This is a genomic window from Paenibacillus sp. JT31N11 (assembly GCF_056269285.1).
Genome location: NZ_JBWDNQ010000016.1, coordinates 1 through 57,671 on the forward strand (window position 1 = coordinate 1; position 57,671 = coordinate 57,671).

The 57,671-nt window shown below is 54.0% G+C and carries 47 protein-coding genes and 1 pseudogene (1 of these 48 running past the window's edge); 14 read left to right on the forward strand and 34 right to left on the reverse strand.

Annotated elements, in window-relative coordinates:
• The 3 genes from AC0YNV_RS33345 to AC0YNV_RS33355 form a co-directional block, all read left to right on the forward strand.
• The coding region (locus tag AC0YNV_RS33345; protein ID WP_475771895.1) for a hypothetical protein at positions 1-247 on the forward strand (247 nt) is incomplete at its 5' end.
• On the forward strand, positions 244-789 hold the full coding sequence (locus AC0YNV_RS33350; protein ID WP_475771896.1) for a superoxide dismutase family protein: 546 nt from the start codon (positions 244-246) through the stop codon (positions 787-789). The genes AC0YNV_RS33345 and AC0YNV_RS33350, both read left to right, overlap by 4 nt.
• Positions 790-1,222: 433 nt before the next feature.
• Positions 1,223-4,546: a fibronectin type III domain-containing protein gene (locus tag AC0YNV_RS33355; RefSeq protein ID WP_475771897.1), complete on the forward strand. Its 3,324-nt coding sequence runs from the start codon at positions 1,223-1,225 to the stop codon at positions 4,544-4,546.
• A 171-nt stretch (positions 4,547-4,717) separates the two neighbouring features.
• Here the strand turns inward: AC0YNV_RS33355 and AC0YNV_RS33360 are convergent, their stop codons facing one another.
• From AC0YNV_RS33360 to AC0YNV_RS33375, 4 genes are all read right to left on the reverse strand, one after another.
• Positions 4,718-5,116, reverse strand: a complete 399-nt coding sequence (locus AC0YNV_RS33360) for an SRPBCC family protein (RefSeq protein ID WP_475771898.1) — start codon at positions 5,114-5,116, stop codon at positions 4,718-4,720.
• Positions 5,113-5,475 carry an ArsR/SmtB family transcription factor gene (locus tag AC0YNV_RS33365; RefSeq protein ID WP_475771899.1) on the reverse strand — a complete coding sequence of 121 codons (363 nt, stop codon included), beginning with the start codon at positions 5,473-5,475 and terminating at the stop codon, positions 5,113-5,115. Before AC0YNV_RS33365 ends, AC0YNV_RS33360 begins: the two co-directional genes overlap by 4 nt.
• Positions 5,476-5,541: 66 nt before the next feature.
• Positions 5,542-5,997 (reverse strand): carboxymuconolactone decarboxylase family protein, encoded by a 456-nt coding sequence (locus tag AC0YNV_RS33370; RefSeq protein ID WP_475771900.1) that lies wholly within the window; start codon positions 5,995-5,997, stop codon positions 5,542-5,544.
• A gap of 220 nt (positions 5,998-6,217) precedes the next feature.
• Positions 6,218-6,640 carry a DoxX family protein gene (locus AC0YNV_RS33375; protein ID WP_475771901.1) on the reverse strand — a complete coding sequence of 141 codons (423 nt, stop codon included), beginning with the start codon at positions 6,638-6,640 and terminating at the stop codon, positions 6,218-6,220.
• Positions 6,641-6,825: 185 nt separating this feature from the next.
• On the opposite strand from AC0YNV_RS33375, the gene AC0YNV_RS33380 reads away from it, so the two are divergent.
• From AC0YNV_RS33380 to AC0YNV_RS33395, 4 genes are all read left to right on the forward strand, one after another.
• On the forward strand, positions 6,826-7,155 hold the full coding sequence (locus tag AC0YNV_RS33380; RefSeq protein ID WP_475771902.1) for an ArsR/SmtB family transcription factor: 330 nt from the start codon (positions 6,826-6,828) through the stop codon (positions 7,153-7,155).
• A gap of 198 nt (positions 7,156-7,353) precedes the next feature.
• Positions 7,354-7,821, forward strand: a complete 468-nt coding sequence (locus AC0YNV_RS33385; RefSeq protein ID WP_475772007.1) for a phage tail protein — start codon at positions 7,354-7,356, stop codon at positions 7,819-7,821.
• Between the two features lie 111 nt (positions 7,822-7,932).
• Complete coding sequence (locus tag AC0YNV_RS33390) at positions 7,933-8,112, forward strand: GrpB family protein (RefSeq protein WP_475772008.1); 180 nt, start codon at positions 7,933-7,935, stop codon at positions 8,110-8,112.
• Positions 8,113-8,272: 160 nt separating this feature from the next.
• Entirely contained in the window at positions 8,273-8,701 is a 429-nt protein-coding gene (locus AC0YNV_RS33395) for an SRPBCC family protein (protein ID WP_475771903.1), read from the forward strand.
• Positions 8,702-8,805: 104 nt separating this feature from the next.
• On the opposite strand, the gene AC0YNV_RS33400 is transcribed toward AC0YNV_RS33395, so the two are convergent.
• From AC0YNV_RS33400 to AC0YNV_RS33440, 9 genes are all read right to left on the reverse strand, one after another.
• Positions 8,806-9,684 (reverse strand): ROK family protein, encoded by an 879-nt coding sequence (locus AC0YNV_RS33400; RefSeq protein WP_475771904.1) that lies wholly within the window; start codon positions 9,682-9,684, stop codon positions 8,806-8,808.
• Between the two features lie 115 nt (positions 9,685-9,799).
• Entirely contained in the window at positions 9,800-10,594 is a 795-nt protein-coding gene (locus AC0YNV_RS33405) for a response regulator transcription factor (RefSeq protein ID WP_210045838.1), read from the reverse strand.
• Positions 10,566-12,383, reverse strand: a complete 1,818-nt coding sequence (locus AC0YNV_RS33410) for a sensor histidine kinase (protein ID WP_475771905.1) — start codon at positions 12,381-12,383, stop codon at positions 10,566-10,568. The genes AC0YNV_RS33405 and AC0YNV_RS33410 overlap by 29 nt, the downstream gene beginning before the upstream one ends.
• 168 nt (positions 12,384-12,551) lie before the next feature.
• Entirely contained in the window at positions 12,552-14,147 is a 1,596-nt protein-coding gene (locus AC0YNV_RS33415; RefSeq protein WP_475771906.1) for an extracellular solute-binding protein, read from the reverse strand.
• A 194-nt stretch (positions 14,148-14,341) separates the two neighbouring features.
• A complete protein-coding gene (locus AC0YNV_RS33420) occupies positions 14,342-15,223 on the reverse strand; it encodes a carbohydrate ABC transporter permease (protein ID WP_475771907.1) in 882 nt (293 codons plus the stop codon).
• A gap of 27 nt (positions 15,224-15,250) precedes the next feature.
• Complete coding sequence (locus AC0YNV_RS33425; RefSeq protein WP_475771908.1) at positions 15,251-16,243, reverse strand: ABC transporter permease; 993 nt, start codon at positions 16,241-16,243, stop codon at positions 15,251-15,253.
• A gap of 451 nt (positions 16,244-16,694) precedes the next feature.
• Complete coding sequence (locus tag AC0YNV_RS33430) at positions 16,695-17,963, reverse strand: ribulose-bisphosphate carboxylase large subunit family protein (protein ID WP_475771909.1); 1,269 nt, start codon at positions 17,961-17,963, stop codon at positions 16,695-16,697.
• 83 nt (positions 17,964-18,046) lie between these two features.
• Positions 18,047-21,901: a glycosyl hydrolase family 2 protein gene (locus AC0YNV_RS33435; protein ID WP_475771910.1), complete on the reverse strand. Its 3,855-nt coding sequence runs from the start codon at positions 21,899-21,901 to the stop codon at positions 18,047-18,049.
• Between the two features lie 225 nt (positions 21,902-22,126).
• Complete coding sequence (locus AC0YNV_RS33440; protein ID WP_475771911.1) at positions 22,127-22,297, reverse strand: hypothetical protein; 171 nt, start codon at positions 22,295-22,297, stop codon at positions 22,127-22,129.
• A 306-nt stretch (positions 22,298-22,603) separates the two neighbouring features.
• Here AC0YNV_RS33440 and AC0YNV_RS33445 point away from each other — a divergent pair, with 306 nt between their 5' ends.
• Both AC0YNV_RS33445 and AC0YNV_RS33450 read left to right on the forward strand, forming a co-directional pair.
• Positions 22,604-22,801 carry a hypothetical protein gene (locus AC0YNV_RS33445; RefSeq protein ID WP_475771912.1) on the forward strand — a complete coding sequence of 66 codons (198 nt, stop codon included), beginning with the start codon at positions 22,604-22,606 and terminating at the stop codon, positions 22,799-22,801.
• A gap of 308 nt (positions 22,802-23,109) precedes the next feature.
• On the forward strand, positions 23,110-23,505 hold the full coding sequence (locus tag AC0YNV_RS33450) for a hypothetical protein (RefSeq protein ID WP_475771913.1): 396 nt from the start codon (positions 23,110-23,112) through the stop codon (positions 23,503-23,505).
• Between the two features lie 890 nt (positions 23,506-24,395).
• Here the strand turns inward: AC0YNV_RS33450 and AC0YNV_RS33455 are convergent.
• Together AC0YNV_RS33455 and AC0YNV_RS33460 are read right to left on the reverse strand one after the other, a co-directional pair.
• Positions 24,396-25,622 carry an epoxide hydrolase family protein gene (locus AC0YNV_RS33455; RefSeq protein WP_475771914.1) on the reverse strand — a complete coding sequence of 409 codons (1,227 nt, stop codon included), beginning with the start codon at positions 25,620-25,622 and terminating at the stop codon, positions 24,396-24,398.
• A 75-nt stretch (positions 25,623-25,697) separates the two neighbouring features.
• The gene (locus AC0YNV_RS33460) at positions 25,698-26,144 is read right to left on the reverse strand and encodes a MarR family transcriptional regulator (protein ID WP_475771915.1); all 447 of its coding nucleotides are present in this window, start codon (positions 26,142-26,144) and stop codon (positions 25,698-25,700) included.
• A gap of 412 nt (positions 26,145-26,556) precedes the next feature.
• Here AC0YNV_RS33460 and AC0YNV_RS33465 point away from each other — a divergent pair, with 412 nt between their 5' ends.
• Both AC0YNV_RS33465 and AC0YNV_RS33470 read left to right on the forward strand, forming a co-directional pair.
• Positions 26,557-26,715: a hypothetical protein gene (locus AC0YNV_RS33465; RefSeq protein WP_475771916.1), complete on the forward strand. Its 159-nt coding sequence runs from the start codon at positions 26,557-26,559 to the stop codon at positions 26,713-26,715.
• Between the two features lie 68 nt (positions 26,716-26,783).
• A complete protein-coding gene (locus AC0YNV_RS33470; protein WP_475771917.1) occupies positions 26,784-27,239 on the forward strand; it encodes a GNAT family N-acetyltransferase in 456 nt (151 codons plus the stop codon).
• Positions 27,240-27,328: 89 nt separating this feature from the next.
• On the opposite strand, the gene fosB is transcribed toward AC0YNV_RS33470, so the two are convergent.
• Positions 27,329-27,757 carry a metallothiol transferase FosB gene (fosB, locus tag AC0YNV_RS33475; protein WP_475771918.1) on the reverse strand — a complete coding sequence of 143 codons (429 nt, stop codon included), beginning with the start codon at positions 27,755-27,757 and terminating at the stop codon, positions 27,329-27,331.
• A 55-nt stretch (positions 27,758-27,812) separates the two neighbouring features.
• A complete protein-coding gene (locus tag AC0YNV_RS33480; protein WP_475771919.1) occupies positions 27,813-28,574 on the reverse strand; it encodes a GNAT family N-acetyltransferase in 762 nt (253 codons plus the stop codon).
• A 313-nt stretch (positions 28,575-28,887) separates the two neighbouring features.
• Between AC0YNV_RS33480 and AC0YNV_RS33485 the strand changes: the two genes are divergently transcribed.
• Complete coding sequence (locus AC0YNV_RS33485; protein ID WP_475771920.1) at positions 28,888-29,535, forward strand: hypothetical protein; 648 nt, start codon at positions 28,888-28,890, stop codon at positions 29,533-29,535.
• A gap of 226 nt (positions 29,536-29,761) precedes the next feature.
• On the opposite strand, the gene AC0YNV_RS33490 is transcribed toward AC0YNV_RS33485, so the two are convergent.
• From AC0YNV_RS33490 to AC0YNV_RS33545, 12 genes and pseudogenes are all read right to left on the reverse strand, one after another.
• Positions 29,762-30,199, reverse strand: coding sequence for an alpha-L-rhamnosidase C-terminal domain-containing protein (locus AC0YNV_RS33490; protein WP_475772009.1), 438 nt, complete (start codon positions 30,197-30,199; stop codon positions 29,762-29,764).
• Positions 30,176-30,577, reverse strand: a pseudogene (locus tag AC0YNV_RS33495) (alpha-L-rhamnosidase-related protein); the annotation flags it as partial. The pseudogene AC0YNV_RS33495 and the gene AC0YNV_RS33490, both read right to left, overlap by 24 nt.
• 15 nt (positions 30,578-30,592) lie before the next feature.
• Positions 30,593-32,347, reverse strand: coding sequence for a family 78 glycoside hydrolase catalytic domain (locus AC0YNV_RS33500; RefSeq protein ID WP_475771921.1), 1,755 nt, complete (start codon positions 32,345-32,347; stop codon positions 30,593-30,595).
• Positions 32,348-32,408: 61 nt separating this feature from the next.
• On the reverse strand, positions 32,409-34,940 hold the full coding sequence (locus AC0YNV_RS33505; RefSeq protein WP_475771922.1) for a glycoside hydrolase family 95 protein: 2,532 nt from the start codon (positions 34,938-34,940) through the stop codon (positions 32,409-32,411).
• Between the two features lie 41 nt (positions 34,941-34,981).
• Complete coding sequence (locus tag AC0YNV_RS33510; protein ID WP_475771923.1) at positions 34,982-37,030, reverse strand: beta-galactosidase; 2,049 nt, start codon at positions 37,028-37,030, stop codon at positions 34,982-34,984.
• Positions 37,031-37,065: 35 nt separating this feature from the next.
• A complete protein-coding gene (locus tag AC0YNV_RS33515) occupies positions 37,066-40,275 on the reverse strand; it encodes a glycoside hydrolase family 2 TIM barrel-domain containing protein (protein WP_475771924.1) in 3,210 nt (1,069 codons plus the stop codon).
• A complete protein-coding gene (locus tag AC0YNV_RS33520; protein WP_475772010.1) occupies positions 40,272-40,925 on the reverse strand; it encodes an aspartate/glutamate racemase family protein in 654 nt (217 codons plus the stop codon). The genes AC0YNV_RS33515 and AC0YNV_RS33520 overlap by 4 nt, the downstream gene beginning before the upstream one ends.
• Positions 40,926-41,020: 95 nt before the next feature.
• Entirely contained in the window at positions 41,021-42,535 is a 1,515-nt protein-coding gene (locus tag AC0YNV_RS33525) for a four-carbon acid sugar kinase family protein (RefSeq protein WP_475771925.1), read from the reverse strand.
• Positions 42,529-44,262, reverse strand: coding sequence for a glycoside hydrolase family protein (locus tag AC0YNV_RS33530; protein WP_475771926.1), 1,734 nt, complete (start codon positions 44,260-44,262; stop codon positions 42,529-42,531). Before AC0YNV_RS33530 ends, AC0YNV_RS33525 begins: the two co-directional genes overlap by 7 nt.
• Before the next feature lie 381 nt (positions 44,263-44,643).
• Complete coding sequence (locus AC0YNV_RS33535) at positions 44,644-44,769, reverse strand: hypothetical protein (RefSeq protein WP_475771927.1); 126 nt, start codon at positions 44,767-44,769, stop codon at positions 44,644-44,646.
• Positions 44,766-46,217, reverse strand: coding sequence for an MDR family MFS transporter (locus tag AC0YNV_RS33540; RefSeq protein ID WP_475772011.1), 1,452 nt, complete (start codon positions 46,215-46,217; stop codon positions 44,766-44,768). The genes AC0YNV_RS33535 and AC0YNV_RS33540 overlap by 4 nt, the downstream gene beginning before the upstream one ends.
• Positions 46,218-46,597: 380 nt before the next feature.
• The gene (locus tag AC0YNV_RS33545) at positions 46,598-48,205 is read right to left on the reverse strand and encodes an alpha-amylase family protein (protein WP_475771928.1); all 1,608 of its coding nucleotides are present in this window, start codon (positions 48,203-48,205) and stop codon (positions 46,598-46,600) included.
• 156 nt (positions 48,206-48,361) lie between these two features.
• Between AC0YNV_RS33545 and AC0YNV_RS33550 the strand changes: the two genes are divergently transcribed.
• Positions 48,362-49,261, forward strand: a complete 900-nt coding sequence (locus tag AC0YNV_RS33550) for a helix-turn-helix domain-containing protein (protein WP_475771929.1) — start codon at positions 48,362-48,364, stop codon at positions 49,259-49,261.
• A gap of 115 nt (positions 49,262-49,376) precedes the next feature.
• Here AC0YNV_RS33550 and AC0YNV_RS33555 read toward each other — a convergent pair whose 3' ends face one another.
• Positions 49,377-50,528 carry an acyltransferase gene (locus tag AC0YNV_RS33555; RefSeq protein WP_475771930.1) on the reverse strand — a complete coding sequence of 384 codons (1,152 nt, stop codon included), beginning with the start codon at positions 50,526-50,528 and terminating at the stop codon, positions 49,377-49,379.
• A gap of 111 nt (positions 50,529-50,639) precedes the next feature.
• Between AC0YNV_RS33555 and AC0YNV_RS33560 the strand changes: the two genes are divergently transcribed.
• The gene (locus AC0YNV_RS33560; RefSeq protein ID WP_475771931.1) at positions 50,640-51,080 is read left to right on the forward strand and encodes a hypothetical protein; all 441 of its coding nucleotides are present in this window, start codon (positions 50,640-50,642) and stop codon (positions 51,078-51,080) included.
• 349 nt (positions 51,081-51,429) lie between these two features.
• Here AC0YNV_RS33560 and AC0YNV_RS33565 read toward each other — a convergent pair whose 3' ends face one another.
• From AC0YNV_RS33565 to AC0YNV_RS33580, 4 genes are all read right to left on the reverse strand, one after another.
• The gene (locus tag AC0YNV_RS33565) at positions 51,430-52,002 is read right to left on the reverse strand and encodes a TetR/AcrR family transcriptional regulator (RefSeq protein WP_475771932.1); all 573 of its coding nucleotides are present in this window, start codon (positions 52,000-52,002) and stop codon (positions 51,430-51,432) included.
• 189 nt (positions 52,003-52,191) lie between these two features.
• Complete coding sequence (locus AC0YNV_RS33570) at positions 52,192-52,614, reverse strand: VOC family protein (protein ID WP_210046235.1); 423 nt, start codon at positions 52,612-52,614, stop codon at positions 52,192-52,194.
• 157 nt (positions 52,615-52,771) lie between these two features.
• Positions 52,772-57,313 (reverse strand): S-layer homology domain-containing protein, encoded by a 4,542-nt coding sequence (locus tag AC0YNV_RS33575; RefSeq protein ID WP_475771933.1) that lies wholly within the window; start codon positions 57,311-57,313, stop codon positions 52,772-52,774.
• Positions 57,314-57,584: 271 nt separating this feature from the next.
• On the reverse strand, positions 57,585-57,671 hold the end of the coding sequence (locus AC0YNV_RS33580) for an alpha-galactosidase (RefSeq protein ID WP_475771934.1). 1,980 nt of this gene lie beyond the right edge of the window; only the last 87 of its 2,067 coding nucleotides appear in the window; its start codon lies beyond the right edge, outside the window — the gene reads right to left on this strand; the stop codon is at positions 57,585-57,587.

A 57,671-nucleotide genomic window follows, 5' to 3' on the forward strand; every position in this document is an offset into this window, starting at 1 on the left:
TTTCTTATATTTCAAGAAGAAACGGCTGTCGCCGTCATTCGGTGGCGCAGAAAGTTTCTTCCCTCAGAAATATAAGCAAAGTATGGAGGAGTCTTATACTTTCTTATATTTCAAGAAGAAACGGCTGTCGCCGTCATTCGGTGGCGCAGAAAGTTTCTTCCCTCAGAAATATAAGCAAAGTATGGAGGAGTCTTATACTTTCTTATATTTTCAAAAAAACCAGCATCCAGGAGGACAAAATCAATGAAGAAAATCATCGTGTCAGTCTGTATGAATTTGCTTGGCTTCCTTCTGATCGGATCCGTAATCCTTGTCCCGGAGGCCAATGCAGATCACATGGAAGCGAAAGTGACCGTACAATTGATCAACACCAAGGGAGAAGCCGTCGGCACCGCCATACTTACCCAGAAAGGCGAGGGAGTCCTGTTTCATATCGAAGCCAAGAATCTCCCGCCGGGCGTCCATGGCATTCACTTCCATGAAACCGGAAAATGCGAGACCCCGGACTTCACTTCCTCAGGCGCACATCTGAACCCGCGGAATAAGGAGCATGGATTTAATAATCCCAAAGGATTTCATGACGGCGACCTGCTGAACATAACAGTTGGAGCAGATGGAATGGTCAAGGCCGATATGGAGAGCAAAAACGTTACCCTGGCCAAAGATGCAGCCAACTCTCTGCGCAAACCGGGCGGGACAGCGATCATCATTCACGAGAAGGCCGATGACTATGTGACCGATCCTTCCGGCAATTCCGGCAACCGGATTGCTTGCGGGCCTATCCAATAGCATATACAGCATGTGAAGCCAAATTCCTTTTGGGGATTTGGCTTTTTTGCTGTTTCCGTTCTTATTTGGGAAGCTGGGACTCTGGCGCTGCTCAAACAAAGAAATGAAATATTCCAGCTGTAAAATATTCGAATTCGGTAGAGAGATCCGTCTTATGCTCCCTTTATTGTTTGGAGGGTATGTCCGATGACCGTAATCCAGACACCGAAATGTACTGGAAATCGAAATTTTGATAGTCCGGATTGCAGGTTTTGTACAGTTTGTATGTTTTTGTACAGTTTACGATTTTTCCAAAGAATGACATGATCGATTTGAGAGGAGGGAGGTCCAGAGGCACGGAAGAACGGATGTGCGGTTGGCGAAATACAAAGAGTATAAGGCGCATGACAGTTTTAAGAGAGCAGCAAATTACGAAAGCGAGGGATCAATGAAGATGAGGAGCAAGTCTATTAAACCCCGCAAACTGAAGATGAGGGTGCTCAGTGTTTTTTGTGCGCTATCGGTAATTCTGCCGGTCATACCGGTGCAGATTGCTTCAGCCGCCACCATTAATGTAACCGCTTACGGCGCAAACGGCAGCGACACGGCGGATGACAAAACGGCGATCCAGAACGCCGTCAATGCGGCCGCGAGCGGCGATACCGTAAGCCTTCCGGCCGGAACCTATTATCTGTCCGGGAAGGTAAACGGCAAATCCGGCGTCAAGATCGCCGGCGCAGGACGCGATTCAACGACCGTCAAATTCACGTCCGCTTCGGATACCACGTTCTTTCACTTATATAATGTAACGAACGCGGAAGTGTCAGACATGACGCTCGACGGCAATAACAGTACGATTGCTTTGTCCGCGGTCACATCCGAATTCGGCGACGGCAACAAAATGCGGCATCTGAGAGTCAAGGATTTGGCCGCTTCATCCGGCTTCGGCCCTTTTGCCCTCTACGGAATTACGACCACCAACCTTGAGATCTCCGACAACATCGTGACAAATACCGGCGTAAATTCCGATTGGGGCGGCGGTGTCCGCGTGGGCTGGGGATCCGATCATGCATTGATTGAGAACAATACGATCGCAGATACCGGACGCGGCGGGATTTTTGTCAATGACGACAGCCCCTACGCCATTGTCCGCGGCAATACGGTTACCGGCACCGGCAAGAAGATGGAAGGACTCGGCATTGAGCTGCACACCGGTGTCGACTATTCCATTGTGGAGAACAACAATGTAGACCATTGGATCAGCGCGGTACGCTCGGCATACATCGCAGTGCGCAATAACACCGTCAAGGCGACCGACGGCTCTGTCGGCAACATGGGCCTTGAGGTCATGGTTGACCATGGCATCACATCGGGCAACCTGGTCGACGGCGGCCAGCAGGTAGGCATGCAGCAGTCGCCCGGCACGGGCTATCAGCTGTGGAACTACAACACGGTCAAGAACATCGTCATGTGGGGCATGCAGCTCCAGGGCACAGGTACAGGAGAAATCGAACAGTATCAGTATTTCTACAAAAACATCTGGCAGAACGGTCCGATCGGCAATCCGGCCGCCGCTTACCCGGGTTATGACGGCAACGCGGTCCGGATTCACGGCGATACCAGAAACATCGTGTTCGACAGCAACCAGATCATAAATAACGGCCGGAAAGCGATCGAGATCACGACGGCAAGCGGTACCGACCGTCTGAGCTTCATCAACAACACGATCACAGGAAACGGCGGACCGTCAATCGACCAATATCCGTCCTCTGCTGCTGATCTCGAGTGGAGCGGCAACACCGTAAGCGGCAACGGCACGAATACGCAGCTTACGAGCCGCGGCTTCAGCGACGCGAAGCCGGTTGCGAATTTCACGGCACCGCTTACCGTACAGCTCGGGCAGCCTGTTACGTTCACGAACACCTCGACCGATAACGGCTCGATCGTCGAGAACCTGTGGGATCTCGGGGAAGGCCTTCCCGTTACGGCCGCAAGTCCGACCTATACGTATCAGAAGCCGGGTACGTACCATGTCATTCTGGGGGTATGGGATAACGGAGGACGGGCAAGCGTCAAGGAGCAGACGATTACCGTCTTTACAGGCCCGCCGGACACGACTGCTCCTTCCGCGCCGACGAATCTGTCCGCGCCGACGAAGTCCAACGTTACGGTCGATCTGTCCTGGTCGGCCTCGACCGACAATGTCGGCGTGATCGGCTACGATGTTTATAAGAACGGCGTGCTGGCCGGATCAACATCCGGAGCAGGCGCCACCACCTTCCCCATCACGGGCCTGACGCCAAGCACGGCATACAGCTTCACGGTCAAGGCGAAGGATGCATCCGGCAATATATCAGCCGCCAGCAACACGCTGAACGTGACAACCGACGCCGGTGATACACAGCCGCCTACGGCACCGTCCAGCCTGACCTCCCCGTCGAAGACGGATACCAGCATAAGCTTGTCCTGGTCAGCATCGTCGGATAATGTCGGCGTAACGGGCTATAACATCTACATCGGATCCAATCTGGCGGGCTCCACGGCAGGAGCGGTGGCGACGACCTTCAACGTCACCGGGCTTGCGCCAAGCACAGCCTTTACCTTCACCGTAAAAGCGAAGGATGCGTCGAACAACCTGTCGGCTGCCAGCAATTCAGTGAGCGTAACGACCAATCCAGCCGCCAATTGGGTCAATTGCGCGGGCGAAAACAATCCGTGCAGCTTCACTGGCACCAAAGAAGTGCGCTACGGCGCGCCAGGCAGCTATGTTTACGGCACTTATACGAATACTGTCATGTGCTCCAACAACGCCTTCGGCGTTGATCCGGCACCCGGACAATACAAAACCTGCGATGTCAATATGGCTGGCAGCGGAAGCAGCGACACGCAGGCGCCTGCAGCTCCGGCAAGTCTGACATCGCCTTCGAAGACCACGACAAGCGTCAATTTGTCCTGGTCGGCCTCGACCGACAATGTCGGCGTAACGGGCTACAACATCTATAACGGCGGCACGCTGACCGGTTCCACGACAGGCGCGCTGACGTTCACCGTGTCCGGCCTTACGGCAAACACCGCCTACAGCTTCACCGTCAAGGCGAAGGATGCCGCCAACAATCTGTCGGCAGCGAGCAATACGCTGAACGTGACGACGAATTCATCAGCAGATACGCAAGCTCCTTCCGCGCCGGCAAGCCTGACCTCGCCATCGAAAACGGATACGAGCGTCAGCCTGTCCTGGTCGGCCTCGACCGACAATATCGGCGTCACCGGCTATGACATTTATAAAGACGGGACGCTAGCCGGCTCCACCACCAGCGCATTGACCTTCACGGTGTCAGGTTTGACGGCGAGCACGCCGTACAGCTTCACGGTGAAAGCCAAAGACGCGGCAGGAAATGTGTCGGCGGCGAGCAATGCATTGAACGTGACGACCACGGGCTCAGCAGCAGCCAACTGGGTCAACTGCGCAGGCGAGAACAATCCGTGCAACTTTACAGGCACGAAGGAAGTCCGCTACGGCGCGAACGGCAGCTATGTCTACGGTACATTTACGAATACCGTCATGTGCTCCAATCATGATTTCGGCACGGATCCAGCCGTCGGCTATTACAAAACATGCGATGTCAATATGGCGAGCGGGCTGAGCATGGCAAATCAGCCTGGCCTGGCTTTATTCGGAGCGTCCGTCGTATCTGCGGACACCGCTGCGCTGATCCCGTCCATTGGCTCGGTCACAAATTCCGCTAGATCGGCTTATTACCAACACTGGCGGTTCTGATTGTCGCAATTTTGGAACAAAATCGTTTGGGCAGATCCGCCCCTCTGTCTTGTTGACTAAAATTGATTGGTTTTCAGACAACCCATCATCCTTCTGATCATATTAATGTGTAAAATATAAACCGGCTGCACACAGCATGCAGCCGGTTTTGTTTTCGGGACAAACAGGCGATTATTGTTCCAACACCTTTTCAAGCTCGCCGCACCAGTTCGTCCAGCCCCACTTGGCGCCCTCGAGTCCTTGGACAGTCGAGATTCCAGTTTGTTCAAGATGAAGATTAACCTTGCCATCCCCCAGATCCTTTAGTGTCCAGGTGACCGTTTGCTTCTCCTGTCCGCTTACCCAGGTATATGACAACCGGTTTGGCGGTTCAACGGCAAGCACTTCGCCGTCAACAACGCCATCCCAATTTCCGACGGGCTGCAAGCGGAACTGAAATCTGTGGCTTACTTCGGGCTTGAAATCATTCTCCGTGATCCACTTGGCAAGCTTACCTGAATCCGTCAAGGCGGTCCAAAGCTTCTCGATCGAGGTCTTGTACTGAAAATCCAAGGTTAACGTTTCACTCATTCTTCTTCCTCCTCTAATTGACGTTTCAAACCCAGCAGAACGTGACTCCAGAACATGTTGTAGTTTGCAGCCCAATCTTGAATTTCACTCAGTGGAAAGGCGTATAGCCTATATCGCGTTTCTCTGCCTACCTTCCGGTCAAGTACCAACCCGGCCTCTTTAAGGATTGTCAAATGCTTTGATACCGCTGTGCGGCCCATTTGAAACTTTGTCGTTAATTCATGGAGAGGCAACTCCTCAGATTCTGCCAACAGACGAATTAATTGACGTCTTGTTGTATTCGCGATCGCTTCAAACACATCCCGGAAGCAGTTGTTATCGTTCACAACACCCTCTCCTAGAAGTCCAATTTCGTACATCTTTTGGTGATTTTATTAATTAAATGACGCTTTGGTGTCGTGTCAACTGCTTCTTATAATACACACTCAACCCCAAGATCCCGCAACTTGTCTGGTTGTGACGTTGAGGCGATTAAAAAGGTTGGTTGTAGCAATCGAGAGAATCAGGGCAGCCAAGGCGGTTTCGTCGTAATGCCGGGTGGCTTCATCCCAAATTTCATCTGGTACCGGGTCTTCCCGATCACTGAGCCTGGTTATTGCATCCGTTAACGCCAAAGCAGCACGTTCGGCATCCGTAAAGTGCGGAGAATCCCGCCAGGCTGCAACCGCAAATAAGCGCTCATCAGATTCGCCAGCCTTTTTGGCATACAATACACCTGATTCAACGCAAGAACTGCAGCCGTTTATTTGACTCGCGCGTAAGTGAGCCAGATGGAGAGTTGTCTCTGATATTGAGCCCTTGTGCAGTGCGGCATTTAAAGACTGAATTGCCTTCATTGCGTCAGATATGATTATTGCAGGGTTTTTCATGCGTACTTGCATGATGTCATCTCCTTGTCAGATAAGTTTTGCACAGAACCACACTGTTGGTTACTCGGTGTGATTAGATACTAAGATTTGAATCCCACAACGGTCTCAAAGTAATTCTTCATAGTCCTCTTTTGATAGGATTTTCTCGTTCACATCACCTTCTCCCCGCTTTGAATGGATAGTTTAAGGTAGCGTATTTTCAAGATAGACGGTTGATCATTTCATCACCTCCTTAAAGTTTGCGGCTCTTCGGACGTAGCGCCCACGAGGCGAGAGCTAGGATTGCAAGACCAAGAGTGCTCCAAATATGGTACGCATAAGCCCCGTAGTCCCCCACGAATGCATGTGATGCAGCTGCGCCGGTCATTCCAAAGAAAATGCCTGCATACGCCCATTCCTTAAGCCGCGGAAAGCCCGGCACGAGGATGGCTATCGTCCCAAGCACCTTCCAAATCCCGAGAATGGTCAGAAAGTACACCGGATACTCTACTATCTCCACTGTATCGAGCGTTCCCCATTGATGGCTTAGTTCCCCAATTCCTCCGCTCCCCTCAACGAATGCAAGCAGCGCTGTTGTAACCCAATAGGTGACAATTTTTCCACGGGGATAGGTTTCTTCTTTTGAGTTTGTTACCGCGTCGATAATCTTGCTCATTTGTTTCCTCCTCAAAGTCTATTGGACACCATTTACTGTCTTGTCAACAATGTTTTTTCATCTTCACATGAAACTATTGGTTTTCTTTGGAAAGAAGGTGGACCTATTGACTAGACACTATTTACTGTCCTATAATCAAAACACTAATCTTTTTAATTTCATTTCATACGAGGGAGTCGGTGATAATGAGCGCAGATGCACAGAAACGGGATGTCTATTATGCCGTGGCCGATCCGACCCGGCGCGAGATCATTCGACTGCTGGCGGATGCGGATGAATTGCCGCTCCATCGGTTGACTCCGTATTTTGCGATGGGCCGCACCGCAGTCTCCGGGCATTTGACGATTTTGAAGGAAGTCGGCCTTGTGACCGAGCGTAAAGTCGGCCGTGAGACGCGAAACCGTCTCAATCCCGCACCGCTGAAGGAACTTCAGGACTGGTTGTCGTACTACGAGAAATTTTGGAAACAAAATATGGTTCGCCTGGATCAGCTTCTTAAGGAGGAACAGGACTAAAGCAAGATCGATCTATCGCTCGATTTTAAGTTCGAAAGTTCTATCAAGCAGGTGTAGGACGCCTTGACCGACTATAGTAAGCTGGCGAAATGGGTCATGGACAACGATTTCAAACCGATTGTCGGCCATCATTATCAGTTCCGAAGGGAACCGGTCGAAGGATGGGACGGCATCATTTATAATACGAGGAGGATGGAAATGTCCCATATCGTTGATTTTAAAAATGTGTCTACGATTGATTTAGAGTCTTCACCAGTAGCAGAAGCGCTTGCTGGTTTACGTGCTAATGAAGCCCGTTACTTTATGAACAAATACAAGCATGAGTTTACGGTAGTACCAGCTAGCGAAAGCCAGGAGACGCTTGATTATGTGAACCGAATTTTGAAAGAAGAACGTGATATTAAGTTTGCAGCCAAACCTTTAGAAACGTCACGTTTTCAAGTGGAAAATATCAAATGGGCCTTCGTTTTTTATGAGGATGGTCTAGCGGTCAATGTCATGTATACGGTTGATGATCCTAAGAAACGGGCCGTTGGTTTTAAGCTTTCTGAGGGGATGGGGGTACCAAAGGAGTTAGAAGAGAAGAAGTTTAAGTTTGCCAGACAGAAGTCTAAACTAGCCGGGACAATTCGAGGCTCGTTTTTTGTAATTAAAGGCGAGTATTAAAAGCAAGCAAAAAGCGCAAGCATAGCGGTGGATCCGATCCATCGCTATTTTGTTTTTGCAACACTGCGCTGCACCGCATTGCGCTAACGTAATGAGAAATCAATTCTTTCAATTATATTTAAAGAAACCGTTTTAGACATTCAGCATTTTGGTAGCACATCAGTCCCCTGGATGTTAGCTAAACCAATTATTGATATATTAATTCTATGTGTACGGCAAGGCTATGCGAAAACGATGACAGGATCGGTTAAGACATGTGCTCCAAGGAGCATGTGTCTTTTTTTTATTTGATAGATAACATTCGATCCATAATTACGGGTAATATCGTGATTGGAGATGATGTACCTAATTGCCGACATAGCAATCCAAAAGAAACTATTGTATTCATTACATGTTATCATAACCATGAAACTGCTAATAACCATATCCAAGGTATAGAAAGGGGTAAGACATGGCAAATATCGAGCACTTGCAAACCGTACATGTTCCAGCGTCGAAGGTGTATGAAACTTTAACCACCGCTGAGGGACTGTCGGAAATATGGACCAATGAACTCATTATCAATAATCAAATTGGCTTTATTAATGAATTTCGATTCGGCAGCAATGACATAACTAAGATGAGAATAGAGGAATTGATCCCAAATAAAAAAGTCATATGGCAGTGTATAGATTCAGATCCAGAATGGATTGGTACGATTATTTCCTTTGACATTGAAGAAAAGAACGGGAATTCTTATATTACTTTACGTCATATGAACTGGAGAGAAGTAACGCCATTTTTTCGCTCTTGTAACTACAACTGGGCTATTTTCCTTTATAGTCTCAAATCCTACTGTGAAGAGGGGTCTGGTCTCCCTTATCATAAACGTAAGTTTTAATTATCCGCTATTTCAATGATTCCTTATGGCTTTATATACTATAAATAATGAAAAGCCGGTTCCTGTACATCAGGAACCGGCTCCTCATAAGCCTGAAATATGGACTAACCCCTCTTAAGCGCCTCAAGACCAAGCGCCACCGAGCCGCATAATCCGGCATTGTCGCCAAGTCCTGGCGACACGATATAATCCGCGATGCCTTCCTTGACGCTGGGGTGATTCACATAGCCGTTCAAATTGCGCTGCACTTCCGCGTGAATGAGCGGGAACAGCTGCAGCTGATGCATGACGCCGCCGCCCAGAATGATCTTCTTGGGCGATAACAGGAGTATCGCGCCTGCTACGGCTTGTCCGATATAGAATGCCTCCATCGCCCATGCCGGGTGATCCACCGGAAGCTCGCTCGCCTTCACCTTCCAGCGCTTCTCGATGGCTGGACCTGCCGCCATGCCTTCCAGACAATCGCCGTGGTACGGGCAGAAGCCCTCGTAAGCATCCTCCGGGTGACGGCGCACCAGCACATGACCGCCTTCCGGATGCACAAGTCCATGCACCAGGCGGCCCTCCGTATAGACGCCTACGCCTACGCCGGTTCCGATCGTGTAATAGATGCAGCTGTCAAGGCCTTTGGCTGCGCCCCAGGTGGCCTCTCCAAGCGCCGCGGCGTTCACATCCGTGTCCCAGCCGAACGGAACGTCGAACTCCTTCTTCAGCGTTCCCAGAAAATCATAGCCGCCCCAGCCTGGCTTGGGGGTAGTCGTTACATGGCCGTATGTCGGGCTGGATGGATCGATATCAATCGGCCCGAACGTGCCGACTCCGATCGCCTCAACCTGTTTATCTCGGAAATAATTAATGACATTAGCAAGCGTAACCTCAGGCTGCTCCGTCGGAAAGCTGACCCGATCCTCAACATCGCCATGCTCATTGCCGATTCCGCATACAAATTTGGTTCCGCCCGCTTCTATTGCTCCGATACGCATTCAATTGTCCTCCATTATAGGGTAAGGATAGATTCTTCACAGGTTCGATGCACAAGTACCATAATAAAGGACAAGCTACCCTTTGACAATGAGGCGGGGCTTTTTGAAAATCCAGCTAATGGATCTCGCGCAGCGTCTGGCGGTACAGCTCGCGGAACTCGCCGGGCGTCACGCCCGCATATTTCTTGAATACGGTAAAAAAATGGCGGACATTCTCATACCCGACTTCCTCCGAAATCGTCTGAAAGGAGATATCCTCGTCGGAGAGCATCAGCTGCTTGGCCTTCCTGATCCGGCATAAATGCAGGTAATGAATGAAGGTAAGACCCGTTTCCTTCCTGAACAGGCCGCTGATATAGTTCGGATGCAGCTCGACATGAACCGCGATCATATCGAGGGACAGGTCCTGAGTGAAGTGCCGGTCAATGTACTCGACGACTCTGCGGATATTGCGCGACATCTGGCATCTTTTTCCTTCCGGGAGCAGCGGGCTCTCCTCGGCCAGAGCCGCCTTCGGACGGTTCGCGCTCTGCTCATGCACAATTTCCAGGCACACCTCCGACAGCAGATTAAGAAACTCCGCTTTATTGATCGGCTTGAGCAGATAGTCGATCACCTTGCGCCGGATCGCTTCCCGCAAATAAATTTTCTCTTCATATCCCGTGAGGATAATGAAGCGCTTGCACAGCTGCTTGTCCTGCGCCTCGCGGATCAGGTCGAGCCCGTTCATTTCGGCCATCTCGATATCCGTAATGATCAGATCGGGCTTGAACGCGGCCATTTTCTCCAGCGCATCCAGCCCGTCGCAGGCATTGACGATTTCCTTGAACGGGATATTGGATTTCTCCACGATATTGGTGAGTCCCTTGATGATAATCGGTTCATCGTCCACGATCATGAGATTCAGCATGGGAATCCCTCCTGATTTGGAAAATAAGCGTGAAGCACGTACCTTCGCCGGTCCTGCTCTCAATCTCGAAGATGCTGTCCTCGCCGAAATAGGCCTTCATCCGCTCGCTTACGTTATACAGTCCCATACCCGACCCGGTCGACTGCAGCAGGTCCTTGTTTATGCGCCTTGCCAGCACGCCGCGAATCATCTCCAGCCGGTCATGCGGCATCCCCGCCCCGTCGTCGGCAATGGTGATATGAATGCGTTCATTCTCCTGCCATATATGGACATCGATCGTTCCGCCCCTGCGGGTTTTGCTCAAGCCGTGCACAATGCAATCCTCGACGAGAGGCTGCAGAATAAACCGCGGACAGCGCACCGTCAGGACTTCGGCTTCCACCCGGAACCGGAAATGCAGCTTATCCTCCATGCGTATCTTGTGCACCTGCAAATAATGCTTGATGTTCTCGATCTCCTCCTCCAGCGGCGTGTCGTTCTCGCCGGAGGACAGGCTGTAGCGCAGCAGCCGCCCGAATGTATAGATGGCCTCCACGACTTCCTCGTCATCGTTCAGCTCGGCCAGCATCCGGATCGATTCCAGTGTGTTGTAGAGAAAATGCGGCTTGATTTGCGCCTGAAGCACCTGATAGTCGGCTTCCTTCTTCATCAGCTCGGCGCGGTGGACCCGGTTGAGCAAATCGTCGATCCGCCGGATCATCGAATTATACGAAACCGTGAGCAGGCCGACCTCGTCCTGATCCACTCTTCCCACATACTCCATCAAATTATTCTGATCGACTCTGCGCATATGCTTGGCCAGACGAACGATCCGCTTGGTCAGCATCGACACGGTCAGATAGTAAATAAGAGACAAGAGCGCCAAGAGCCCGATAATGATGACGGCAAATCCGACCGTCTTCTCCCTCATATCCGAGAAGGCCTCGTCAATTCCGTTAATCAGCAAAATGCGGAAGGGCAGACCCTGTACGGCTACCGAATTGACGAAGAGCTTATGTTCGCTCCAGTAATAAAAGCCCGGCTGCTTCTGCAGGCGATCCAGAATCGCGGTCGTCTGCCCCTCGGAAAGCTTCATATTCATGTCGCGGTAAAGAATCCGGTCCTCCTGGAAAAACATAATATTGCGGTCCGGAACCGAGGAGACCGAATTGAAGAAATCCTGTGTAATGCCGGGTTTCACATTGACTTCCATAATGCCAAGCTCAATAGAGAAGCTGCTGTCGTAAATTTTCTGGTAATACGTCATGGACGGGATCGTATCCGTCTGATGGGTTTCGACGATCCATAAGCCCTTGTTCATGGGAAGCGTTTTCAGTCTGCTGATCACGTCGGTATTTTTCAAATCGCTGTAGTACCCCACCTCGCTTGCAACCGGCAGCACATGCTCGTTATACATATAGAGCCGCACCGAGTTGATGGAGGAATTGCCGGAATAAGCGAAGTTGAATACGGGACGGATGCTTTTGAGATAATTGTACACCTGATCCGCGTCGGACATATAGTGACCGCCGATATAATCGATAACCTCCGGATTGTATTGAAACAAATTATAAATGGATTCCGTCTGCGCAAGGCTGACCTCAAGGCTGCCCGCCGCCTGCTCGATCAGATGCTGCTTGCTTTGAGAATAATCCTTGAAAATACTGGTGTAAAACTGATTGTAAAATGTCGAGCTGAAGGCGATCGTCGGCAGCAGGACGAGCACGAAATAACCGGCAAACATTTTGCTGGCGATCCGCATATCGCGGAAGCGCTGCACCATTTTATGAAAAAGCGTCAAATCTCTCACTACTTTTCCCTTGAATTGACTAGCTGTGATTTTCATCTTACATGGTTTTCACAATCGAAACAATCGCTAATGGCCGAAGGAAAGGTTATTCCTTGACCTGGAGAACAAAAGCCAATAAAGGGCAGAGCTCAAGCATGGCATGCTTATCTCCGCCTTTATTTATGGTTCTTATTGATTCGTATCAATTCTGCTTTGGGCTTCCCCGTAACGCTTGACCGCCCATTCGTTCAGCTTGTCCAAACCGATTTTACGGGCTTGATCCATCATTTCATTATAGGCCTTAACCGCCTCCTCCTTGGATTTGGCCAGATAAATTTTCGCTTCCGCCGTCTTGATCATATTGTCGATATTGGATTGAATGACCGCTTCCGCCGACCCGACTTCAGGCACAAGCGTACCGAGCAGCGGATCGGATTGATACACCTTGGTCATCGCTTCCATCGCGGCGGTGGATTGCGGCTGATTCTCCGGCTGGTAACGGGCCAACCCTTGCGTAATGTAGGTATCCGCCAGGAGACCCCAATACACAAATCCGTTCTTCTTCACAACATCCAAATCGTTGGTATTGTAGCTGAATACCGGATAGCCGCCATCCGCCATCTTGTAATCCTCGCCTTCGATACCCCAGTCGCCAAGACGCGTACCCTCGTCGCTGCGCATGTATTCAATGAACTTGATCGCCGCTTCCGGATCCTTGCTGCTCTTCGTCACGAATACTCCTGCCCAGCCGGGATTATTGTTAATCAGCGCGGCCTTGTCCGTAAGCATGGGCGTAAGCTGCGTAAACGTGAACGCCGCCCCGTTCTTCGCAAGCTCGGCGTTAAGCGTTTCTGCCGCCGTTTCGGTATATTCCCAGGCAAACGCCTTCCCGGTCAGCGCCAGCTGCTTGGACTGATTCGGATCCTTCCAGGTATACTGGTCGGCGGTAATGAATCCTCTCGTATATAATTCATTCATAAATTGATAGTATTCCAGCTGGCGGGGTTCGCCGATGAAATAAGCCGGTTTGCCTTCGACCTCCGTGAAGCCGAAACGCGGCAGTCCGAGCTGCAGCCGGAAATAAGAATCAATCTGTCCGGGCGTCAGCGCAAGCGGCGTCATATCCGGGTATTTCTCCTTGACCGTGCCGAGCACATTCAGGAAATCATCCAGCGTCTTGATCTCAGGATTGCCGATTTCCTCCATGATGTCCGTACGCAGCGCCATGCCGCCTCCCCGGAACAGAGCTTTGGGATATTTGGCCAGTTCGCCTGGCGGAGAGAATCCATCGCGCACCGTATAATAATTGCCGTCGGACACCGTGTTGACGGCCTTGGTCAGGTCGTCGATCTTGAAATCTGGCGTATACTTGTCGATCAGCTCCTGCCAGGGGTAGGATACCTTGGAATCCGACATTTTGGAAATATGGTCGTACGTAAACACCAGATCCGGCAGCTCGCCGGATGCGATCATCAGCGGCAGCTGATTGGCGTCGGAGGCTACCTGAACATGAATTGTGACACCCGTTGCCGTCGTGATGGCTTCCGGAATTTTTCCGCTCCAATCGCTCATCGGCCACCACGGAAAATCGACAAACATGGTTAATGTCCTCTGAGCCTGCGGGCTGCCTTCCCCATTATCGGATGCCGGCGCATTGCTGCTCACCGGCGGCTCATTGCCGCTGCCGGTATTGCCAGCGCCATTATTGCCGCCGCCGCAAGCGGCGAGCGATAATGACAGACAGAGTACAACGAGAACGCCAAGCCATCTCTTTGTGGTAAACATTTTATTTCCTCCCTTTATCGGTTAAGAAGAACCGGCTCCGCCGTCTTCCGGCGGCAGGGGCAGGTTTCTTCCCTCAACCTTTATAGAGATTTAATGGCGTAAACCTTAATTATCTCTATAAAGTTAAAAATCTATATCGATGGAATGGATGAATCTGTGAATGCCATTCCATTTAATATACCAGCTTAGTTCGTTCAACCTTTGACGGCTCCGATTGTCGTGCCTTTCACAAAATATTTTTGCAGGAACGGATACACGCATATGATAGGCGCGACCGCGATGACCATCGCCGTGACCTGCAGGGAAAACGGGGTAACCTGGGCTACCTGGGACGCATATTCCGCACTGCGGCTGTCCAGCGGAATATTGCCCTTGTTGATGATTTCAATCATCCGGAAGGTCAGCGTCCGCAAATTGTCGCTCGATACAAAGTAGGCCGAATCCAGCCATGAGTTCCATTGCGACACGCCCAAAAACAAGGCCATCGTGGCCAGGAGCGGCTTCGATACCGGCAAAATAATCCGGTTGAAAATCGTCCATTCGCTGGCTCCGTCGATTTTGGCCGATTCCTCCATCTCGGGCGGCAGATCCCTGAAGAACGAAACGGCGATAATCAGGAAGAAGATGTTCAGCATCGTCGGGATCACAAAGACATAGAACGTATTCAGCAGATGGAGCTGGCGGAGAACCACGTAATAGGGAATCAAGCCTCCCGATACGTACATTCCGACGATAAACAGCATGTAGTAGAATTTTTTGAACAGCAGCTGCCTGGCAGACAAGCCGTAAGCGACCAGCGAGGTGACGAACAACCCGAGAGCCGCGCCGACGACCGTTCTTGCTGCGCTGACGAAGAATGCCTTGATCCAGTCGGGATCATTCAGAAATGTGCTGTAATTCTCGAAGGTAAAGGCCCGCGGCCAAAAATAAACGCCGCCGAGGGCCGTATCCATCCCCTTGTTGAAGGAAACGACAAGCAGGTAGAAAAACGGGTAGAAGGTGATGAGAAAAACAAGGACCATCAATATATAGTTAACGCTGTCAACCAGCCAGTCCTCCAAGGTGCGTTTAGCCAAGATGCTGCCTCCTTTCTTGTTAAGCGGTCAGAACAGACCCGATTGCGTCGTTTTCTTCGCGATGAAGTTGCTTGAGAGAATTAATACTATTGAGATAACGGATTGGATCAGATCAATGGCGGTTGCGAAGGAATAACGCCCCTGCGCAAGCCCCATCCGAAACGCGTACGTTTGCAAAATTTCCGATTTGTCGGCATTAAGCGGATTCCCCAGCAGAAACGCCTGTTCGAAATTCGAACCGACCAGCCCTCCTCCAAGCAGACTGCCCAGGGCAAGAATCAAGACGACGACAATCGTTCCCTTAATGCCGGGGAGGGTTACATGCCAAATCCGCGATAACCGGCCAGCCCCGTCAATCTGCGCCGCCTCGTACAGGGAAGGATCGATTCCCGATACCGCAGCGAGAAAAATAATCGTCCACCAGCCCATTTCCTTCCAGATCGCGCTTCCCACCGCCAAGCCCCAGAAATGATCCGGGTTGGTCAGAAAGCCGATCGGTTCATCGATAATGCCCACCGACATGAGAAAATGATTGACCATGCCGGATTCGCCGGAAAGGAAAACGACGATAAACCCGTATACGACAACCCAGGAAATAAAATGCGGCAAATAGCTGACAGTCTGTACGGCCCGCTTGAACCAGTGAATTCTGACCTCATTGATCATCAGCGCAAACAGGATCGGGACCGGGAAGGTAAAAACCAATTTGAGCAGGCTAAGCGCCAATGTGTTGCGTACGATATTGTGAAACTGGTAGTCGTTATAAAACTCCTCGAAATATTTGAACCCGACCCACGGACTTGTGAAAATGCCGCGGATGCCATCCGTGACCGAATAATCCTTGAAGGCCATCAGAATCCCGAACAGAGGCAGGAAGTGAAAAATGACAAGCAAGAGAATCCCGATCCAGACGAAGATCTGCGGATATTTCTCTTTTTTCAACCGCCTCCAGACCGAACCGGAGGAAGCCGATTGCGAGGAGGCGGTTATCAAGGGGGGTTGTTTTAATTCTGCGCTCAAGGCCTTCCTCTCCTTTCCGAAGCCACAATAATTTGAAACCGCTGCCATGCTGTACCTCTATCTTACAGAGGCTGGCTTTGATGCGAAATTGAAGAAAAATAAGAAAAGCATGTCGATTTTTAAGAAACCGCTTCCAGCATGAGATGACCCGCGCAAGGAGTGAAGCGAGCCGGTAAATAGGCTGCCCTCTGACTAGTTTAAGGATCACTGCTGGCGTGCCGTTTGGCAGCCTGACTGGCCCGGGCTCAGGGCTGCAGCAGGATTTTTCCCGCTTACAGGGGCAAATCCCGAAGACAGCGTGCTTAGAAGCAGGATTTTCCTTACTGGCGCGCCGCTTGCAGCATGACTGGCCCAGGCTCAGGGTCGCAGCACGATTTTTCCCGCTTACAGGGGCAAATCCCGAGGGCAGCGTACATAGAAGCAGGATTTTCCTTGCAGGGGAGCCGCACCTTCATGATTTGGCGCCGAATTTGTCGACGGCGCGCTGCAGAACGGGATGTCTGGCCGCACACGCAGCCAACGACTCGCCCTTTACAGCCGCCTCCCACCCGAGCTTCATGCTTTTCACTCCCGCCGTCGGTCCGTCCGGATGCGCCAGAATGCCTCCGCCCGCCAGATGCATTACATCGACGGTGCCGGTCGCAGCGTAAGTATCAACCGCCGTCCCGGCCCACTGCCCGGAAGAAATAACCGGCATTGGCAGCCGGGTATCCCCAAGCGGCGTCAGACAGGAGCGGATCGAATGAATGACGGACTGGTCGCTCTCGTAAAACTTGCTGCGCAAGCCGTTCACATGGATATGATCGGCTCCGGCAAGGCGGGCCAGCTTCTGGTAGACGCGAAAATCCATACCCAGCTGAGGACAGCGGGTCAGCATTCCCCACTGGTTGCGGTGCCCATGAATGGGCACCTCGCTGTACCGGCTCAGCTCGGTCAGGGCCGTGAAGCCGATGCTGTTGATGCTTGCCATCACGCAGCTGCCTCCTGATTGAACCACCTGGTCGTGATTGCGGCGCATCTGGTCCATATCCCCCGTAATGTTGAAGGCGTACATGACCTGCTTGCCCGTCCGGTCCGCCGCGCGCCGGATCGCATCCATCACCGTCTCCACCTTCAGCGCGAACGGCGCATAAGGAGGGTCCGCGTTCAGCTCATCGTCCTTGATGAAATCCAGTCCAGATAAGGCAAGCTCCGTAATCAGCCGGCCGAGCGCCTCCATCGGCAGCCCGACAGAGGGTTTGACGATGGTCCCGATAATCGGCCTGCCGGATACGCCGCACAATTCCCGTGTCCCTTCAATGCCGAACCGGGGTCCGCGGTATGCACGGACGAAGGCTTCGGGCAGATCGAGATCGAGAAGACGAAGCCCGGACAATTCCTGCAGCTCATACAGGTTTCCGGCCACCGCCGTCATCAGATTGGGGATGGACGGGCCGAAATTATGGAGCGGGAAGGAAATCCTCACTTCTCCCCTGCGGTAACCGCCGCTGTGACCGGCCGGAACAGTCGCGCCCGGCAGTGACGGCACATCCACAATTTCGAGCGGACGGATGCCTTCCACTACTGCGCCAAATTCGAACTTCAGATCATCCGTTTCTCCCGGCACCGCCGTGAAGGTGCCCGTCGACTGCTCGCCTGCCAATATCCCGGCGGCGTGCTCCAGGGAATACGGCGTTTCCACCAGATAAACCGCGACTACGCGTTCCTGATTTTGCTTCAATGACAGACTCTCCTCTCTTCATAATCGTTGGATGGGAGCGGCGGAAAACAGGCACCGCTCCCGGGGCATCTCAAGTCAGCCCGCTACTCACTGATTCTCACCGGTCCATACAACCCTCCGGATGGGAAGATCGGCTGCCATGCGGATTCATCCTTACGGGTCCAGTACATGATGGCGTTGTTCGCTCCGACTACGCTGGATGGCCGGCCGGTTTCATAGTGGGTGCCAAGCGTGTTGGTTACGCGTATGCGCAGCCGGTGCGGACCCGCTTCCAGACTGCCGCAGGCATACCGGTATGGCCGCCATAAACGAACGCCGGCAGGCCTGCCGTCAATCCACACCTCCGCCGTCCCCCGGACATGTCCGAGGTCAAGGGTGAATACGCCCTTCTTGTCCGTGCGGAAGGCATGCTCATATTCCACTACGCCGCTATGATGCGGCAAACAAAGCGCTGTGCGCCAGTCCCCCAGCTCGCCGCGCACCTGCGAGGTGCGGAAGCGGATCGGCGCTGTCAGCACCGCCGCTTCGGATTCGGCGCCGTCCGGCTCGATGCGGACGGCAACGCATGCTCCGGCAGACTGCGGGGCGAATACCGCTTTGCCGCCGCGCAGCGCAATCTCTGAGCCGTTCAGCCAAATCCGCGCCCGTCCGGTATGGCGCAGCTCCATTTGGTCCGCTCCCGCCGGAAGAGGGAAGCGGATCCAGACCGGTCTGCCGATCGCAGAGGAATCGGCATGAAACGGCAGAGGCTCGCTCACCGGAACGGAATCCGGCATCAGCCAGCCTACGCCTTTAAGCGGATGGGGACGCGGCGCGATCCAGAGCGTCTCCGTCTCGGCGAACTGCAGCACCGCTTCATGGTAGACAAGCGGCGGCTGTCCTTGTTCGTCACGCCAGTCCGGTCCGGTGCAGAATACCGTCCTTCCCCCGTCCTCATAATCGATAATGCCGTCTATCAGCACTTCCCCGCGCCCCTCGGGCAGCGTTATTCCGACCTCATTGAGTCCGCTGCGCCACCACTGGGTGACATCCAATTCTTCCTGTCCCTGGCGGATATACGGATTGAAGTCTCCATGCTCGGTAATGATGCTGCCGTTCACATGGAGAGCGGCCCGACCCCGTGCCGCGAACTCGATCCGGACCTGCCGCACTGGACGATCAGGCGGGCAGTTCAATTGGGTGGCCAGCGCCGATTTCAAATTCGGGCTCTGCACATAGACATATTTGGGCAACGGCTTCCCCGCCTGCCTGTTCACTTCAATTCCGGCCCGGATCAATCCTGAGGAAAGCGCCGCTGCCCGGATCAGCAGCTCATTGCTGCCTGAGTCCAGCTCAACCCAGGCCGTCTGCTCCTCGGGGCCGCCGGCAAATTCAATGACCAGGCCGTTCACGCGGCAGGTCAATTCCGCATTGCTCTCCGCCCGAATCCAGTACCGTCCGGCTTCAGGCGCAATGACATGCGTCCGCGCCCAGACGATCTCGCCCTTCCCGGCCCGTCCAAGATTCAGATAGCGGCGCGGAACTCTGCCCATTCTTCCGGCCCAGGTACGGAAGGACAGATCGCCGAATGTTTGGCTGTAGACCACAGGCCAGGCGGAATCCTCCCGGAAGCGGTCTCCTTTGCAGGCCAGCCAGTAGGCCGATTCGCTCCACAGCCTGTCGAGCCATGCCGAGTCGTCGTATTCCGGCCGCTGCCAGCCCGCCTGCTCGCCTTCAGATCCGCCGCGCTCCAGACTGACCCTGAACTGCCGGCGCTCAATGCCAAGAAGTGCCGTCTGCCCGTCATGCAGGTCGAAATCGCCATAGCGGTTATCCAGCGTCGGTACGGCCGTAACATTCCAAGGGCCGTCCAGCTCCCGGCCTGTTCCATCCGGTATCGCTTCGTCGGGATCAGCGGCCCTCAGGCTCACGGAACGGGCCGGCTGGCCACCCGATTCCGCACGATTTTCCATAACCGTCCCGGAACCCTTCTCCAGCATCGAAACAATCAGAGCAGCAGGCCAATCAGTGAATGGAATATCCAGCTCGACCCATTCTCCGGCGCGTTTATGGGGAAGCGGTCTGCGTCTGCCGGTCACCGGATCCCACAGCTCTGGCTCACCGGCTGTGCGCAGCCGATATGGCGCCGTACCCGGCATGACCGCATCCGGCCCGGCCGGTTGATGCATCGCCAGCAGGCCTTCCGGCGGCAGCAGCAGGAAAATATCCGCATCGTCCGTTTGCCGCTGCAGCGTCATGCCGTCCCCTATAATCCGCTTGGGCAGTCGCTCATCGATCAGCAAAGCCGCCTCTTCCGGCGTATCCACATAATACGCGCCAGCAAGCTGCCTCTCCCCTTCGGGGACGTCGACCGCAACGACCCAGCCGCCCTGGACGATCCATTCCTCCAGCTTCCACTTGGCTTCTTCATCCATTACGGTCGTTCCGCACAGCATGACGACCGAGAAGCGTTCTCCGGCTATGGCAAGCTGCTTTCCGTCGCAGGATCCCTTGGCAAGCGCGGAATCGTCAACGATATCGTAATCCCGGCGGATTCTGCGAAGCTCTCCCACATCGTCAAGCTCCTTGCGGTTCCACCTGCCGGTCAGCTTCTTGTACACCTGATCGATGCGGCCGACCGCGTCATTCGGAACCCGGTTGGATACAGCCATCGGATGCTCATCCCTGCCGCCATCCTCCAGTGTCATCAGCCCGCATACCGCATAGGAAGGATAGTGGACCGCCACATCCGCTATATGCGTTCCTTCACTGAGCAGGCCGCATACCCGGCTGACAGTATCGGCGAATACCGGGTAATGCTCATAATACGGCTGCCTCCAGCCCGTATCCGGCGGCGCCCATTCCCACCAGCCGCCCCGCGTGCTGTAATACACAGCATGCGGGCTGTACAGCGTAGCGCCGGCCTGGAACCATGGGACAAGCCAATGCATCGTCTCTTCGAGCGTGCCGCCCCACCCGCTGGAATGAAACGCCTCCAGCCATACCCGCTTGCCGCCATGCAGGTGGACCATTGAGGAATGCGGCTTGATCTCGCCGTCCATGTCCGCTCCGGCCGAGTTGTACCAGCGGTGCGTCCGAAAATAATCCAGGTACAGCCGCTGCGCTCCGTGGACCTCGACGCGTCTGGCCGGGCCCGCCTGATCGCAGCCGATGAGCATATTATGCTTCTCATGCCAGGAACCGACCGGGATGAAGAACGACTGCTCCGCAAGCTCCGCGGCCAGGCGGTAGACCCTTCTGCGCACCGTTTCCGCGCCTGGTGCGTCTTCGAACAGCGCCGGAATAAAAGGCGCAAGCTCTTCTCCATACCGCTTGCGGTAGGCTTCGGATACTTCCGGCGTCCACAGCGGCAGCGGCGGCAGCTCATCCTGAAAGCTGCCGGCCAGCGTCCTGCCGAGATCATGCGGGAAACGCCGCTCGAATTCCCCGTGTATGCGGTCAATGAGCAGGCCCGCCGCCTCCGGATCGAGCCAGTTGAAGCCCTGCCTGACCGCCGCATAAATATAGCCGCCCTGCTCGGTCAATTGCATGGAGCCTTCGGGAATCTCATCGGCCGACCGGAACCGGCGTAGCTGATAGCCGGCAAGCTGCGGCTGATCGGCTACGATGCGGGCCAGCAGATTGGCGCCGGAGAACCCGATCTGATCGTAGAACCACAAATACATGCCCAGGCGCTCCGCTTCCCGCAGCGCCACCTCGAATAACCTCCACCAATCTTCGCTGAAGAACACCGGCTGATCGCCGACGGAGCCATACTGCGGGCCTGTCGGGGCAAGCTGAATAATCCCGATATTTCGCATGCCCCCGGCATGAAATTTCTGAAGCTGCCAACGAACTCTCTCCTCGGTTACCTCCTCGCCGCTCCACCACCAGAACGGCACAGGCCCATAACGGGGATCAGCCTTGGCAAAACGCTGCTGCATCTGCTCTAAACCCATCGATAGAAGCCTCGCTTTCCATAGTTAACTATTTATTATGTTAGCGCTTCCCGAAAGGAGATTATAGAGAACGATTTTCATATTCGCATGCTGATTTTTAATGAGGAGGCCGGTATTGAATTGGTGGAAATCCTATCTTGTAAACTAAAAGGGAGAATAACTGCAAAAAAAATGGCTGATCAGGTCTCTAACACCCTGATCAGCCACTTTGAAGCCTGCTGAAGATTAAACTTTATTTTTGAAAACACCATTCAGGCTTGGCACTTTATCGGCAGCATTATCGCTTGTCAGCGTCTGATTATCTTCAGTGGCATTATCCTCATTCTGTTGATTGTCATGCTTATCCGTACGATTATCTGCTCGCTGTGTTTTTGGATCGGCGTTATTGTCAGGCATATCATTCACCTCCATTTTCTCCCTTAGTATGAGAAGATGGCTTGCATTTTATTCCAGCGGTCCTATAAGCTGCCGATACTGACGTGTTCATTTCGTCAAGTGCGGGAATTCATACGGCTGCACCGACTTCTTTTTGCTTGTGGGTATGTATGTTCCGTTTTCATGATTGCCTTAATATTGACTGGGCTGCTCCTGTCTGATAAATACATTGCTGCTGTTAAGCCTTCCGGAAGCTCGTCTGTAAACCAAATAACTTATTGAACAAGTTCTGCTTCATTTCCGTAGAAAGTTGAGGAGATATGTTTTGTGAATTCCGACGATTTTGCCATCGGAAAAGAACGTACGTACAATACCGGTAATCACAACCTGCGCGGCGAAATGCTTCTTCTGCTGCTGCTCAGTTATTCGCTTTTGCTGCGCAATGTGTGGGGATGGAAGGTAGCCTTTTCAAGTGTTTTAGTGAAAATGCGTAACTGGAAAGACAACTTTTTTACAGTTAGATAAGCCTTAAAGAATAAAAAACCATTCTCTGTTCATTGATCCCATGAAAATTTATAGTGTTGTAATAAAAAAATGAATGCCTATGGAAAAAACATTTGATAATTGACTTAATAAATCTCCGCATGATATATTGTGCATACACGAAATACACAATTTGATTAAGGAGACACGGAATGCTGGCCTTAGACATTCGAAGCTTACCCAATTTTCAGTTAAGAGACGTATCGCTTCAGCTTCCTAGACGAAGTTATTTCGCTGTTGAAAAGTAGGAGACGTACTATTTTAAAATTTCACAAAGGAGATGCATAGCCATGAAAGGTTTAGACAGAATATTTCTTATCGGAGCGATGCTGCTGGTTGTCGGAGTCGTGTGGGCGCTTACGATAAAAGACATTGGAACGAAAGAGTGGATTTTGCTATTGTTGATAATTGTATTGGGCTTCATATCCGGGTTAATTCAAGGGTGGGTAATATTTCTTAACAAAAGCGGAAAAATGGGAAATGGCAAAATGAAATTCTGGATAGTTGGAACACTTATAGTGTTTGTTGCTCTGAAAGTCGCAATGAATATAGTGATTCCATCATATTTAGCTACGGATGGGATTGGGATCTTGGAATCTATCATTTTTGTCATTGGGGGACTTTTCATCGGACGTTCTTACTACTCCCGTCTTCATCCGGTGAATGTAGCCGATAGACCATTATGAGGATTGGAATATTGGTTTTGGCCTATAAGGCTTACAGAACAATATATCTAATGATTTAAAATTAAAGGAGAAAATAGAAATGACTGATAAATTTAAATTCTTATACGTAATTACAGCAATTTTGGTAGTTGTTTGGCTATTTATTTTACCGTGGTATAACTTTCCAGCCTATTTGGAAGTTATAGTAAATGTCGTAGCTATTGTATACTTTGCGATTACCATCAATTATGTCAAAAATCATAAAAAGCAATTCCTCAAATAACACGCAAGTTTTTATTAATTAATAAAACTGCTATACAGTTGAAAATTTCTATTTAAGGATAAACAGTGACTTATACCGATGACCAATATTTGTCGAGTTATTCAATTTAAGGGGATCGTTGCCTTTAAATTAAACACAATGGCAGCCGACCAGCCCCAGCTACGTATCCGGAGCGTCTACAGTGAATGAAATTAAGTCAAGCAGAGTTTTACGACGAGCTGTAAAATACAAACGGATAAAGTACACAATACAACGTCTCTCAGGACAGCAATGAAATTACTAGTGCGTGCGCCGATCGCGCCGAACCGGTGCCTTCGGGAAGAACAACCATGAGCGCACGCTTCTGCTTCCCCGCGCAGCTGGTCCCAGTGTCCTCGAAGTGTGCCAATGGCGTTGAACTGATGCCCCCGGACTACGATCAGTCTACAACTTTATTTTCCTAACCTAGTACTTTATTAAAAATTATCAAGACCTAATCATAAGAAAATCAAATAAAATAAAGGGTTCCACATATTATGCATGACTAATATGTGGAACCCTTTATGATTAACTATCGTTCGCGGTTAGTTCAATAGCAAACGACCAAAGAACCGCAATCCTTTATTGAAAGCTTGATCTGTTGAATCTCTTATCGACGTCCTCGGAAGGTTCGGCGCAAATCCTCAACCCACTTGTCCGGAATTTCCCAGGGGATGAAGTGTCCTCCCTGCTCGTGAGCGGAAATGTTGACGTGGTTGTACCAAGGAGCGCGATCGCTGTCGAGAAAATTCGGTACGCGATTTTCGGTCGTGATACCCGGCGGATTTTCGTAGCCCACAAAGGTTATACCGGTTGGTGCCTCAATGACAGGCGAGCGACTATGATCGGGTGTCCATGGATATCGGTTATTGTTCGCATAGACGCGCATCGAGGTTTCGATGGCGTTGTTTACCCAGAAGATTGTTGCGTGTGTAAGGATGTCGTCCTTAGTAAAGACATTCTCGACGTTGCCTTTATTGTCACTCCACTTCACCCATCGTTCCAAGATCCATGCAAGCATTCCAACTGGCGAGTCGCACAGTCCGAATGCGAGTGTGCCGGGATCAATAACGTGTACGGCGAGGTGCGATGCAAAGCGGCGATCAATTTCCAGTATCTTAGATCGAATACTCTCAGGGATATTATCAGGTAGAGGACGGCCTCCGGCAAAATCCCAGGCGCGATCCCCGTTAAAAAAATTCAGCTTTAGAGCAGACCCGATATGTATTGCGTAGAGCTCGTCACTATATTTGTGTCCCAGTTGACCGGTCACGAGAGCACCTACATCGCATCCCCCAGCCGCGTATTTCGCATAGCCGAGAGTATCGGTCATGAGCGTATGCCAGAGATCGGCAATTTTCCAAAAGTTCATGTCTGGATTGTTTGGCAGTGGCGTCGAGAATCCAAAGCCAGGAAGTGAGGGCACGATTACGTCGAATGCTTCAGCCGGGTCGCCCCCGAATGCGCCAGGGTCCGCTAGTGGATCAATGACCCTGGACCAATGCCAGAACGTCCAAGGCCAACCATGGGACAGGATCAATGGTACAGGTTTAGGCCCCACGCCAGGTTTACGCATAAAGTGCACAGGAACTCCGTCAACATTTACTTTATAGTGTTCGTAGGCGTTGATCGCCTTCTCGGATTTGCGCCAGTCAAACTCGTTAATCCAGTAGTCGACGAGTTTCTCAAGGTAGTTCCGACTAACACCGTAAAACCAGTCATCATTACCGGCATCGAGAGGCCATCTGGTGGACTTTAAACGATTTTGAAGATCAGCAAGTAACTCATCCGATACGTAGATCGGACTCGGTTCAAGCAAGAAAGGAGCTGTTGTCATAAGTGTTCCTCCTTGTATTCGTTTGTTTCGTCCGTCACTCGGGTATGAACAACGGAAATGCAACCGCGACTGAGACTACGAATCGGTTCCCAGTTCGACCAGACGCCTCAATGCGGGAATTGCGGATGCAATTGCCCGTTTTTCCTCCTGAGTGAGCCCTTCACTGAATTTCGAGAGCTGCGTCATACGATTCAAACGACGCGATTCAATAACATTTGCTCCCAGCGCGGTAATATGCACTTGAACGACTCGGCCATCATTTGGATCTGGTCGGCGCTCGACGAGCCCGTCTCGTTCAAGTCGGGTCACCAACTGTGTGATTGCCGACTGCGTAACTTGCTCATTAACTGTCAACTCAGTAAGCCGCATGGGACTCTTGAGGGACAACGTGTGCAGGACGGAAAGTGTAGTGAAGCTTAGTTTTTCAATTGACGGCAACCGAATGAAAATCCTCGTTAAATCTTCGAAAACCATAGCGAAGTCGCTAACGTTCAACTCAGTCAGGTTATTTTTAGGTTCCATGAATAAAACTATATCACAAACTTATATAAGTATCTAATGTAAATTTAGTTGGCCAAGACTCCAAACCAGCTTAAAGACGTTGGGTTCACGCCTCCATTTCAACGAAATCATGTTCTCTACTTGCGTCACCCAGTGCTTTGATTTTGCGTTTTAACGTTTCGACGAGTACATCCTTATTCGCATCGTTCATCTCACGCTTTATTTGCTTGGCTATCTGCGATTGTTTCTTTCAAAGTTCTTGCAATTAACAGACACCCGTGAAGAATGGGAAAAAGATCGCTGGGATGTAAGGATACTGCACAAGTCCATTAATGCTTGGGGCATCAGGTGTGTACCAGGAACGGGCAGTAAAGCGGCATTTCTGTTGCTTTACCGTTCAAATCTGTGGGATAATTTATTTGAGGTGGATACTATGAAACGAAGAATATTCATGGGTTTAGCCATAATAACCGTCATGGCAGCCATTGCCGGCTGCGGCCATAGGGAACCGGACAGCAGCCAAGGCTCTCGCCATCAGGATACGGGCTGGACGGTCTACCGCCCCGTCAATCCGTCTTCCGAAGAGCGTTAGCGTCAAGGACGTCTGCAGCGATGCGTTTACCTGTCAAATAAATCATAGAGACTGCGGAGTGATTTTTTATGGAGATTAAACCGGATGACCTGACCGGGTACGAAGTGGCTGCATTAATCGGGGAGCATCTTCAGAGTATGACGCTTCATTCCCCGCCGGAGAGCATCCATGCCCTGAATCTTGAAGGATTGAAGAAACCGGAAATCACCTTCTGGAGCGCATGGGAAGACAACGAATTGCTTGGCTGCGGGGCGCTTAAGGAGCTGGATGGCCGGCATGGAGAGATAAAATCAATGCGGACCTCTGCGGCGCATCTGAGAAAGGGCGTGGCAAGGAGAATCCTTGAACAAATCATGGAAGAAGCCAGGCAGCGCGGCTATCAGCGGCTAAGTCTGGAAACGGGCTCAATGGATGCTTTCGACCCGGCCAGAAGACTCTATGAAAGTTTGGGATTTCAATATTGCGAGCCATTCTCGGATTACATAGAAGATCCGTACAGTGTATTTATGACAAAGGAATTATAAGTGCCAAGTGGAGCAATCTCAGCGGTGATCGACGAGTTGCTCCTGCAATCCGATTATTCTTAAATCTGTCTGCTGCAGGGAGTCCAGGTTTATTCCTCATAAAAAATCATGTGCGATTTATCGTTTTTGTAATAAGAAAGCCTGTCGTGCAGCGTTCCCGTATGGAATTCAAATTTATGCCCATCAGGGTCAGTGAAATAAACTGACCTTTTATCCCTCTCATCCCGTTTGCGCCCTGCGAGAATATTGACACCCAGATCTTCAAGTTTTTTTACCGCGGCATCAAAATCTTCGCTTTCCACGCTAAAAGCTATATGCGTATAGGAGTACTGGATTTCATTTCGCGGAATATCATCCTCCACATTTAATGCCAACCATAGTCCGTTCAAATCAAAATAAGCCAGCTTGCTGCCTTTGACCAATAACTTTGCACCAAATACATCCTTGTAAAATGGAATGGATTGATCTAAATCGGCAACAGAAAAAAGCAAATGATTCATGCTTCCTATTTTCAACATTGTCCGCTCCTTCGCACTTCGTATTCGTTGGAGTCACTATCATGATGTTTGTTTGTTACCGGGCATATAAGTGAATCCAGGCTGGCCAGTAACCTAAACTAACTGCCAACTGACTGGACTGGAGATTGCTAATCTCGGTTGAATAATAGGGTAGTATACCCTCATTTAATATCGCCTTCGTCAGGGTGCCGACAATGGCTTTGCCAATCCCCAGACCTTGGTATTCGGGTACGACATCCACACCGATCTGCCACATTCGCTCACAATCCCCGGACGCTCCGGCGATGCCTACAATCTTTCCGTCACACTCGGCAATCGACGCCAGCATATCAGGACGGGAGCTGTCCGCATGATAGGAGAGCGCATTTCTAAAATTCTGATGCTCGTAGAGATTGGTGACGTCGTTGCGGTCATAAGTTGAAACGGTTATTCCCTGCGGAATATTAAAGCCTGTAAAATCATCGCTGGAACAAACATATTTCTGAACAGGTCCGGCTATATGCTGATGATCTTTTTGCACATAATCACCCATTTTGGCAATGGATTGCATGGAAAAGATCTGCCCGCGTGCGAGCTGCATAAAACTTTGTCTTGCCCATTCTAATCGTTCAGGATTACATGAAACAACGACCCCTCTGCCCATTGTTACAATGCTTAACACATGTTCGCGAATTGGAAAACGAAACCTCCCCTCTCTTATCTCAGCTTTGTGAACGGATACCCCGTCAGCAAGAAAATCAGACTCGCTGCAAGAAAGATCTGCTGACAGCACAGTTTGAATGGTTTGTATGGCTGATTCCCTGTGGGAAGCGATCATATTGCACCCCTTTTCATCTTAATCCGCAATAGCAGCTTCGTTGCCTATAGCTTTTATTGTAAATTCAATAATGTTGAATGCATAGTTGGTGCCATGCAATTGGTTTCATTTTCTTCCCATTTTGTCATGAAACACACCATAAATTAATCATGCAAGCTCTATTGCCCCGCAGCAATTCGTGCCGGATACGACAGCGGACGTGCAGCAGTTTATTGGGACGAAGCCCGAAAACTCCAAATTCCAATTTTACCATTGTAAGGAATACCCCTCCGTGGTAAATTAAACTGACGTTATCCAGAGGGGTGGAGGTTCAATGATGATCAGCAAATTTAAAGCTTTCTGCATCGTTATGATCATAAGCATACTGGCGTTGTCGATATCTGGCTGTGCGCAATCGGTAGAAGCTGAAACGCCCGAGCCCACAGGACCTGCTGAAATAACAATGACTCCTGTTGATCTGTTCAAGGGCGACGGAGCAAAATTTCAGCCCTTTCTGGGCTACATATCCGGAGCATTTAAATTACGCTATGAAGGAAATAAACCACATGCAAAACTGGATATCGATATATGGAAAAATGGCAGGATAGCCGCTTCAGCCGGCTCTATCGGTGATTTGTTCTTCAGTTCGGATGCCCGGAAGAGCGGCGAGATCGAAGTCATTATTTCAATCGACAACGTCTCCATCGAGGGACAGAATCCATTTAACACGATTAAAGTCGGTACTCTATACGACTCCGGATCAGGCCTCGTAACCTATACCATTCCCTGGGAAAAGCAGTTGACTGCACGGGGATTAATCTTTAATAACGAACCGCGTACATTCGTTGCCGGTGAACCTGTTCATCTATGGGGCATGCAGGCATCGAGCAACAACGCAATACAATCCGCGGACCTCTCCCCGGAATCGTTAAGCAAACTCGAATGGGCACTCATCTTTACTTTGCGATATGAAGATGAATGATCTCAAACAACCAGAGGAGAAAGCAGACCGTTCCTTGGGACTAATGGAAAATGACATAAAGCCTGCCGCCGTCATGCGATCCTTGCGGGATTCCAGCTGTTAAGAATTCCCGTGGAGCGAATAAATCGCTGTCTCCGGCAAAAAAACAAGCGTCCCCGCATGATGCGAAAACGCTCTCCATCCAAGGCAGCTTGCAACGAAAATGCAGGGCCAGACGGTTAATATTTTATGGCCTAAATGAATGCCCGCTTTGTTCCATCCGATGCCGCTGTGCCGCTGTTATGATGCTCTCGAAGATATATGTACCCGACCCGACGGCATACAAGGCGTATCCGTCTTCGTAGCTGATTTGCTTAACTTCATGCGCAGCAGGATCTCCGTCCCTTCCCGTCTCCCTGGCAGATTCGGCGGAAACAGCCGGCACATAGACCAGCGCATCCGTGTTCACGGGAATGTCCACGGTCATCCGGAACCCGTTCTCTCCGCAGCGTTCCCACCGTACTGCAGTCTGGCCGGCAGGCGTAAAGCATAGTCCGTTGACATGGCTCAAATCTCCCACTACGGCAGGCTTCACCGTGATCCGGAACGCTTGCTCCTCGTGGTCGAACCTGGTCGTGATTCCTGCCAGCCCTTGATAGAACCATTCCTCAATATGTCCGAGCATAAAATGGTTCTGCGATTTGCCGACCGTCGGACCGTCCCAGGCCTCTGTCAGCGTCGTCGCCCCGTTCGCGATCTGATAGCCGTAGCTCGGATGGTCGGTCTGCCTGGTCATCTGGTAGATAACATCGGAACGCCCATTGTCCGACAGCGCCTTGAGCACGTAGCGGTGGCCGACATCCCCGGCATTGGTATGCCAGCCCCTCTCCTCGATATCCCGTACAATCGCACCCAGTATCCCTTCGCGGTTATCCGCTTCGGCCAGCCCGAGAACAAGCGGCAGAGCGTTCGCCGTCTGGCTGCCGCCGGCATAATGACCGGTGTCCGGATTAAAATATTCCGCATTGAATGCCTGCGCGAGCGCAAGCTTCAATTTTTGGAAATATGCGCCATCCTCCTATCCCCGATTGCCGTATTGAAGCAGCAGATCCCAGTTTGAGATAATATAAGCCGCCCCCCAGGAGACGGAATCTCTGAACATATCCCACGGCGGCTGAAAAACGATATATTCGGGAGCGGTGGTCGGAATCATGCCGCTTGGCTGCTGCGCATCGCGAATATCCTCCATCACCTTGGAGAAGATGGTCTCCACATCGTAGTTGTACATGACAGACGGCCCCATCAGGTGCAGCTGTTCCAGCCAGCCCAGCTTCTCGCGGTGCGGACAATCCGTAAATACGCTCTTCATATTGCTTAGAACAGCCCAATTGATAATCTCGTGAATCCGGTTGATCATATGATCTGAACATTCAAAGCCGCCCGTTTCGGCGATATCCGGATATATCATCTGGCCCTCGATTCCAAGCAGCACAGCCCTCCCCGATACCGGCGCCGCCCCGCGCCGTAATGCCTGATCCATGCCCGGCTCCGCGGCATCCTCCAAGCCAGTAACGGTGCCGGTGTCTTCGGTATCGTCCGGGAGCGGCTCTGCGCCCTCTACCTGCACATAACGAAACCCGTAATAGGTAAAACGCGGCCGCCATACTTCCACACCCTCCCCCTTCAGGGTATACGTCAGTCTGTAAGGAGCTCCGGACATCCGCTGATCCGGCCCGCTGCCCTTCAGGCGTTCGCATGGCGTCAGGATGATCTCTGCTCCGGCCGGACCGGAGACGGCAATCTCGGTCCAGCCGGAGAAATTCTGGCCCAGATCGATCAGCCACACGCCGGGCGCTGTCTGCATCGCCTTCTCAGGCCGAAAACGGCGCTTGACCTTCAGCGGCTGCGCCTGCTGTACCCGCAATGTCCCGAGCGGTGCGGCCGTTTCCGCCGCCGCTGCCCAGCCCTTGCCCCCGGCGGCGGTGAAGCCGGGACGATCCCAGCCCGGCTGTTCGCGGCGGGCGTCGTAGTCTTCACCCCCGTATATGCAGGCGAAGGTGATTGGTCCCTCGCATGCGCTCCAGCTCCCGTCGCTGGCCACGGTATCGTTCGTGCCGTCGGTATAATACAGCTCCAGCTGGACGAGGCATTTGGGCAGGCCGAACGAATTCTTGAACTTCGTGTAACGTCCGCCGCTGACGTTGTAGAAGCCATTCCCCAGCATCATCCCCGCCGCATTGACGCCTATGGCGAGCTGGTCGGTAATATCGTATACCGAATACAAGCAGGTTCTGTCGTAATGCGTCCAGCCCGGCTCCAGCTCGCGGTCGCCAATCTTCGCACCGTTCAGCCGCAGCTCGTAATGGCCAAGTCCGCTTACATAAGCCCTTGCCCTTCTCAGCGGCTTGCGGACGGCGAATTCCCGCCGCAGCAGAGGCAGCGGAGAATCTGGTGACGTCATCCCCTCAGGCGCTCCGATCCAGCGGGCCTTCCAGTCATGCGCGTGAAGCAGGCCGGTTTCCCACCAGGAGAGGGCGCTCTCCCACAGGTTGCCCTCCCGGTCCCACACATTTACCCGCCAATAGTACCGTGTCGCGGATTCCAGCGGAGCTCCCGAATACGCAATACAGGTATGCCGCCGGCCGGGCTGCCTGCCTGAATCCCAGACCTCGGCTTCTTCCTGCTGCTGAATCTTATAGACACGTATCCGGTAGGCCGACTGAATCACAGAGCGCTCTCCCTGGCTCCTGTAAGACCACCCGAAGCCCGGTGTCAAACAATCGACGCCAAGCGGATGCTCCCTGCCTTCAACCTTCAATCCCACAATATTCATCGAACCGTTCCTTCCCCTGTCATTCGTTTCGTTTCAGCGCTTCCCTGGCGTGGCCAACCATTTAGCCGGGCGTAATTTCATAGGATTCTCCGGCCCTGGTATTGAAAATAAGGAGGGAACCCGTACGGCTGCGGTCCTCTACGGACTGCTTGCGGCCCCAAGACTGCTGCGATTCCGCATATTGACCGGACAATGCGGTGCGTTCCAACTCCGCGGACTGCACAGATTCTGCGGGTTGTCTCGATTCCACAGCAGCTTCTGACCGGTCAGGTCCTCCCGGTTCGGCCGCCGGTCTTGCTCCCGCCAGCCTGAGCGGCATATTCGCCCGGATACGGCATTCTCCGCCGGAGCGTGAACGGACGGCTGCCCGGGTCAAGCGGCCATCGGCCCATTCGATGTCCAGTTCGAAGCCGCCGCGTGCGCGAATTCCGGTGATCCGGCCTGCCGGCCATGCCTTCGGAAGCGCGGGAAGCAGATCGATGCTGCCGTCATGGCTTTGCAGCAGCAGCTCGGCAATGCCGGCCGCCGCGCCGTAATTGGCCTCCAGCGTGGTGGGATACCAGCTCAGCTTCGGATGACGGTGGGCGTTGAGCAGATTGGGAAACGGGTTCTTCAGCAGCTTGACCAGATAGCCGTGCGCTTTCTCGCCGTCCTCCAGACGGGCATATTGATTAATCAGCCAGGCGAAACACCAGCCGATCGTATCTTCCCCTTCATAAACCGCGCGGCGCTCCAGGGTGACGCGGCAGGCTTCCGCCAGCTCCGGCCGGACGCGCGGCGTAATCTCGCTTCCCGGATGAAGCCCGTACAGATGGGCCGTATGGCGGTGCCCCGGCTCCGCTTCCTCGAAATCCTCCAGCCATTCCTGGAGCTGGCCGTGACGGCCGATTCGCAGCGGATGAAGCCTGCCGCAGGCCTCCTTCAGCAACTCGCGGAAGGCTTCGTCGGTATCCAGCGCAATGCTGGCCTCGATGCAGTTCGTGAACAGCTCCCGGATCAGCGAACGATCCATCGTCGAGCTCATGCTTACCGCCGACTTGCGGCCGTCCGGACCGATGAAGGAATTTTCCGGCGAGGTGGACGGGCTGCTCACCAGATGTCCTCCGCCGTCCTCGACAAGCCAATCCAGACAGAAGCGGGCCGCGCCCTTCATAAGGGGATAAGCATGATCCTCCAGAAAAGCAAGGTCCCCGCCGAACCTGTAATGCTCCCAAAGATGCTGACAAAGCCAGGGACCGGCCATCGGCCAGAACGCCCAGCTCGCTGAGCCCTTGGTCGGACCGCCGGAAGGGGCAGCCGACCGCCACAAATCGATGCCGTGATTGGATGCCCAGCCCCCGCAATTATAGTGGACCTGCGCCGTTCTGCCTCCCGTCACAGCGAGCTCCCCGATCATATCGAACAGCGGTGTGTGGCATTCGCTGAGATTGCCGGTTTCGGCCAGCCAGTAGTTCATCTGCACATTGATATTCGCCGTGTAATTGCAGGTCCAGGGCGGGCGGGTCATCGGGTTCCAGATCCCCTGAAGCGTGGCTGCCTGCGTGCCGGGACGGGAGCTTGCGATCAGCAGATACCGCCCGTAGCGGAAGAACAAGGCGGCCAGATGCTCATCTGCTTCCCCCGCCCGGAGCGCCTTGATCCGCTCATCCGTCGGCAGATCGCTCCGGCCGGGAGCATCCAGCGTCAGATCGGCGCGGTCGTAATAACGCCGGTGCTCCCTGATGTGGCGGCTGCGCAGCTCCGCATAGGGAAGCTGCGCAGCTGCGTCCAGCCACCGGCTGCAGCGGATGCCGGGGTCCCGCCCCTCCCTTACCGGGTCCTTGTCAAAGCCGTTGTAGCTCGTATCCGCCGTCAACAGCAGCGTGACACAATGAGCATCCCGGATGAAGATGCGTCCGCCATGCACCTCCAGCCTGCCGCCCTCGTTCAGTGCCTGCAGATGAATTTCGAAAGTCATCCCCTCGCCGCCGCGGTCGAATACCACTTCATCCGCCTGGATGAAGTTCGGTTCCACATGGTCCGGGGCCTGTCCCCCGAGCAGGATGCCGCCCTGGCTTCTCCTGCTCACCCGGAAGGGCAGAGGACTGCTCAGCGAAGCCTCCAGGCTGAGCTTGCCCGGCTTATCCGCCTCAAGCCGCACGACCATAACCTGATCGTCGGCCGACACGAAGGTTTCGCGGGTGTAAGTGACACCGTTGTATTCATAGCTGGTGCGGCAGACCGCTTCTTTCAAGTCCAGCTCTCGCCTGTATGCCTCCACCTGGACGCCGTGTCCCAGCTCGATCTCCAGATGGCCCATGGCCTGGTAGGATTCGCCCCATGGGCCGAGCATATGCTCCTCGATCAGCGTTTGCGCATCGGCATACCGCTCCTCAAAGATCAATCGCCGGGCCTCGTCCAGATAGCGCGAAGCTTCGGCATTGTTGCCGTCGGTCGGATGGCCGGACCATAATGTGTCCTCATTAAGCTGGATGCGTTCCCGTTTGATGCCGCCATATACCATGCCGCCGAGCCGACCGTTGCCGACCGGCAGCGCTTCTTCCCACTCACCCGCAGGCGTGCGGTACCAGAGCTTCGAATTTAATGCGTCCATCGGTTCCATTGCCTCCTAATCAGTCTCTCACTCTCGGGTACTTACAGTTCCGAACCTTCCAGAATCAGCACATCCTTCGGCTGAAGCGTGACCGTGCCGTTCATCGTTGTTCCGCTTAGCAGCTCAGTTTGCTCCAGAGGGCCCAGATCGACGGCGGCAGCGGCATCGTTATGATTCAAAATGAACAGAAATGCCCGTCCATCCTTCACCCTGCGGCTGACCTCGATCCCCTCCGCCGCCTCCAGAAGCGGCTTGATTCCCCGCATCGCGCATAAGCTCCCCGCCAGATCCCGCAGGAACGATGCATCCGGACTGCTCGCCACATACCAGGCTTCTCCCTGCCCGTACCGGTTGCGGGTCAGAACCGGCATTCCCCGGTAAAATTCTTCTCCGTATTCGGCCAATACCTCGGCTCCTTCCGGGTGCAGCAGATCGCATAAGAGACCGCATGCATACTCTCCGCCGAGACTGCCAAGCGGCTCTTTCATTACGATCCGGTTGCGCTGCTCCGGGAACAGGGCGTCGATCTCCTCCACCCATATGCCGAGCAGCTCCCGCAGTTCCCCGGGATAACCGCCTGCGGCAACCAGATCGCTTTCACCGACAATGCCGCTGAAGAAGGTCGTGACGAAGATTCCGCCTCCCTCTGTGTACCGCTTCAGCTTGTCCGCGACACCCGGCTTGACCATATACAGCACTGGCGCAATGACGAGCCCGTACCGGCTCAAATCGGCATCCGTGCCGACTAGATCGACCTGAATGTTCTGTCCATAGAACGCATCATAATAGCTCTGCATTTCGTTCAAATATTTCAATCCGGCGCTCGGACCGCTGGAATGCTCAAGCGCCCACCAGTTTTCCCAATCGAACAGGAGAGCCACCCCGGCCTCCACACGGGCCCCCAGCAGCTTGCCGCCGAGCTCCTGCAGCTCGCCGCCCAGCTCTGCGCATTCGCGGAAGACGCGCGTATGCTCATGGCCCGCATGGTCGATCACCGCGCCATGGAACTTCTCGAACGCGCCGGCCGAGCGGCGCATCTGGAAGAACATCACGCTGTCCGCGCCGCGCGCAATCGCCTGATAGCTCCACAGCCGCATGACGCCGGGACGCTTAAGCGCGTTGTACGGCTTCCAGTTCAATTGGCTCGGGCTCTGCTCCATCAGCAGATAAGAATCACCGTTCTTCAAGCCGCGCATCAGATCATGCCGCATCGCCACGACGCTCATCGGCATATCGTTCGTCGGGTAGCAGTCCAGCGCGGCGATATCCAGATGAGGTGCCCATTTAAAATAATCCAGCGGCTTGTAGGCCCCATTGCTCTGCAGATTCGTCGTCACGACCGCGTCCGGAATGATCGTTTTGATTGCATGATATTCATCCAGATAAGTGCCCAGCAAGCTGTCGGACATGAATCGGTCATAGTCGAGCGAGATGCCCTGGAATGCCGTTTGGTCCACATCCCTTGCGCTCAGATGCTCGCTCAGCAGGCTGGGGAGCACGATTTCGTCCCAGTCATAGAAGGTGTGGCCCCAGAAACGGGTATTCCATGCGGCGTTCAGCGCATCAAGAGAGCCGTAGCGCCGCTTGAGCCATACGCGGAACGCCTGCTCGCAGTTGTCGCAATAGCAGCGGAGCCCATATTCATTATTGACATGCCACAGCAGCAGCGCCGGATGATTCTTGTACCGTTCGGCCAGCTTGCTCGCCATCCTCGTGGAGTATTGGCGGTAAGTGGGGCTGTTCGGACATGAATTGTGGCGTCTGCCGAATTTTCGCTTCCTGCCTTCAGAATCGACCAGCAGCACGTCCGGGTAGCGCTTGGCCATCCAGGCGGGATGGGCGGCCGTGCCTGTAGCCAGGCATGCCCATACGCCATTGCGGTGAAGCATATCCATCACGTCATCGAGCCATTCGAAGCAATACGTTTCCTCATCCGGCTGATTGAGCGCCCAGGAGAAGACATTCACCGTAGCGATATCAACACCGGCCAGCTTGAACAGCCGCATATCCTCATCCCATACTTCCCTGGGCCACTGCTCGGGGTTATAATCCCCGCCATAGAGGATTTTGTTTATTTTGCCCTTGAACAAACGCAGATCACATCCTTATCTGGAGATTGCCTTCTTTAGACGGGCTTTGTCCTGCTCAGCCGCATGGGAGACGACTCGTTCATGGAGAAAGGCTTTAGACGGAGCTTGAACGCCATAGGCTCCGGTCTGATCAAGTACTGCTCCAGAGTCGGCGCATACCCGCAGCTGTGATTGCCGATTCCGCTTTGCGCCGCGTCCAGCTTTACAATCGTCTCATCCAGGCGGGTCAGCTTATGCCGATGCTTCGTCATGGTGAGATCCCCGGTCGAATAATGATGCACGCTCGTATCGAACAGTTTCCCGCCGTCGAACAGCAGACCCGTGCCGCTCCTGTCCGTGACGGCGGACCAGCGGACATCGGATTTGTTGCCGTTCTCCTGCGGCTTGATGTAAGGTACGTACTGCTCCTCTACCGTTCCGCTGTAAACACCAAGCTTGCCGCTCTCCTTGCGGTCGGAATAGCATTCATGCGGGCCTCTTCCGAACCACGAGAACTGCCCGAATCCGGCCGGCATGGCAAGCTCCAGGCCGAAGCGCGGCAGTGGCGGAAGCCCCTCCCGCGGTTCGATCGACGCTTCGATCTGCAGGTCGCCGCTGCCGTGAATCGTATAAACCATGCGCGTACGAAAGGCGACTAACTCCCCTCTCGCCCCGGCCGCGGCATCCGTCACAATGCGAACGGTATGACCGCCGGTCGTCTCCACCGTCATATTCCTGAACATCGTGACGAGCCTGTCGTAGCCTGCTTTGCGCCACGCCTTCGCGAGATTGAAGTCGTTGTCAATCGGCGCGCGCCACAGATTGATCCTGGGTCCCGACAGCAGCAGCGGCATATTTCGGAAGGTCCAGGAATCCAATCTGCCTGTCAGCTTGTTGAAAACGAGGGAGAAATTCGCTCCCTGCACCGACACCGCTTGATCCGAGGATGTCAGGCGCAGCGGCGTACGGCCAACGGACAGCGGCGGTGCGGCTGTCGGCCGTGCCTCCTGGTCCGTCGCTGCCGCCGCATGCCGGGCATGATCCGACTTGGCCGCGCTCACTCTTCCGATCGGCAGATCGGCCCAGGCCACCTCATGGCCGGGTTCCGCCCACACCGTATTGTCCGCAAGCGAGAAACGGATATGCAGCCAGTATTCACCGTCAGCCGCCATAAACGCCGGGTTCAGCGGTACGGATACGTCCTCTTCCTCTCCTGCCGCTGTTTTGAGAACAGGCAGGGAGCCCTGTTCCATTATTTCGCCGTCGCGCATCAGCTGCCACTGACCGTGCAGATGCTCCAGGGTCAGAAAATCATAACGGTTAATCACCTTAAATTGACCGGACCCCGCATCGGCGGCTTTGATTTTCACAGGCTCGATCGCCTTCTTGTACTCCAGAATCGACGCCTTCAGCTCGCGGTCCGGAAAGACCAGACCGTCGATGCAGAAATGCCCGCTGTGCGGCTCCTCTCCGAAATCTCCGCCGTAGGCGGTCCACTCCCCGCCGGATTCCGTCTGCCTGACGATCCCATGGTCCTGCCATTCCCAGATCAGACCGCCGATCAGGCGCGGATAGGCGTAAATGGCCTCCCAATATTCCTGCATATTGCCGACGGCATTGCCCATGGCGTGACCGAACTCGCACATCAGAAAAGGGCGGCTGTCGTTTTTTTGCCCTTCCTTGATAATCGTCTCCACGGCAGGATACATGGAGCTTACGATATCCACCATCGGCGCTTCATAAGCCCGTTCATAGTGAATCGGCCGGGTGGGGTCGGCCTGCCTGACCCATTCGGCCATCGTATCGTGGTTCGGCCCATAGCCGGATTCGTTGCCCAGCGACCAGATGATGACCGACGGATGGTTCTTGTCCTTCTCCACCATCCGTCTGGCCCGCTGCACATACGCCTCCCGCCACTCCGGCTGCTTCGACAGCCAGCTCTCGCCGGCAAAAAATTCAGCGGCGCTCGATTCCTTATAGGCCGTATTCTCAATAAAGCGGATGCCGTGCGTCTCCAGATCCGTTTCGTCAATCGCATACATGCCGTAGCGGTCGCACAGATCCAGCCACCGCCGGTCGTTGGGGTAATGGGACAAGCGGACGGTATTGATGTTGTGGCGTTTCATCAGCGTAATATCCTGCACCATTGCCTCCCATGTCGTAACAAACCCGAGCCGGGGATCGAATTCATTGCGGTTAACGCCCTTAATAATAACGGACCTCCCGTTGACGAGCAGACGACCGTCCCTGGTCTGCACATCCCGGAATCCAACGGCAATCCGCTTCACTTCCTGCAGCCGGTTCTCCCCGTCATACAGCGTGAGCAGCAGCGTATACAGATTCGGTGTCTCCGCCGTCCACTGCAGCGGCGACTTCACAGTCTCCTCAATATGGAACCGGCACTGGCCGCCGCTGGATAAGGGCAGCGGCAGGGGACTGCTGCGGTCAAAGACCACCCCGCGGCCCGCATCAAGCAAGGTCGCCCGCAGCTCATAACCGTCGGCGGAAACGCCGGTTATGTTCTCCGCATCGATACGGATATCAAGTACGGCATCCTCGTAACGGTCGTCGAACCGGGTCTGCACATAAACATCCGAGACGCGCACAGCCGGCAGCGCCATCAGGTAAACGTCGCGGAAAATCCCGCTCATCCGCCACTTGTCCTGACTTTCCAGATAGCTGCCGTCCGACCATTGATAGACGCGCACCGCAAGCGCATTCTCCCCCTGACGGAGCATATCCGTGATATCGAATTCGGAGTGCAGATGGCTCCCCTGGCTGTAGCCGGCTTCCTCCCCGTTCACCCATAGGTGAAAAGCGGAATCCACGCCTTCGAACACCAGATGGATGCGCCGCCCGTCCCAGCCGCCCGGCCGTACAAATCCCGTGCGGTAGCAGCCGACGGGATTTTCCTGCGGCACATGCGGCGGATCGACCGGAAACGGGTAGGGGCAGCTGCTGTAGTGAGGGTGTCCGTATCCATGCAGCTGCCAGTTGCCCGGCACGGGAATCGTATCCCATCCCGCCGCGTCATAGCCGTCGGCCTCGAAGCCTTCCGGCGCGGCCTGCGGCGATTCCGCATAATGGAACTGCCAATTCCCGTTAAGCAGCCGCACATTCGGCGTTGTCCCGCGGTCAGGCTCAAGTGCCGACTCCCAGTCGGCATAGGGAAGCAGATCGGCGTGCGGAGCGACCGTATTTCGTTCCAGGACATTCAGATTGGACCAGTCGGGCTGCCTGTTTGCCGCTGCCGGTTCAGTTGTCATGGCTTTGGCACCTCCAGAAGCTTCTTAACCGCAAGTACGCCGCGCAGCGGGCTAGACAGCACCGGAATGCCGATTGCGCCAAGCTCTTTCTCCATCCGCGCCATCGAGCCCTGCGCCAGCACCAGGACGTCCGCCTGTCCGGCCACCCTTCTTGCGGTATCCAGCAGAATGGCATCATGCCGCTCCGGCTCTCCGCTCACCAGCGCGTCATAAGCGCCAGCCGCCAGACCGTCGATAATGACAACGTCTCTGCCCAGAAGCTCCGCCTGCCTGCGGATCAGCCGCTTCGTCGGCTCAAGCGTCGTCGGCAGCGTGGCGAGCACGCCGATCCGTTCATACTTCGCCGCCGCTTCAAGCGTCATCGCGTCATCGATCTTGACGATCGGCACGTCGATCATGCTGCGGGCGAGATCGGCCACCTCCCCCACGGACGAGCAGGTATTGAAAATGACGTCAGCGCCCATCTCCGCTCCGTTCTGGTAATATTGAATCAGCCGCCGGGTGACCGCAGGAGTTACTCCTCCCGCCTGGACGACATCGTAGATCAGACTGTCATCAACGATGGTCACGACTCTGCACCCCGGCAGCTGCTCCTCATAGATCCGTTTCATCGGCTCGGCCAATCCCTGACCGGTATATACCGCCACCACTGTTTTCAAAATAGTCCCTCCCTTAAGTCCTTCACGGTCAGCGGACGACATGCATTCCGCATGATTTGGTACCGGTTCATACGATTCAACTCCCGTTATTCCCGCCCATTCCTAACCTTGACGAAGAAATCCTCGCCGCCCATCTGGCCGCCCTTCAAGGCCAGCTCCAATCCGGCGAATGGAGAGTTATGGGAATAGGTCCGGCAGAGCGGCACGCCCGGAGTGATCTGCCCCGTCATTTCCAGCGCGCAGATGTCGAGCTGCTTCATTACATAACCGGATGTATCCCCTCCCGCCACCGCGATACGCCGCAGCCGCTTCCCCATCATGACGGCCCGGCAGATGCGTCCCAGCGCCTCGCCGATCATCGTTCCGGTATCCCGGCTGCTTCTGCCGGCGGCATGCAGGCTGGATTTCGTCCGGGCGATGCTGGCATCCCCGGGACCTTTGGCGGAATAAATGATCACGCTCGTTCCCTGGCGCAGGAGACGGAGCGCCTCTGACGCAATGCGCGTGGATGCCGCCCCGCTTCCGCTGCCGTCTATCCATTCGCCCGGATCGATCCTGATGCCGGCAAAGCCGGATGCCAGCGCATAATCGATCTGCATTTGCGTCATCGACGAGCAGCTGCCGGAGACAACGAGGATCGGTTCCGCCGCTTCAGGAGCCACCGGTTCCGCAAGTCCAGCGGACGTCCCGTCGACCGCTCCAACAGGCGCCGATCCCGCCGCTCCGGCAGACTCCGCGCCCGACGTACATTGCGGCGCTTGATGGGGGACGGAGCCGCCTGCCGCTCCGGCAGAGAAGGCTTTCTCCCCGTATGCCGTTCCCGAAGCCTGCCAATAGGCCGACAGCGCATATTCCACGCCGGACGAGCCAGCCGCAAACAGCGGTCCGCGGGCGGCTTCCTTGCACATCAGCCCGCCGACCCGGGCCAGACGCTCCTGATCCAGCACATCGAACAAAATAATCTCCGGGTGCTCCTCCAGCTTCCTTTCGACAGCCTCCTCCAGGGCATCCGCAGAATCGCCTTGCTCCAGAATATCCACGAGCACGCTGCGCGCCGTTGTCTGCGCGGCGAGATGCCGGAGCAGATCGGCTTCATCCATCGGCGTCACCGGATGCCGGGACATTACGGGATGACGGTCCAGCCGGTGCGCGATGCCATGCACCGCGGCAAAATGCTGGCCGAAGACGGTATACCGCTTCAATGCCGGAACGCCGACGACAAGCGGCACATACCGCTGGGCGGAGAAGGTCCGGCGAGCCAGCTCCACCGCTTTGCCGATACTGCCGATTCCGGGAGAGGAATCGAAGGTCGAGCAGGTCTTGTAATGGCAGACAGCGGCACCCGATTCCGCCAGGAAGCGGAATATATCCGGCAGCTCCGCCTCCATCTGCTCCGGAGTGAGCGCACGCGCGGTACCGGCAATGCCGAATGCCTCAATGTCCGCAAATTCCCGGTCCAGCATCTCACGCGTCGGAAGATCAAGAAACAGCACCGTCCGCAATCCCGCCAGCGTCAGCGCTTCCAGCGCGTCGGTCGAGCCGGTAAAATCATCGCCGTAATAGGCCAGCCTGACCGCTTTCTCCCGCGCAGGACTTACCATACCAATTCGGTGTCCGGCCGGCGGTAGTCGCCTTCCCGCATCGGGGCCTTGTCATGGATTTTCCGGTGATTATACAGCGGGTGGTAGCTGCCCTCCGGCGAAATATGGATGACATCGTCTCCCTGCCACTGCACCTCGAACTGCTGGCCTACAGCGTGCTCGGTCGTGCGATAGCGGCTGAGCGGGAAAGTGATGACGATGGTATCCCCGGCGCTTGCCCTGCCCAGACGGAAGAAGCAATCCTTGATCCAGACCCCCGGCTGATTGCCGGCTGTAATGCGCCCCTCCCCGCTTCCGGACCACTCCGCCTTCACCTGGTTGTAGCCGGCCCATTCGGGAATCCGCACTTCCAGATTGGCGATATCCTGATGAATCTTAAGCTCGAGCCTGCCTTCGTGGGGAAGATAGCTGCTCACATCAAGGAGACGGGACCCGCGGCTGAGCAGCAGATTGACCCGTACGGTGCCTTTATCCTCGGTAATAATATTGCTCCAGCCCATGAACAATCCTCTTGTGCCCGATCCGATGCAGCACAGCTGCAAATCGCTGGTGTGGCCCCGGCCGTGATTGACGTCGCAGCAGAAATCGTTGGGCGCCGAATAACCGGCGAACGCGCCGCGCGTGCGCTGCGCGACTTTGTAGAAGGTCTTTTTCCCAAGTATGTCGCCATCCTTGTTGTCCGCTTCCTCCACCCAATCGAGGTCGAGCAGCTGGGATTCCGTCAGATGATTGCGGATGAACCGCTCCACCACTCCCCAATAGTGGGTGTAGCCGCAGTGCGCAAGCGTAATGCCGGTGGAAATCAAATCAACCAGCGAGCAGGTCTCATGCTCATAAGCCTGCTCCTGCATATCGCCCGGCGTCCATCCGAAGCGCGTGCATTTGGTGAGGGCCCAATCATAGCTCTTCTTCACAAAAGCGATGATCGAAGCATCCCCGGTATAACGGCCAAAGCGCGCCAGCGCGTCAAGCGTGCCGATCCGGGTATGAAAATGCCCGCTGCGATAGGCCAGCGAAGAATTGAAGCTTCCGTCCTCGTTATAGACGCCGCTGCGCTTAATGATTAAGGCCGTGAAATATTCACATAGCTCAAGGGCGTCCGGATTTCCGGTTACCTCGTGGTACTTCAGCAAGGGCATCATCAGCCGCCCGCAGAATGAAGCCGGGTCCGGCGCAAGACGGATCTGCACCGCATTTCTCGAAGGCCAGCCGGTCTCCAGGTGCTCGGATGCCGGGTAATACCAGACATCCTTCTCCTTGACGGCAATCCGTTTCAATGCGGCAACATGCTTGTCCGCCGCTTCCTTCACCGCTGGATCGCCTGTCGCCATATACCATGTTGTCAAGGACAGAATGACGGCCCGCTGGTCGATCAGATTGGCCGCTTCTCCCCAGTTCCCCTGCCTATTAACCTGACGGTAGCTCAGCCCGTCCTCCTTGAAGAAGCTGAGCAGATTTTCTTTATAGTGACGCTCCACGTCCTCGCCGAACATCTCTCCGGTCATATGCCGCGCAAGCGTAACCGAATCGATCAAACGCCCGTGGCTGGAGCCGTAGTCCCAGTCGCCATGGGTCATAAAAGCCGGTTTGGATACAAAATCCGCATTAAAGAACGGAATATAGTTATAATCTTCATCCGCCATTCCGATAATGGCGTTCAATACATGCCTGGCCCGCTCTTCCAGCAGCAGCGTGTCCGGTATTTGGTGTTGGCTTTGTTGACTCATCCCGCATGCCCCTTCCGCATTTTGATGATAGCGATTACATTTTAATCGTAACGCAACCCGCATCGTAAAAAAATAGATCAAAATTAAGGTTTTTATGCTCATTCTTAACGTTACGGCGAATGCTTCGCGTTCAGGATTGGGAAGGCAATACGGTATCAGGGACGAGCCTGTCCCAGCCGGGGAGCATCACGGGGAATTCCGGCAGCACTCTCTGCAACCTGCGGCGATAGAGAAATCAAGCAACTTATCCCCATTTTATACCCAACTTATCCACAAATGGAGGAACCACGGTTCCTGAAGAATAAAGAAGGCTGCCCCAAAGCCGCTTGAAGCTTCGCCTCTACCGCGTTGGAATGGGCAATAAGACAAAACGCCCCGGGATCATGAACCCGGGGCGCTCGTTTTGCGGAAATATGGCGGACGTTCGAAGCGGACCGCTGTCCCGCTCATGCCGGCCTGAAAGCCGGCTGCCCCATATTGGCGGCCATAGTTTTCTTGCTTCGTCAAGCCGCTTGCTGCTGGTCTTCCTCCGGCGCCTTCGTGCGTTTGAGGAAGAATCCCAGCACCAATGCGATCAGGGCGACAATGAAGCCCACCAGGAAGGCAGTCTGCAGACCCGCGACCAAGCCTTGTGCGGCTGCGTCCGGTGCGGTCGCATCATGGGAGCTCAGATACTTCTTCGTTCCCGATGCCAGGATGCTGATAAACAAGGCCGTACCGACAGCCCCGGCAACCTGCTGCAGCGTGTTGAGAATCGCCGTTCCGTGAGGATAGAGATGGCGCGGCAGCTGGTTGAGGCCCGTTGTCTGTGCAGGCATCATCACAAGTGAAATGCCGACCAGCATAATAATATGGCTCAATATAATATATCCTGTCGACGATCCCGTATGGATGCCCATAAACAGCGCCAGAGACGCGACAACGAGCACAAGACCCGGCACAACAAGCAATCTTGGTCCGTATTTGTCAAACAGCACTCCCGAGACCGGCGCCATGATGCCATTGAGAATACTTCCCGGCATCATGACAAGCCCCGATGTCAAGGCAGACATGGCCAGAACGCTTTGCAGGAACTGAGGCAGCAGCGTCAGCGTGGAGAACATCGTCATCATCAGCACAAGCAGCAGGACGACAACCAATGAAAACATAGGAAATTTGAAAGCCCGCAAATCCAGCAGCGGTTCCTTCATGGTCAGCTGACGCCAGACGAACAGCGCGAGCGCAACACATCCGATAATGATCGTCCAGTAGACTTCAGGATCGGACCATGAGCCGCCGCCCGCTTTACTGAAGCCATACACAAGCCCGCCGAAGCCGATGGTCGAGATAATAATGGAGAGAATATCGACCTTGGGCTTGGTTATATCCGATACATTCTTCAAATACACCGCAGCGAACACGATGGAGAAAGCCGTCAACGGAAGGACGAGATAGAACAGCCAGCGCCAATCCAGAGAATCGATGATCAGCCCGGACAGTGTCGGTCCGATCGCGGGAGCTGACATGATCACAAGACCCATGAGCCCCATAGCCCCTCCCCGTTTATCCGGAGGATAGATCGCCAGAATCGTATTCATCATAATCGGAAGCAGCAGGCCCGTTCCCATCGCCTGAATAACCCGCCCGACCAGGAGCACCCCGAAGGTAGACGATATCGAACAAACCAGGGTACCCACAAGAAATAAAATCATCGCCGATAAAAACATCTGCCTGGTCGTAAACCACTGCTGCAGCAGCGCAGTAACCGGTACCAGCACGCCGATTACGAGCATATAAGCCGTGGACAGCCATTGAATGGTCGACAGCTCAATGCCGAATTCCCGCATCAGATCGGGAAGGGCGTTGCTGAGCAGCGTCTCGTTCAAAATCGCCACAAACGCACCGATAATGAGGGCGGTTATAATCGGCCCTCTCCTGATTCCGCTCAGATCCACGGAAGCTGGTTTTGACTCCAAACCTGACGAGTTCAATACAGTTCCTCCTCTATATATACATCTATCCAACCCAATCCTTAATATTATAACCTTTCCATTATTTACTCAACAACCGCCCCCGGGCTAATTTGATAAAGTTTTACAAGTCCGGACCTCCCTCCGGCTGTTGAAGCTCCCTTTTGATCTTTTTGGGCTTTAGGGGAGACGAGAACCGCAGCCCTCATGCCCTTTATGCTGTTCATCCGCGGTTACAGGCATTATGAAGTAAGAGAGCTCCCTCTCCCCTGCTCGCTCTCCACCCCGAGCGTTCCATGCTGGCGCTCAATAATCTCTTTGATGTCCTATAACTATCACTGCTGATAGGAGTTCCAGTTGCACCCCGCACAGTCCTTTTTTTGTACTTATTTCCACCAGATATTGTCGATGTCGGACTGCAGCTCAGCGGATACCTGGTTCCACTGGAAACGGGTTTCCTTCCCGCCAAGCAGCCAGCGGCGCGGGCAGGTCGTCTCCATCCAGTCCAGCGGCTCGCCAGGTGCAAGAGGCTGTGCGGCCAATTCAAAGGCCGCGCGAAGCTCAAGCTGCTGCTGCTTCGTTACGGCAGAAGGCGATGCCGAGACGAACAGCGGCGTGCCGCTTCCCGCCAGCAGCTCCAGCCACTGGCGGTTCAGCTCCCATGGCACCTGTTCGGTAATGCCGATGCAATCCGCATCATGGCTGTAGAATGTTCCATGCTGCGGCATGCGGAACGCCAGCGTATTGATGCCCATATACCGGGTCCGCTCCCACAGCTTCCCGCTCGTGTCATCCCCGGTCCGCTGCACTTCGAATAATCCCGCCGACAGATGGCTGATCGTATTGCAGCCGATGACGACGCTGCCGCCAGAGGCCCGGGCCAGAACGCGGTACAGCTCCAGGATGATCTCGGCCGTTGTCCTGGAACGGTCGTGAAAAGGCTGCGGCAGAGCATTTGTCTTCGACTTCATCTGGAAGCCCCACTGGCCCAGCATATCGAAGGTGGAAAAGTCATGCTTGATCAGCTCATAGCCCCATGACACCATCCTGGCGACGGATTCGGCAATATCGTTCAGCACATCCGGCACGCTGGGATCCAGCACATACCCGTTATTGGCGCTGTACCGGAGCCATTCATCCGGGACTGTTTCACTGGTCAGCAGCGGACGGAACCAGATGCCCGGCTTCACGCCGGCATCCTTCATTTCATGCGCGAGCCGGTCCATCTCGGGGAAGAGGGAATTGCCTCTCCACGGCCCGCCGTTGCAGGCTCCCCCGCCGCTGGCCAGCTGCCAGCCGTCATCAATGACCATATAGGGACGGTTCATGCTGGAAGAAGACAGAGATGCCATGAATTTGGAATCCTCCAGAATCTCCGCGTGGGAGCTGTTCCCGTAAGCGTAATACCAGTTGTTCCCGCCATATACGGGCTGGTCCGGCAGCACGGGATTCTCGCACATCACGGAGCAGAAGCGGCTTGCCGCGGCAAATGCGCTTTCCCCTTCTTTTCCCTCATAACCGACGATTTCGGCCGCCACAAGCTTGCGACCGCCCAACTGAACCCCCTCGCTGCCGCAGCGGACATCCGCCGACAACGTAATGCCATCCTGATCAAACTGCCAATAGCATAAGGATGCCGTCCCGGTCTTGACGCCGTAACCGTTAGTCACAATGCCGTCATTCGTAAGAAAATACCAGGGCATGACGCGCTCTGGCACGATTCCTCTCCACTCCAGATCGCCATACGCCCGCTCCCAATGGTCGCCCAGAACGGCAAGCCGTCCTGTCACATTCTGCTTCCAATACAGCCTGACCGTCTTAACCGCCAGCAGCGGCGCAGACAGCCCGACAGAGCAAGAATCATTCCTGCTGTGCAGCGTTATTTCAACTCCGCCGCCGCTCCAGATCCCGTCGCCGCTGCGATTAGCCGTTTGCCAGCCGTTATCCGTTTCGACCAGAATCATATCCGGTTCTCTTCTTATTGCCAATGCCATAGCTTCCAGCTCCCCGTTGCCCTTCCCATAGGAAAGGCAGTATTCTTGTAATCGTTCCTATAAGTAGTATAGAATCCTTTGCATGAGGAAGTAATAACGAAAGGCCGCCTGCCGGGGAGAGAATAGTTAACCAATTGTGACATTTGGGGGTGCGTTATGAATCCGGACGGGGACAAACAATTCGCGCACGCCTTTCCCAACAGCAAATCGGAGATTTACCTGTACGGCGCCCACACGGGGGAAGTAACGAGACCCTGGTCCTGCCAGCGGCATCTTCATCACCGGATGGTCGAAATCAATCTCGTGCTGGAAGGCTGCCAGACCGTCCTTACCGGAAACGGGGAATACAGGCAGCGCAGCGGCGATTTGCTGATTATTCCGCCTATGCAGCTGCACGCCTTCAGCGCGGATGAGCCCGCTCCTTTAAAATATTTTGTGATGCATATCCAGATCGATGATCCTGTATTTCTACAGCTGCTCGGCGGCTCATCCCAAATCTATTATCCGGAGGGCGGGATGCTTAACCGGCAGATTCTGCCGGATGTACAGGCGATTCTGCAGCTTCTGCTGGACGGTGCTTCCAGAATCTCCATATTTCACAGACTCTATACGCTGCTGGAGCAGCTTGAGGATTCCTTCACCAGGCTGAACAGCGATCACGCGGCCAAGCTTGCCGGCAACCTGCCTGTACAAATTGCCAGAGAAATCGAGACCCTGATTGCCTCCCCCCAGGATGAGGAGCATGCATGGTCCGCCAATTGGCTGGAGGAAATTGCGCTCAAGCTGGGCTTTACCCGCAGGCACTGCTACCGCGTTTTTCAGCAGATGTACCAGATGTCGCCGCGGGATTACTTCTCCATCCTCCGCCAGCAGGAGGCCATGCAGCTTTTGCTGAACACGCAGGGCTCCATCGAGCAGATTGCACGGCGCGTCGGATATGACAATGTGCAGAGCTTCATCCGCCAGTTCGCGAAATGGACGGGCTCGCCTCCGGGCGAATTCCGCAGGAAGCGCCGGGACGATTTGATCTATTTGACTCCCCTCGAAGTCAAATGAAGCTGATCGACCGGCATGAGCATTCTTTCCGAATCCCTTCACCAAAGCCCGATACAAGAAGAGCAGCATTCCCCTGAGAGGGGAAGCTGCTCTTCTTGGCGTATACTGCGTTTATTCAGAAGGATAACGGCTGGCCTGCCTTCCTGCCATGCTGGCGGGAAGCTTTTATTCCCTGAACGATCAGACGCAGCAGGTAAGCAAGCGCCACCGAGACGACTGCGCTGAGCGCAAAGGCTGTCAGCGTCCGCAGCGTAATGGAGCCGCCGGGAAGCAGCCAGTCCGCCGCGAGCTCGGTGTACCTCAGCATATAAGCATGCGCAAGATACGCGATATACGAGTAGATGCCCGCCAGGGTGAGCATCTGCCGCAGCCAGACGGGTGCATTCTTCATAAAGCTGATCGAGGCCGCATATACGGCAAGCACCGAAACCGTGAGGAACACGGCCATCTCTGGCCTCAGAAGCGACAAATCATCATAGCGGATAATAACGTCCGGATACAGCTTGAAATGAGATACGACCACATACAGCATCCAGCAAACCATGAGCGCATACAAGGCGGTCAGGTAGTGACGGCAGCGGATGAGCCATGCACGCCAATGATCCAGATACAGGCCCGCCGCCGCTCCAAGCGCAAAATAAAAGAAAAACATCAGTGCGTTGCGATCGAGATAGGCAGTGAAGAACGCGCTCAGAAAAGAGATATCCCATGCATCCGCCGAGCGGTAGACAGCGCCGCCCTGATCCATCAGCCACACATAAAGCAGTCCCAGAGCCAGAACGATTATCGCGGCTGTCCGGACCGACTTTGGCTTCCACCTTCTGACCATTCGCTGGAGAAGCGGAAACAGCAAGTAAAATTGGGCAATCATGACGATATACCATAGGTGATAGGACGCTTTTCCCGTAAAAATCATCATCCCGAGCTTCGGCAGCGAGCCTGCCTCGTAGAGATTGAGCCGCTGGAATGTCACGGCATATAGAACGGCCCATGGAATATAAGGCAGGATGACATCCTTGAACCGCTTGCGGATAAACGCGCCATAGCGAATGTCTCCGTCATAATTGTAGAAGAGCACGAGCCCGGTAATGAACACGAACAGCGGAACGGCGAACTTGGACAGCAGCAGCAGCAGACCGAGAATCACTCCATCCTCCAGACGCGTGTCCGTCATGGGAAAATAGTGGGCGAGGGCATGCTGCATCACGACCGCCAGAAACGCCATTCCCCGCAGCATTTCGATTTCATCTATTCTTGGTTTCTTCATGTAAACTCCTTCCAGGGGGACTGCATAAGCACTTCCATTCCTCTATCAGTTTAACATATTAGGCCTTTCCGGACAGGGTTCCCCCATGGAAGCATGCCCCCCGCCGTCTTTATGATCAGGCAAAAAGATAAAATAGTAGCGCCGAACACGAAACATTCTTATATTCAGCCTGCCAAATACGCCGATGACGATGTGACCACCCTGCCGCCGGTCGGCAATCTTGAGGCCGGCTCGGCAACGGTGTCGTCCCTGCAGTTGACCTGGACGGCGCCGGGCGACGACGGAACGACGGGCACGGCGGCGTCTTACCCATCCGTGTCAGCACCGCGCCCATCACGGACGCCAATTTTGCAAGCGCCATCCCGGTTAAAGAACATTCCCCTGCCTGCAGCAGCGGGAACCAGCCAATCGCTGACCGTTCCGCTTCCCGGTGATACCAGGTATTACTTGACCATGAAAACAAAGGACGACGCGAATCTCGTCTCCGCTATTTCCAATGCCGCAAGCGGTACGACCTTGCTGCTTCCCGTTGGCACAAACGGCATGAAATGAAGCTGTACGGAGAATGGAGCAGACATCCTGTGTCGATTTCGACGCGTTACCTGCGCATTACGCTCAGCTCGGAACGTTCACAGACGGCTGAAATTGTATTGTACGGCTCGTAGGGATTTTTTTAGCAAACCCATAAAGAAGCCAAAAGACGGTTCGGGGCATTGCACCCGAGCCGTCTTTTATATCTATGAAGGAATAAAGGCAGTGTAAGCTGGACTTGTAATAGCGTGTTCCCCATCGCCGTCGGCATTCTTTCTTTGACTCAGGTCATTCCACAAACGAAAAACAGGTATCGAGCATAGCTGCGGCAGTCGGCAGATCGGCTATTTTCTTACAAAAAAAGATGCCATTAAGCTTTAATGGCATCCCAGCTCATGCGTACAATTTGCTGCAAATTTTCCTCATTAGCTTCAAATTCCCCTTTAAAATGGGCTTTGGCCAGCTGTGTGACAGGAAAATAGCAATAGCTCAGCAGAAAGAGTGTCGGCAGCGGCTTTAGCTCACCGTTTCGTTTCCCCTTCTCGACAAACTCGTGGATCGCAGTGAACATTGATGCCGTATCATCAAGATATAATTTATCTACAAGCGGCGAGGTTGAGAACTGCTCCAGAAACAAGAAATAATCCTTGTTCTCCAGAATGAACCGCATGGAATTTCTCATGAACTGCTCGCATATCTGCCGTGTAGGCATGCTGTCATCAATATCATGAATCAGCTGCCTGCTCATCTTCTCTTTGACTTTGACATAAAGCTTGCCGAGCATATCCTCCTTATTCTCAAAATAAACATAAATCGTCGCAGACGAGACATTCGCCCGCTTGGCGATTTTGGACATCGAAATGTCTGAAAACCCTATTTCGTTCAACAATTCAATTGTGGCTTGAAAGATCGCTTCGTTCTTGTTCTCGTCTTTGTGTCTCATGCTCTTATAGTGAATGACCGTTTGATTAAAGTCAAGTCATGCTGTACATGGCGGTATGCTCAATGCTGCCATATTCCTTAGTATGGTTAAAATTCAAGCCCATTAAAGGCAGAACAACCTTATATAAAAGACAAACCCCTGCGCCGGAAGCACAGAGGTTGTCCAAAAAGCTTGTATAAAAACGATATTTTACCATTCACCTATTCCAAGATTAAATTGCCAGTGGATGCCGAACTTGTCCACCACGCTGCCGTAGTATTTGCTCCAGAATGTTTCTTGAAGCTCCATTTCCACTTTGCCGCCTTCTTTGAGTTGATCGAACGCGGATTGGAGTTTCTCCTGGCTGTCAACAACGATGGCCAGACTGATGTTGTTGCCTTGAACAAACGGCATGCCGGGAAATACATCGGAGAACATCACATTGCTTCCATAAATATTAAGCCTCGTATGCATGATCAAATTTTTGGCTTCCTCCGGAAGCGGATATTCTGGGCTCGGCGGCGTTTCTCCGAAAGTCATAAATTTAGGTTTTTCCGCTCCAAAAACCTCCGAGTAAAACTCTGCTGCTTCTCGACAATTACCATTAAAATTCAAATACACATCAACAGCCATTTGCCCAGCTCCTTTTTTTTGGATTGCTAGTTTTGCAAGATTGATAACCTCATCTTATATCATTTGCGGTGCATCATTCAATTGTACTTTTGACACTTTTTCTCAATGAAAATGAGGGATGCGGCAAACCGCCGCCCCCCTCATAGGTTCATTCTATTTACTTATTGACGAAATCCAGAAAACGTTTCAGCATAACAGCCGTATCTGCTCTTGCCAGCGCAGCTTCAGGAAGAATCCGCCCCTCCAAGTCTCCCTGCATAACACCGGACTCTACCATGGCTGACAGTGCCTCCCGTGCCCAATCCGCCGCAGCAGGTTTATCAGAGAAACCGGTAAGACCATCTCCCGAAGGCAAGGTCCGGTCAATGAAGGCCGCGGCCCTGGCAAGCATAACCGCCATCTCCTGCCGCGTCACCGGTGCCTGGGGCCGGAATGTCCCGTCCTCATAACCGTTCACCAGACCCATAGAGGCTGCCGCTCCCGCAGCAGCGGCGAACCAGTCATCCTGCTTCAGATCCGTGAAAGAAGCCCTTCCTTCCAGATCCCCGAGACCAATTGCCCGGACCAGCAGCGCCGCGAACTCCGCACGGTTTACATTTTCAGCCGGAGCATAAGAGTTCTCTGTGATCCCGTTTGAAATCAGACGCGAAGCCAAATTCTCGATTTCCCGCTGAGCCCAATGCCCTTGAATATCCGCAAAAGACTTCGTCCCCGATATGACGGCATATACGCCGTTATCCCGGCTGCGCACGGTCACTTCGCCGCTATCGTCCGCCTCTGAAGAGAACGATGCAAGCACAGGAACCAGTCCGCCTTCACTTGACAGCCTGACGGCTGCTCCACCGCTGCCGCTTCCCCCGTGAATCACATGCTCCACATACGTTTCCTTCAACGGATTCTCGTCGATGATCCCGCCGGAGGCATCTACAGCCAGAATGGCAAAATCGACGGCATGCCCCAGCTTGAAACCGGCCGGGAGCGCTGAGCGGATCGCCGCGGCGGCAGTCTCGTCCGAGTAAGCGATTTTAATTTGCAGTATTGCGCCATCCGGAAGCTGCAGCGCTTTGAGCGGCAGCTTATAGTCTCCATAAATGCTCTTCACAAGCAAGGAAGCGTTAGCGCCACCCTGCTCCAAGGCCGCTTGTATAATGCCGTCAGGAATCTCGGCCGCCAAGCCGCGCCGGTCTTCCTGAGATGGAAGCGAAATAACAAAGGCGCTTATACTCCCTGCCGCCTTGAGAGCCTCAAGGGCCTTGGCCTCGGAGAGCGACATACGAAGAATGTCGCCGCTATCAGAATTGGTCGTCACCGCATTCGACAAATCCCCAGCCGGTAAACTGCCGGCGGTTACGACGGGAGCGCCTGTCATTCCGCCGCCGCCGTTCCCGTCACCCCCTCCAGTTCCAGGGTCACCTCCGTTCTCTCCATCTCCAGGGTTCCCCCCGTTCCCTCCATTTCCTCCATCTCCAGGGTTCCCCTCATTCCCGCCATTTCCTCCATCTCCCGGGTTCCCCTCATTTCCGCCATTTCCACCATCTCCAGAGTTCCCCCCGTTCCCTCCATTTCCTCCATCTCCCGGGTTCCCGCCATTTCCGCCATTTCCACCATCTCCAGGGTTCCCCCCGTTCCCTCCATTTCCTCCATCTCCCGGGTTCCCGCCATTTCCGCCGTCACCGTCTCCGTTATCTCCGCCTGAATCCGGCGCCGACAATCGGAACAGCCTGGAGGCCTTGGCTTCCAAATTCACCTGAAGCGTCCCTTCTGTCTGCGAGGTCTCGCCGTTCCAGAGATTCAGCGTTTCATAGGCCACATCACCCGCAAGACCTGCTCTTGCCAGGTTGACCGTCTTCTCCGTCGCAGAGCCGCTATAGTTGAATACGGCAAGATAATAGGTGCCGTTATCATTCAGCACGAAGGTATCGGAAGCCTTGGAGCCCGTATTTCCCTCCACGGAACGGAACGCTTCTCCTTTCCTGGCCAGGTTCAGCACATCCGTATTGGTCAGCAGCGCTTCGCCGTACTCCTGCGCTTTGGCATCATGGAAATCGTCCGAATCCAGGAATACCGTACCTGTAATAACAGCGGAATTTACTCTTGAACGGGCTTCCTCCAGCGATCCGGCCCGTGTCAATGCCATATGATCGGGGTCCATATAGGGATAAATGGTTCCATTCTGCCACCAGCCATAGGTTAACGCGTTCAGCTCAAATTCCGTATCCGAGATGCTGCCGAAGGTATCGGTAGCGATTCTCCGGCTGTGTGCGTACTGGCTCGGGAACATCGGCGCAATCGATGTGCTGATGAACATGCTGTCCGCCACCAGCGAGTTGACATAGGCCATGCCCATGTTATACGCCTGGGTTCCCGTCTCCACCAGCGGATCATAATGTGAGCCTTCCAATGAGCCATGGGTCAGAAAATCCAGCTTGATATATTCAAAGCCCAGCGATTTGAACTTGTTCAAATAATAATCCATCCGCTTCTTCGCCCCCGGATGGGTCGGATCAACCGCGTAAGCGCCGTCGAGCTTGGGCAGCAGCTGGCCGGCGGAATCGCGCAGCAGAATGTCGCCATAGGTATAATCGGATCCCTCGACCTTCTGGCTCATATTGTCGCCCCAATAGACGAACGGCCCCCAATAGATGCCGGCTTTCTGCCCGTTGGCCCGGATATGGGCGACCGCATCGGCCAGCTGCTCATCCGACAGATTATCCCAATAGGAATCCATGTTGACATAAGTGGTATTGTCGTTGGACAAGCCCTTATCCTGCAAATTCTGCTTGATATAATCCGAGGTATCCAGCACGTCCTGATAGCTGAGCTTGTCGGCATAAGCCGCCCAGCTGTTCCAGCCCATCGGAACGGCATCCGGAACGGCGCTGCTGAAGGAAAGCGGCGGAGTGATGACGGCATTCGCCTTCCCGTATTCCTCCATGCCCGTCCGGTAATCGTCGTAGAGACCGACGAAAGCTTGCGGCGACCACAGACTCGTGCCGGACAAGCTGCCGTGCGGCTGCGAATCATGCGTCTTGGCCGAGGAGACCCCGCCGTATAATTCAAGGCTGTTCAGGCGGTCATTGCTGCCGATAAAATGAATGCCCGTCTTCCAGACATCATGCTTCACCGAGCCGACGACCAGCCCCTCGCGGGTCTCGTTATCATAGATGGCCGATACCTCATAGCTGGTGTCCTCCGAATTGATCGGCACGGCCTGTGAACGAATCCACATATCATTGTCATAAGGAAGAGCCAGCACCCGGCCATCCCCATAGCTGCCGATATCCACGCCGCCTGTCGTATTGGTGATCACAGGAGCCATGTAATTGGTCGCGATAGCCGAATCGGAGACCGCTTCCAGCTGTGCGAAGAAGAAGGGCTGATCGGGATAAAACGTATACCACTGATTAAGCGTTGGCTTGCCGGCTTCCGTGTTGGCCAGCTTGATCTTCGCCCCGCTGCCGAAGCCGTCCTGAACCGGCTGCACATCGGACATGGAGAAGCTGTGGCTGCTGTAGCAGCTGCTGATATTATTCCCGGATTTGCTGTATACCCCCCGGACGATCACACGTCCGTTCCATGCGTACTCCGCAAGTCCGCTGTCCGTTCGATACGTCATCGTATAATCGCCGTTCTGCACGACGACCGCGCCGGCATATTCGGTAATGACGATGGACCCTTCCGTTTTGCTGGCAACAGGGGCGCCAAGCGGCAAGCTTGTCTCCGGCGCTTTCTCACAGGGCAATACATCTCTTCCGGTGCCTGGCGAGACGATAATCCGGTCCAGATCAGGGGCATAGCTCCCTCCGTCCGAGAACAGGAGAGTATTCGTTCCTGCTGCCAATGTCACGGTAATCGTCTGGTTTCCTACCGTGTTCCAATCCGCTGTGCTGGCGAACAAGATCGTCTGGGCCAGACCCCCGTTCACACTCACATCGGCAGAACGCGGATCTCCGGAAATATAGGCGAACGTCAGATCATAGGCGCCCTCCTCCGGAACGAAGATGTCGTTAAATTGCACAGAAGCTCCCTGATACAGGTTCCCTGCTTTCTTGCCGCCCGAGCAGCTTGCGCAGTCTGAGATCGAGGCATTCCCCGCAAAGGTATTTCCTGCCGCTTCGCCTTCATAGCCGAGCGAAGCCGGGGAAATATCGATTTTGTCAAAATCAGGCGCGTAGCCGCCTCCGTCAGACAAATCAATATGATTGCTGCCTGCGGCCAAATGAAGCGTCAGCCGCATCTGGGCCGTCGTATCCCAATCCGCGGTCTTTGCGAACTCCACATGCTGGGACGCGCCATCGTTCACGCTGATATCCGCACTTCTGGGATCGCCGGATATGTAAGTAAAAACCACATAATAAGGCCCCGCTTCCGGCACGTTAATATTGTTGATACGCAGGCTGCCGCCTCCATACAGATTGCCTACCTTCTTCCCGCCGGAGCAGGCCGTGCAATTGCTTACGCCCGCATTGCCTCCAAGCGTATTGCCCGAAGCCTCCGCTTCATAGGTCAACTGTGTAACAGAGCCGGCCGCTGACTGAGCCGGCGTATCCATGATTAAGGCAGCGTCTTCCCCCGATGTGCCGTCTGCAGCGCCGATAGCCGGATCTTGCTCCAGCGGTTCATTATCCGCAGCAGCAGCTGTTTGCATGATGCCGAATATAAGCGTCAGAACAAGCATCCACGAAAGCGTTTTCTTCATTATTAATTCCTCTCCCTCGCTTCTATAAAATAGAACTCGCTGTGTGCGTTTGCGTTTTCGCCCGCCGTCTGGCAGCCCGCGAATCATACATGGTTTCAGGACAAACCATGCGAATAATGATATTTTGGCCAATCACATCCTTCAGCCTCTAACTGCATACAACAGCCAGATAGCGGCGGAAATAGGAGAAACAGACCTCAAGCCGGTCTGCTCTCCATTCTTTAAAAAAAGGCCATTCGTTCGATCCTTCGATACAAACAGAGAGAAACCCTTACTCCAGCATCAGCTTGACCAGCCGGGATTCGGCAGGCTCCAGTTCAATGCGAACTCCGCCCCGGGCAGCCCAGGCAGCGCCTGA

Excerpts from the sequence above, each read along its gene's own strand:
- AC0YNV_RS33360 (WP_475771898.1), bottom strand. The coding sequence starts at position 5,116 with ATGAGTGAAACGTTAACCTTGGATTTTCAGTACAAGACCTCGATCGAG.
- AC0YNV_RS33460 (WP_475771915.1), bottom strand. The coding sequence starts at position 26,144 with ATGGAACCTAAAAATAACCTGACTGAGTTGAACGTTAGCGACTTCGCT.
- AC0YNV_RS33395 (WP_475771903.1), top strand. The coding sequence starts at position 8,273 with ATGGCAAATATCGAGCACTTGCAAACCGTACATGTTCCAGCGTCGAAG.
- AC0YNV_RS33355 (WP_475771897.1), top strand. The coding sequence starts at position 1,223 with ATGAGGAGCAAGTCTATTAAACCCCGCAAACTGAAGATGAGGGTGCTC.
- AC0YNV_RS33350 (WP_475771896.1), top strand. The coding sequence starts at position 244 with ATGAAGAAAATCATCGTGTCAGTCTGTATGAATTTGCTTGGCTTCCTT.
- AC0YNV_RS33505 (WP_475771922.1), bottom strand. The coding sequence starts at position 34,940 with ATGGACGCATTAAATTCGAAGCTCTGGTACCGCACGCCTGCGGGTGAG.
- AC0YNV_RS33435 (WP_475771910.1), bottom strand. The coding sequence starts at position 21,901 with ATGGGTTTAGAGCAGATGCAGCAGCGTTTTGCCAAGGCTGATCCCCGT.
- AC0YNV_RS33440 (WP_475771911.1), bottom strand. The coding sequence starts at position 22,297 with ATGCCTGACAATAACGCCGATCCAAAAACACAGCGAGCAGATAATCGT.
- AC0YNV_RS33400 (WP_475771904.1), bottom strand. The coding sequence starts at position 9,684 with ATGCGTATCGGAGCAATAGAAGCGGGCGGAACCAAATTTGTATGCGGA.
- AC0YNV_RS33550 (WP_475771929.1), top strand. The coding sequence starts at position 48,362 with ATGAATCCGGACGGGGACAAACAATTCGCGCACGCCTTTCCCAACAGC.
- AC0YNV_RS33465 (WP_475771916.1), top strand. The coding sequence starts at position 26,557 with ATGAAACGAAGAATATTCATGGGTTTAGCCATAATAACCGTCATGGCA.
- AC0YNV_RS33455 (WP_475771914.1), bottom strand. The coding sequence starts at position 25,622 with ATGACAACAGCTCCTTTCTTGCTTGAACCGAGTCCGATCTACGTATCG.
- AC0YNV_RS33545 (WP_475771928.1), bottom strand. The coding sequence starts at position 48,205 with ATGGCATTGGCAATAAGAAGAGAACCGGATATGATTCTGGTCGAAACG.
- AC0YNV_RS33480 (WP_475771919.1), bottom strand. The coding sequence starts at position 28,574 with ATGATCGCTTCCCACAGGGAATCAGCCATACAAACCATTCAAACTGTG.
- AC0YNV_RS33370 (WP_475771900.1), bottom strand. The coding sequence starts at position 5,997 with ATGCAAGTACGCATGAAAAACCCTGCAATAATCATATCTGACGCAATG.
- AC0YNV_RS33565 (WP_475771932.1), bottom strand. The coding sequence starts at position 52,002 with ATGAGACACAAAGACGAGAACAAGAACGAAGCGATCTTTCAAGCCACA.
- AC0YNV_RS33470 (WP_475771917.1), top strand. The coding sequence starts at position 26,784 with ATGGAGATTAAACCGGATGACCTGACCGGGTACGAAGTGGCTGCATTA.
- AC0YNV_RS33515 (WP_475771924.1), bottom strand. The coding sequence starts at position 40,275 with ATGACAACTGAACCGGCAGCGGCAAACAGGCAGCCCGACTGGTCCAAT.
- AC0YNV_RS33365 (WP_475771899.1), bottom strand. The coding sequence starts at position 5,475 with ATGTACGAAATTGGACTTCTAGGAGAGGGTGTTGTGAACGATAACAAC.
- AC0YNV_RS33450 (WP_475771913.1), top strand. The coding sequence starts at position 23,110 with ATGAAAGGTTTAGACAGAATATTTCTTATCGGAGCGATGCTGCTGGTT.
- AC0YNV_RS33380 (WP_475771902.1), top strand. The coding sequence starts at position 6,826 with ATGAGCGCAGATGCACAGAAACGGGATGTCTATTATGCCGTGGCCGAT.
- AC0YNV_RS33530 (WP_475771926.1), bottom strand. The coding sequence starts at position 44,262 with ATGAGTCAACAAAGCCAACACCAAATACCGGACACGCTGCTGCTGGAA.
- AC0YNV_RS33490 (WP_475772009.1), bottom strand. The coding sequence starts at position 30,199 with ATGCTCGGACATATTGAGGAATGGTTCTATCAAGGGCTGGCAGGAATC.
- AC0YNV_RS33575 (WP_475771933.1), bottom strand. The coding sequence starts at position 57,313 with ATGAAGAAAACGCTTTCGTGGATGCTTGTTCTGACGCTTATATTCGGC.
- AC0YNV_RS33555 (WP_475771930.1), bottom strand. The coding sequence starts at position 50,528 with ATGAAGAAACCAAGAATAGATGAAATCGAAATGCTGCGGGGAATGGCG.
- AC0YNV_RS33415 (WP_475771906.1), bottom strand. The coding sequence starts at position 14,147 with ATGTTTACCACAAAGAGATGGCTTGGCGTTCTCGTTGTACTCTGTCTG.
- AC0YNV_RS33485 (WP_475771920.1), top strand. The coding sequence starts at position 28,888 with ATGATGATCAGCAAATTTAAAGCTTTCTGCATCGTTATGATCATAAGC.
- AC0YNV_RS33385 (WP_475772007.1), top strand. The coding sequence starts at position 7,354 with ATGTCCCATATCGTTGATTTTAAAAATGTGTCTACGATTGATTTAGAG.
- AC0YNV_RS33525 (WP_475771925.1), bottom strand. The coding sequence starts at position 42,535 with ATGGTAAGTCCTGCGCGGGAGAAAGCGGTCAGGCTGGCCTATTACGGC.
- AC0YNV_RS33375 (WP_475771901.1), bottom strand. The coding sequence starts at position 6,640 with ATGAGCAAGATTATCGACGCGGTAACAAACTCAAAAGAAGAAACCTAT.
- AC0YNV_RS33500 (WP_475771921.1), bottom strand. The coding sequence starts at position 32,347 with ATGAATATTGTGGGATTGAAGGTTGAAGGCAGGGAGCATCCGCTTGGC.
- AC0YNV_RS33405 (WP_210045838.1), bottom strand. The coding sequence starts at position 10,594 with ATGCTGAATCTCATGATCGTGGACGATGAACCGATTATCATCAAGGGA.
- AC0YNV_RS33570 (WP_210046235.1), bottom strand. The coding sequence starts at position 52,614 with ATGGCTGTTGATGTGTATTTGAATTTTAATGGTAATTGTCGAGAAGCA.
- fosB (WP_475771918.1), bottom strand. The coding sequence starts at position 27,757 with ATGTTGAAAATAGGAAGCATGAATCATTTGCTTTTTTCTGTTGCCGAT.
- AC0YNV_RS33560 (WP_475771931.1), top strand. The coding sequence starts at position 50,640 with ATGATCAGGCAAAAAGATAAAATAGTAGCGCCGAACACGAAACATTCT.